57 protein-coding genes and 2 pseudogenes (1 of these 59 running past the window's edge) are annotated in these 57,671 nt (G+C 39.1%); 25 read left to right on the top strand and 34 right to left on the bottom strand.

The window, feature by feature from the left end:
- Window positions 1-159: 159 nt before the first annotated feature.
- From PHY84_RS08220 to PHY84_RS08235, 4 genes are all read right to left on the bottom strand, one after another.
- Complete coding sequence (locus PHY84_RS08220; RefSeq protein ID WP_299858897.1) at window positions 160-888, bottom strand: nucleotidyl transferase AbiEii/AbiGii toxin family protein; 729 nt, start codon at window positions 886-888, stop codon at window positions 160-162.
- Window positions 863-1,435, bottom strand: a complete 573-nt coding sequence (locus PHY84_RS08225; protein WP_299858898.1) for a hypothetical protein — start codon at window positions 1,433-1,435, stop codon at window positions 863-865. Before PHY84_RS08225 ends, PHY84_RS08220 begins: the two co-directional genes overlap by 26 nt.
- Window positions 1,436-1,671: 236 nt before the next feature.
- Window positions 1,672-3,207 (bottom strand): bifunctional phosphoribosylaminoimidazolecarboxamide formyltransferase/IMP cyclohydrolase, encoded by a 1,536-nt coding sequence (purH, locus tag PHY84_RS08230; protein WP_299858899.1) that lies wholly within the window; start codon window positions 3,205-3,207, stop codon window positions 1,672-1,674.
- Window positions 3,208-3,322: 115 nt separating this feature from the next.
- Window positions 3,323-5,287, bottom strand: a complete 1,965-nt coding sequence (locus PHY84_RS08235) for an EAL domain-containing protein (RefSeq protein WP_299858900.1) — start codon at window positions 5,285-5,287, stop codon at window positions 3,323-3,325.
- Between the two features lie 177 nt (window positions 5,288-5,464).
- Between PHY84_RS08235 and PHY84_RS08240 the strand changes: the two genes are divergently transcribed.
- Window positions 5,465-6,154 carry an MOSC domain-containing protein gene (locus PHY84_RS08240; RefSeq protein WP_299858901.1) on the top strand — a complete coding sequence of 230 codons (690 nt, stop codon included), beginning with the start codon at window positions 5,465-5,467 and terminating at the stop codon, window positions 6,152-6,154.
- Here PHY84_RS08240 and purL read toward each other — a convergent pair.
- The 3 genes from purL to PHY84_RS08255 all read right to left on the bottom strand — a co-directional run bounded on the left by purL (window position 6,151) and on the right by PHY84_RS08255 (window position 9,305).
- The gene (gene purL, locus PHY84_RS08245; RefSeq protein WP_299858902.1) at window positions 6,151-8,367 is read right to left on the bottom strand and encodes a phosphoribosylformylglycinamidine synthase subunit PurL; all 2,217 of its coding nucleotides are present in this window, start codon (window positions 8,365-8,367) and stop codon (window positions 6,151-6,153) included. The genes PHY84_RS08240 and purL overlap by 4 nt on opposite strands.
- 74 nt (window positions 8,368-8,441) lie before the next feature.
- Window positions 8,442-8,966 (bottom strand): transcription elongation factor GreA, encoded by a 525-nt coding sequence (gene greA / locus PHY84_RS08250; RefSeq protein ID WP_299858903.1) that lies wholly within the window; start codon window positions 8,964-8,966, stop codon window positions 8,442-8,444.
- A 12-nt stretch (window positions 8,967-8,978) separates the two neighbouring features.
- Window positions 8,979-9,305 carry a hypothetical protein gene (locus PHY84_RS08255; protein ID WP_299858904.1) on the bottom strand — a complete coding sequence of 109 codons (327 nt, stop codon included), beginning with the start codon at window positions 9,303-9,305 and terminating at the stop codon, window positions 8,979-8,981.
- A 122-nt stretch (window positions 9,306-9,427) separates the two neighbouring features.
- Between PHY84_RS08255 and PHY84_RS08260 the strand changes: the two genes are divergently transcribed.
- From PHY84_RS08260 to holA, 3 genes are read left to right on the top strand one after another with little or no spacing between them, the layout of a single operon-like run.
- Window positions 9,428-10,225, top strand: a complete 798-nt coding sequence (locus tag PHY84_RS08260) for an HDOD domain-containing protein (protein ID WP_299858905.1) — start codon at window positions 9,428-9,430, stop codon at window positions 10,223-10,225.
- 8 nt (window positions 10,226-10,233) lie between these two features.
- Entirely contained in the window at window positions 10,234-12,177 is a 1,944-nt protein-coding gene (locus PHY84_RS08265; RefSeq protein WP_299858906.1) for a ribonuclease R family protein, read from the top strand.
- Between the two features lie 10 nt (window positions 12,178-12,187).
- On the top strand, window positions 12,188-13,150 hold the full coding sequence (gene holA, locus PHY84_RS08270) for a DNA polymerase III subunit delta (RefSeq protein ID WP_299858907.1): 963 nt from the start codon (window positions 12,188-12,190) through the stop codon (window positions 13,148-13,150).
- A 26-nt stretch (window positions 13,151-13,176) separates the two neighbouring features.
- Here holA and PHY84_RS08275 read toward each other — a convergent pair whose 3' ends face one another.
- Entirely contained in the window at window positions 13,177-13,554 is a 378-nt protein-coding gene (locus PHY84_RS08275; RefSeq protein ID WP_299858908.1) for a hypothetical protein, read from the bottom strand.
- 96 nt (window positions 13,555-13,650) lie between these two features.
- Window positions 13,651-13,755, bottom strand: a pseudogene (locus tag PHY84_RS11190) (Fic family protein); the annotation flags it as partial.
- 207 nt (window positions 13,756-13,962) lie between these two features.
- Here PHY84_RS11190 and PHY84_RS08280 point away from each other — a divergent pair.
- Window positions 13,963-14,256 (top strand): hypothetical protein, encoded by a 294-nt coding sequence (locus PHY84_RS08280; RefSeq protein ID WP_299858910.1) that lies wholly within the window; start codon window positions 13,963-13,965, stop codon window positions 14,254-14,256.
- Entirely contained in the window at window positions 14,249-14,662 is a 414-nt protein-coding gene (locus tag PHY84_RS08285) for a type II toxin-antitoxin system VapC family toxin (protein WP_299858911.1), read from the top strand. The genes PHY84_RS08280 and PHY84_RS08285 overlap by 8 nt, the downstream gene beginning before the upstream one ends.
- Before the next feature lie 81 nt (window positions 14,663-14,743).
- Here PHY84_RS08285 and ilvC read toward each other — a convergent pair whose 3' ends face one another.
- A complete protein-coding gene (ilvC, locus tag PHY84_RS08290) occupies window positions 14,744-15,766 on the bottom strand; it encodes a ketol-acid reductoisomerase (RefSeq protein WP_299858912.1) in 1,023 nt (340 codons plus the stop codon).
- 116 nt (window positions 15,767-15,882) lie between these two features.
- Between ilvC and PHY84_RS08295 the strand changes: the two genes are divergently transcribed.
- A complete protein-coding gene (locus tag PHY84_RS08295) occupies window positions 15,883-16,506 on the top strand; it encodes a hypothetical protein (RefSeq protein WP_299858913.1) in 624 nt (207 codons plus the stop codon).
- 2 nt (window positions 16,507-16,508) lie between these two features.
- On the opposite strand, the gene PHY84_RS08300 is transcribed toward PHY84_RS08295, so the two are convergent.
- Genes PHY84_RS08300 through PHY84_RS08310 form a run of 3 tightly spaced genes read right to left on the bottom strand, consistent with a single transcriptional unit; the run spans window position 16,509 to window position 21,939 of the window.
- Entirely contained in the window at window positions 16,509-19,613 is a 3,105-nt protein-coding gene (locus PHY84_RS08300; RefSeq protein ID WP_299858914.1) for a multidrug efflux RND transporter permease subunit, read from the bottom strand.
- 1 nt (window position 19,614) lies between these two features.
- Window positions 19,615-20,712, bottom strand: coding sequence for an efflux RND transporter periplasmic adaptor subunit (locus tag PHY84_RS08305; protein ID WP_299858915.1), 1,098 nt, complete (start codon window positions 20,710-20,712; stop codon window positions 19,615-19,617).
- The gene (locus PHY84_RS08310) at window positions 20,713-21,939 is read right to left on the bottom strand and encodes a TolC family protein (protein WP_299858916.1); all 1,227 of its coding nucleotides are present in this window, start codon (window positions 21,937-21,939) and stop codon (window positions 20,713-20,715) included. It abuts the gene before it with no gap.
- A gap of 95 nt (window positions 21,940-22,034) precedes the next feature.
- Here PHY84_RS08310 and PHY84_RS08315 point away from each other — a divergent pair, with 95 nt between their 5' ends.
- The 5 genes from PHY84_RS08315 (at window position 22,035) to PHY84_RS08335 (ending at window position 26,466) form a co-directional block, all read left to right on the top strand.
- Entirely contained in the window at window positions 22,035-22,532 is a 498-nt protein-coding gene (locus tag PHY84_RS08315) for a MarR family transcriptional regulator (protein WP_299858917.1), read from the top strand.
- A 234-nt stretch (window positions 22,533-22,766) separates the two neighbouring features.
- On the top strand, window positions 22,767-23,798 hold the full coding sequence (locus PHY84_RS08320; RefSeq protein WP_299858918.1) for a DUF4118 domain-containing protein: 1,032 nt from the start codon (window positions 22,767-22,769) through the stop codon (window positions 23,796-23,798).
- Entirely contained in the window at window positions 23,795-24,484 is a 690-nt protein-coding gene (locus PHY84_RS08325) for a winged helix-turn-helix domain-containing protein (protein ID WP_299858919.1), read from the top strand. Before PHY84_RS08320 ends, PHY84_RS08325 begins: the two co-directional genes overlap by 4 nt.
- A gap of 9 nt (window positions 24,485-24,493) precedes the next feature.
- A complete protein-coding gene (locus PHY84_RS08330) occupies window positions 24,494-25,822 on the top strand; it encodes a TrkH family potassium uptake protein (protein WP_299858920.1) in 1,329 nt (442 codons plus the stop codon).
- Window positions 25,819-26,466, top strand: a complete 648-nt coding sequence (locus PHY84_RS08335) for a TrkA family potassium uptake protein (protein WP_299858921.1) — start codon at window positions 25,819-25,821, stop codon at window positions 26,464-26,466. Before PHY84_RS08330 ends, PHY84_RS08335 begins: the two co-directional genes overlap by 4 nt.
- A 93-nt stretch (window positions 26,467-26,559) precedes the next feature.
- Here the strand turns inward: PHY84_RS08335 and ruvX are convergent, their stop codons facing one another.
- From ruvX to PHY84_RS08375, 8 genes are all read right to left on the bottom strand, one after another.
- Complete coding sequence (ruvX, locus tag PHY84_RS08340; protein ID WP_299858922.1) at window positions 26,560-26,949, bottom strand: Holliday junction resolvase RuvX; 390 nt, start codon at window positions 26,947-26,949, stop codon at window positions 26,560-26,562.
- A complete protein-coding gene (gene mnmE, locus PHY84_RS08345; RefSeq protein ID WP_299858923.1) occupies window positions 26,949-28,289 on the bottom strand; it encodes a tRNA uridine-5-carboxymethylaminomethyl(34) synthesis GTPase MnmE in 1,341 nt (446 codons plus the stop codon). Before mnmE ends, ruvX begins: the two co-directional genes overlap by 1 nt.
- Before the next feature lie 3 nt (window positions 28,290-28,292).
- Window positions 28,293-29,237, bottom strand: a complete 945-nt coding sequence (locus PHY84_RS08350) for a Jag N-terminal domain-containing protein (RefSeq protein ID WP_299858924.1) — start codon at window positions 29,235-29,237, stop codon at window positions 28,293-28,295.
- Window positions 29,230-30,852: a membrane protein insertase YidC gene (gene yidC / locus PHY84_RS08355; protein ID WP_299858925.1), complete on the bottom strand. Its 1,623-nt coding sequence runs from the start codon at window positions 30,850-30,852 to the stop codon at window positions 29,230-29,232. Before yidC ends, PHY84_RS08350 begins: the two co-directional genes overlap by 8 nt.
- A 2-nt stretch (window positions 30,853-30,854) precedes the next feature.
- Window positions 30,855-31,181, bottom strand: coding sequence for a membrane protein insertion efficiency factor YidD (yidD, locus tag PHY84_RS08360; RefSeq protein ID WP_299858926.1), 327 nt, complete (start codon window positions 31,179-31,181; stop codon window positions 30,855-30,857).
- Entirely contained in the window at window positions 31,174-31,527 is a 354-nt protein-coding gene (gene rnpA / locus PHY84_RS08365) for a ribonuclease P protein component (protein ID WP_363317901.1), read from the bottom strand. The genes yidD and rnpA overlap by 8 nt, the downstream gene beginning before the upstream one ends.
- The gene (rpmH, locus tag PHY84_RS08370; protein WP_299858927.1) at window positions 31,515-31,649 is read right to left on the bottom strand and encodes a 50S ribosomal protein L34; all 135 of its coding nucleotides are present in this window, start codon (window positions 31,647-31,649) and stop codon (window positions 31,515-31,517) included. The genes rnpA and rpmH overlap by 13 nt, the downstream gene beginning before the upstream one ends.
- Before the next feature lie 105 nt (window positions 31,650-31,754).
- Complete coding sequence (locus PHY84_RS08375) at window positions 31,755-34,331, bottom strand: AAA family ATPase (RefSeq protein ID WP_299858928.1); 2,577 nt, start codon at window positions 34,329-34,331, stop codon at window positions 31,755-31,757.
- 144 nt (window positions 34,332-34,475) lie between these two features.
- Here PHY84_RS08375 and PHY84_RS08380 point away from each other — a divergent pair, with 144 nt between their 5' ends.
- Window positions 34,476-35,153 carry a nitroreductase gene (locus PHY84_RS08380; protein ID WP_299858929.1) on the top strand — a complete coding sequence of 226 codons (678 nt, stop codon included), beginning with the start codon at window positions 34,476-34,478 and terminating at the stop codon, window positions 35,151-35,153.
- Between the two features lie 18 nt (window positions 35,154-35,171).
- Here PHY84_RS08380 and PHY84_RS08385 read toward each other — a convergent pair whose 3' ends face one another.
- Window positions 35,172-36,026, bottom strand: coding sequence for a 1-aminocyclopropane-1-carboxylate deaminase (locus PHY84_RS08385; protein ID WP_299858930.1), 855 nt, complete (start codon window positions 36,024-36,026; stop codon window positions 35,172-35,174).
- A gap of 6 nt (window positions 36,027-36,032) precedes the next feature.
- Entirely contained in the window at window positions 36,033-36,863 is an 831-nt protein-coding gene (locus tag PHY84_RS08390; RefSeq protein ID WP_299858931.1) for a peptidylprolyl isomerase, read from the bottom strand.
- 95 nt (window positions 36,864-36,958) lie between these two features.
- Here PHY84_RS08390 and nth point away from each other — a divergent pair, with 95 nt between their 5' ends.
- Complete coding sequence (gene nth, locus PHY84_RS08395) at window positions 36,959-37,603, top strand: endonuclease III (RefSeq protein ID WP_299858932.1); 645 nt, start codon at window positions 36,959-36,961, stop codon at window positions 37,601-37,603.
- 31 nt (window positions 37,604-37,634) lie between these two features.
- A pseudogene (locus tag PHY84_RS08400) lies at window positions 37,635-37,778 on the top strand (hypothetical protein); the annotation flags it as partial.
- A gap of 102 nt (window positions 37,779-37,880) precedes the next feature.
- Here the strand turns inward: PHY84_RS08400 and cmoA are convergent.
- Both cmoA and fbaA read right to left on the bottom strand, forming a co-directional pair.
- On the bottom strand, window positions 37,881-38,588 hold the full coding sequence (cmoA, locus tag PHY84_RS08405; protein ID WP_299858933.1) for a carboxy-S-adenosyl-L-methionine synthase CmoA: 708 nt from the start codon (window positions 38,586-38,588) through the stop codon (window positions 37,881-37,883).
- Between the two features lie 6 nt (window positions 38,589-38,594).
- Window positions 38,595-39,668, bottom strand: coding sequence for a class II fructose-bisphosphate aldolase (gene fbaA / locus PHY84_RS08410; RefSeq protein ID WP_299858934.1), 1,074 nt, complete (start codon window positions 39,666-39,668; stop codon window positions 38,595-38,597).
- A 112-nt stretch (window positions 39,669-39,780) separates the two neighbouring features.
- Here fbaA and PHY84_RS08415 point away from each other — a divergent pair, with 112 nt between their 5' ends.
- The 7 genes from PHY84_RS08415 (at window position 39,781) to PHY84_RS08445 (ending at window position 45,572) form a co-directional block, all read left to right on the top strand.
- On the top strand, window positions 39,781-40,467 hold the full coding sequence (locus PHY84_RS08415; RefSeq protein WP_299858935.1) for a hypothetical protein: 687 nt from the start codon (window positions 39,781-39,783) through the stop codon (window positions 40,465-40,467).
- Window positions 40,448-42,118: a flagellar assembly protein A gene (locus PHY84_RS08420; protein ID WP_299858987.1), complete on the top strand. Its 1,671-nt coding sequence runs from the start codon at window positions 40,448-40,450 to the stop codon at window positions 42,116-42,118. The genes PHY84_RS08415 and PHY84_RS08420 overlap by 20 nt, the downstream gene beginning before the upstream one ends.
- Window positions 42,119-42,333: 215 nt before the next feature.
- Window positions 42,334-42,573, top strand: coding sequence for an XRE family transcriptional regulator (locus tag PHY84_RS08425; RefSeq protein ID WP_299858936.1), 240 nt, complete (start codon window positions 42,334-42,336; stop codon window positions 42,571-42,573).
- Between the two features lie 4 nt (window positions 42,574-42,577).
- Window positions 42,578-42,814, top strand: a complete 237-nt coding sequence (locus PHY84_RS08430; RefSeq protein WP_299858937.1) for a hypothetical protein — start codon at window positions 42,578-42,580, stop codon at window positions 42,812-42,814.
- A 97-nt stretch (window positions 42,815-42,911) separates the two neighbouring features.
- Window positions 42,912-43,196, top strand: coding sequence for an HU family DNA-binding protein (locus PHY84_RS08435; RefSeq protein WP_299858938.1), 285 nt, complete (start codon window positions 42,912-42,914; stop codon window positions 43,194-43,196).
- 123 nt (window positions 43,197-43,319) lie between these two features.
- On the top strand, window positions 43,320-43,862 hold the full coding sequence (locus PHY84_RS08440) for a peptidylprolyl isomerase (RefSeq protein ID WP_299858939.1): 543 nt from the start codon (window positions 43,320-43,322) through the stop codon (window positions 43,860-43,862).
- Between the two features lie 60 nt (window positions 43,863-43,922).
- Window positions 43,923-45,572 (top strand): inorganic phosphate transporter, encoded by a 1,650-nt coding sequence (locus PHY84_RS08445; RefSeq protein WP_299858940.1) that lies wholly within the window; start codon window positions 43,923-43,925, stop codon window positions 45,570-45,572.
- A gap of 26 nt (window positions 45,573-45,598) precedes the next feature.
- Here PHY84_RS08445 and PHY84_RS08450 read toward each other — a convergent pair whose 3' ends face one another.
- The gene (locus tag PHY84_RS08450) at window positions 45,599-46,090 is read right to left on the bottom strand and encodes a nitrous oxide reductase accessory protein NosL (protein WP_299858941.1); all 492 of its coding nucleotides are present in this window, start codon (window positions 46,088-46,090) and stop codon (window positions 45,599-45,601) included.
- Between the two features lie 161 nt (window positions 46,091-46,251).
- Here PHY84_RS08450 and PHY84_RS08455 point away from each other — a divergent pair, with 161 nt between their 5' ends.
- The gene (locus tag PHY84_RS08455; protein ID WP_299858942.1) at window positions 46,252-46,746 is read left to right on the top strand and encodes a protein disulfide oxidoreductase; all 495 of its coding nucleotides are present in this window, start codon (window positions 46,252-46,254) and stop codon (window positions 46,744-46,746) included.
- Window positions 46,747-46,783: 37 nt separating this feature from the next.
- Here PHY84_RS08455 and PHY84_RS08460 read toward each other — a convergent pair whose 3' ends face one another.
- The 8 genes from PHY84_RS08460 to PHY84_RS08495 form a co-directional block, all read right to left on the bottom strand.
- Window positions 46,784-50,176 carry a molybdopterin-dependent oxidoreductase gene (locus PHY84_RS08460; protein WP_299858943.1) on the bottom strand — a complete coding sequence of 1,131 codons (3,393 nt, stop codon included), beginning with the start codon at window positions 50,174-50,176 and terminating at the stop codon, window positions 46,784-46,786.
- A gap of 11 nt (window positions 50,177-50,187) precedes the next feature.
- Window positions 50,188-51,087 carry an NrfD/PsrC family molybdoenzyme membrane anchor subunit gene (gene nrfD, locus PHY84_RS08465; protein WP_299858944.1) on the bottom strand — a complete coding sequence of 300 codons (900 nt, stop codon included), beginning with the start codon at window positions 51,085-51,087 and terminating at the stop codon, window positions 50,188-50,190.
- On the bottom strand, window positions 51,087-51,725 hold the full coding sequence (locus PHY84_RS08470) for a 4Fe-4S dicluster domain-containing protein (protein WP_299858945.1): 639 nt from the start codon (window positions 51,723-51,725) through the stop codon (window positions 51,087-51,089). Before PHY84_RS08470 ends, nrfD begins: the two co-directional genes overlap by 1 nt.
- Before the next feature lie 207 nt (window positions 51,726-51,932).
- Complete coding sequence (gene hisD, locus PHY84_RS08475; protein WP_299858946.1) at window positions 51,933-53,225, bottom strand: histidinol dehydrogenase; 1,293 nt, start codon at window positions 53,223-53,225, stop codon at window positions 51,933-51,935.
- Between the two features lie 3 nt (window positions 53,226-53,228).
- The gene (locus PHY84_RS08480) at window positions 53,229-53,645 is read right to left on the bottom strand and encodes a DUF255 domain-containing protein (protein ID WP_299858947.1); all 417 of its coding nucleotides are present in this window, start codon (window positions 53,643-53,645) and stop codon (window positions 53,229-53,231) included.
- On the bottom strand, window positions 53,638-54,153 hold the full coding sequence (locus tag PHY84_RS08485) for a shikimate kinase (RefSeq protein ID WP_299858948.1): 516 nt from the start codon (window positions 54,151-54,153) through the stop codon (window positions 53,638-53,640). Before PHY84_RS08485 ends, PHY84_RS08480 begins: the two co-directional genes overlap by 8 nt.
- 5 nt (window positions 54,154-54,158) lie before the next feature.
- Window positions 54,159-55,454, bottom strand: coding sequence for a hypothetical protein (locus tag PHY84_RS08490; RefSeq protein WP_299858949.1), 1,296 nt, complete (start codon window positions 55,452-55,454; stop codon window positions 54,159-54,161).
- 17 nt (window positions 55,455-55,471) lie between these two features.
- Window positions 55,472-55,912 carry a hemerythrin domain-containing protein gene (locus tag PHY84_RS08495; RefSeq protein WP_299858950.1) on the bottom strand — a complete coding sequence of 147 codons (441 nt, stop codon included), beginning with the start codon at window positions 55,910-55,912 and terminating at the stop codon, window positions 55,472-55,474.
- Window positions 55,913-56,014: 102 nt separating this feature from the next.
- On the opposite strand from PHY84_RS08495, the gene PHY84_RS08500 reads away from it, so the two are divergent.
- Window positions 56,015-57,331: a S41 family peptidase gene (locus tag PHY84_RS08500; RefSeq protein ID WP_299858951.1), complete on the top strand. Its 1,317-nt coding sequence runs from the start codon at window positions 56,015-56,017 to the stop codon at window positions 57,329-57,331.
- A gap of 2 nt (window positions 57,332-57,333) precedes the next feature.
- Window positions 57,334-57,671, top strand: partial view of a phosphoribosylaminoimidazolesuccinocarboxamide synthase gene (gene purC, locus PHY84_RS08505; protein ID WP_299858952.1) — the start only. 376 nt of this gene lie beyond the right edge of the window; the window shows 338 of its 714 coding nt (coding positions 1-338); it begins with the start codon at window positions 57,334-57,336; its stop codon lies beyond the right edge, outside the window.

Below are 57,671 nucleotides of genomic sequence, written 5' to 3' on the forward strand. Positions count from 1 at the left end.
TTTGATTGATGTTTTGTATTATTTTTGTGGTAAAAAATTATAACATTTACATGATTTCAAAAGGCTTTTTAAAATTTAAATTAGCTTAAATTATTGGTTGTTTGCGGGAATCTGCAAGTGGCTCTAATAATTTTATTTTTGTAACCATTCATAAAATCTCTATTTTTTAAATAATTGTCTAATTTTTTTCAAATTGTTTAGTTTTTCTATACTCGTCTGAATAATCTCTTTTGCTCTGTTTGCTATATCTAAATACTCATCACCTTGAGGTTCTATCTTTTCAAGTTCAGCATAGTACAAATCTTCATTAAGAGAATCTAAACTTTCACTCAATTTATCTAAATCTTCATAGCTTATAAATCGAGATTCTACCAAGTCTTTTAAAATATCCTTATTTTTTGAGATGGCAACCGCTAAATCAAAAATATCTCTTGTTAAATTGTCCTCTTTTCTCCACTTGACCTTTTTAGCGATTATATCTTCTACACTCTCATAGTACAGCTCAAAATCAAGCGGTATTACTGTGTTTAAAATAGGTCTGTTTATAATTGCTTCATTGAGTAAAAAATCCACTTTTATATCGTCTTTGGTTTTTAATTGCACATGATTATTCATACCGTCAAATCTGTACTCAGTTTGGTCAAACAGCGTTGTCTCATCTATATACCACTTAGGATTTAAAAAATCAAAAACTTGGGCTTCCGTTACAAAAATATCTATATCAAAAGATTTTCTATGATTAAAATGAAACATTGCCAACGCAGTCCCGCCGCCAAATACCCACCAGTTTTTAAGAGTGACTTGATTCTCAATACCTTGTATCAATTCATGGTAAACTTTATTTAGTGCCTCTATCTGTATTTTAAAGTTCTTCAAATAGCCACTCATACTCTTTTATTGCCTTTGCGTTGAACTGATCTAAATAATACTCATATACTCTTTTTATTGCCTTTTTCTTAATACCGTAAAGCTTACAGTACTTAACAACATCTTCATAAGAGACTTCTCTAAAAAGCGTTGCTATTGCATAGTTGTATTGTTTATCTATTTTAGTTCTTGTAAATATTTCATACAGGTCATTAACTCTATAGTGCATATTCTTATCACTTATAGAGTTATTGATAGTAGCCAATATCCACTTGGCACTATTTAGCTTCATCTCCTCTTCATTTATTACTTCAAAAGGCTTAATGTCAAAATACCCTTCTTTGTCATTTGCAAGGTCATACTCTAACTGTTTCATTAAAATAAACTCAGGTTTTAGATTGAAAAACTTTGCAAATTTTTTAGCTGTATGGATGGTAAAACCTCTTTTGTGTTGATAGAGTTCACTTATGGTTTTTTTACCAATATCAAGCGACTCGCACAATTTATCTTGAGTGATTTTATTTGGATTGATATATTTTTCTTTTATAAAGTCTATCGGTGCTATCATAAAGTTATCCCACTACGATAATAAATATTACTTAAAATATTATCATATATAGATAATATTGTCAACTTTATGTGTAGTTATGTATAAATTTTGATGCTCTTGTAGCAGTTAGCCGTGGGCTTTTAGAATACAAAAAGAAAATTACGATAAGGGATTTGAGTAAATAAAGATTATTTTTCAAAATAACTAATTTAATAAATAGATAAAAGCCTCTTTAATAGAGGCTTTTTTTAGATTTAGTGCAAAAAGTGTCTAACTCCTGAGAAGTATAAGCTCATACCATACTCATTGGCAGCAGCGATAACCTCATCGTCTCTTATGCTTCCGCCCGGTTCTATGACACTTTTTACGCCTGCTGCGGCAGCTGCGTCTATGCTATCACGGAATGGGAAGAATGCTTCGCTTGCAAGTGCTGCACCTGCTACATCAAGCCCCATCTCTTTTGCTTTTTTAAGTGCGCATTGACTCGCATCTACACGGCTAGTCATTCCCATGCCCACAGCCACCATAGCAGAATTTTTTACATAAACGACACAGTTTGATTTTGTAAGAGATGCTACTTTATACGCAATCTCCATATCTTTCTTCTCCTGAGCGGTTGCTTCTCTTGTAGTCATAAGTTTTGCATTTTTAACTTCATCGTCACTTACTTTGTCGGCGTCTTGATATACAAATCCACCGTCTATATGTTTAAAGTCTTTTTCATCGTTTGCCAAAACAAGCTTGTCACAACCCATTTCAAAGAGCTTGATGCGTTTTTTGCTCTCAAAAACTTCTAGCGCTTCCTCTGTAAAACGCCCTGCAATGATAACCTCTAAAAAAATCTCATTCATCTTTAGTGCCAACTCTTTTGTTACAACACCGTTTACCGCCACAACACCGCCAAACGCCGATACAGGGTCACATTTTAGAGCTTCAACATAAGCATCCACAAGATTGTCACGGATAGCAAATCCGCAAGGATTTCCATGCTTTGTTATACAGATAGCATTTTCGCTTCCAAAAGCAGAGGCAATTTTGACCGCACCGCTTAGGTCGTTTAGGTTGTTAAAACTCGCTTCGCCTTTTAGGGTTTTAAAGTTGTTTGTATAGTGTTTGTCAAATTCGTACAAAGCGCCGTTTTGATGAGGATTTTCGCCATAACGGGTATTCATCACTTTATTTCCGACTATAAACTGTTTTTCGCCAAAGCCGCCGTTGAAACGCTTGTTCATATAGTTTGCTATCATAGAGTCATAAGCCGCCGTATGCTCGTAAGCTTTTATCATTAAGCCTCTTCTAAACTCCAGCGTATTTTTCTCATTCTCTATCGCATCTATAACTTTTGCATAGTCATTTGCATCGGTAACTATCATAACACTGTCAAAGTTTTTTGCAGCCGAGCGAACCATAGCAGGTCCGCCGATGTCGATGTTTTCTATAATCTCTTCAAAATCATCAGTTTTTTCGATTGTAGCTTTAAACGGATAGAGATTTACACAAACAAGGTCAATCGCCTCTACCCCAAGCTCTTTTGCCTGATCTAAATGCGACTGCTTGTCACGGCGATGCAAAATTCCGCCATGCACAAACGGGTTTAGAGTTTTTACGCGACCTTCAAAACACTCTGGAAACTTTGTAACCTCATCTATCTCAATAGCTTTGATGCCGTTTTCAACAAGTATCTTGTATGTTCCACCCGTGGAGATGATTTCAAAACCGTTTTTTACCAAAGATGTGCAAAACTCAACCACACCGCTCTTATCGCTTACGCTTACCAACGCTCTTTTCATGAAAATTTCCTAAAAAAATAAATTGACGAATTTTATCTCAATTGAGATTAGAAGATGGTAAACTTAAAAAAATGAAATGAGAGGTGGCTTATGAAGTTTTTAAGATGGAAGAATTTTAAACGATAGTATCTGTCGGTTCTCCAAAATAATAGCCTTGTGAAAAATCCACTTCGAGTTCTTGAACTTTTTGAAAAACATTTTTAGAGTGTACAAACTCGGCTATGGTTTTAATCCCCATATTTTTAGCAAAATTTACGATTGTTTTCGTAATCATTTGAGAATTACCGTCTATATCTACGCCCTTTATCATTGAGCCATCTATCTTTATGTAGTCAACTTTGAGTTTCATAAGATAATCAAAATTTGAGTATCCTGTTCCAAAATCATCTATCGCTATTCTTACTCCGTATTTTTTAACATTGTCTATAAATTCCAAAACCTGCTCAAAATTTTCTATGCCTTCGGACTCTATTATCTCAAAGACTATTTTTTCGCCTATTGAACTCTCTTTTAGTCTATCTATAATAAATTTATTTACTTCTTTATTCAAAATATCTTCGACAGAGATATTTATGGATACCGAATATGGTAAATTTTGGAATTTTTGGAATGTTTTTTCAACTATTATTTTTGTAAGCTGATGATAAAGTTTATTTTTCTTGGCTAATTCTAAAAAATGAACAGGCGAAATATATACCCCATTAGCGTCAATCATTCTTATCAATGCCTCATACTTCACTATCTCTTGTGTTTTACAATCTACTATAGGTTGAAAAATCGGTACTATTCTGTCTTCTTCTATCGCTTTTTTTAAGCGTTTTGTCCAGTCAAAGTTTTTTTCGTACTCTTTTGCCATATACATAGTTTTTTCATCATACACCAAAAAGTCTTTTTTGTTTTTCTTTGCAATTTTTAGCGCAATATCCGCATTTTCAAGCAATGTCTCATAGCCATAGGAGATGCCGAATGTTGCGCTTAAGCTTACCTCGCTGTTGCCGTCGATTTTAAAACTTTTTTGTGAAATTTTTTCACTTAACACAGACGCAAATATCTTAAACACTTCTATATCCATAGCTTTGTCGCACAGATATGAAAACTCATCTGAATGAAGCCTGTACAACGCATTGCCACCAAACATATTTTCCTTTAAAAACTCGGCAAAATCTTTAAGAATAGAATCACCCGCTTCATTTCCGTATAAATCGTTTATCTCCTGAAAAGAGTCTATATTTATAATCATCAAAAATGAGTTTTTCTTCTCTTCCAGTCTTTCGGTTAATCGTCTTCTATTTTCCAATCCCGTTAAACTGTCATAATAAAATTGATGTTCGATTGAGTCTAGCATAGTATTAAAAACATCTTTTATGGAGTCTATCTCCTCTATGTTATCATTTACTTCTACTCTTTTTTTCATATCATGCGACTTTGTTATGCTTTGAATGACATTTGAAAAATTTTTGATTGGCTTAATAATATACTGGTTAAACTCGATAAATACGGCTATAAAAACCACAAGTGAAAATATAGTGATAAATATAATAAAAAAGTTTATCATCTCATCTAGCGATATTTTTAGATTGACTACTGGGTACGATATATCTATAATACCAAGTACATCGTTCTCTTTGGCATTTGTATGGCATCTAAGGCAATCCTGTTTTGCCGTAACGGGATAGTAGTATCTTATAAAATTTGAATTGGATATATTCAATATCTCTTCGCCGTTCATAGCTTTTTGTATATCAAGATTTGTACCGATAGCCCGCCTGTCCTTTTCTATAACGCCAAAAATTTCCGATACCGTCTCCGTTCTGTAAACATCAACTTTCATAGACGGATCTACACGGTTTAATCTGATAATAATTTCTCTTAAATCCTCTTTATTCCATCCCTTTTGCATAGCGGAGTATAAACTTTCAAAAACCAACATACTAGTTTTTTTTGCATCCACATGCGCAAGACTGGATATTGCATTTTTTTTCATATACTCACCGTATATAAAGGCGGATATAAGAGTAAAAACAAGTGTTATCAACATGATTTTTGCAGTTATTCTGGTATATGTTGTTTTATTGTTCATAACTGCGCTAAAGCCTTTTTATAGTAGTTGTCTTAAAGTAATATGAAAAAATATATATCGCGTATTATACTTAAAAAAATTTTAAACTTTGTTTTAATACTATTTTTTAAAATAAAGTTCCGCAAAAACTCTAATATGGTGTTTTTTATTAAAATATCTATTTTATAAGGTTGATAAATGAGCAGTAAAGTAATTTCTCTTCAAATCGGTAAAGTAAAAGCGTACGGTAAAAAAGAGTCTAAAGATTTTTTGGGTAAATACTGGGAAAGCGGCTCTTTTAAAGAGCCTACACTTGAGAGACTCTGGGCTGGCAAACTAGGTCTAAGCGGCGATGAAGTGGCCGACAAAGTACATCATGGCGGAGAGGAGAAAGCCATTTTTGCCAATAGTTACGAAAATTACAATGAGTGGAGTGAGTTTTTAGGCAAGGAGATACCTTTTGGTGCGCTTGCTGAAAATCTCACTATCTCAGGACTTCATGAAAGCAGTGTATGTTTAGGCGACATCCACAAAATCAGCGAGGTCATACTCCAAGTCTCACAACCTAGAAAACCATGCTGGAAGATATCAAAACGGTGGAACAACAAAAAATTTACTCATGAGATTTACGCAACGGGACTTACAGGCTGGTACTATCGTGTTCTTGAAGAAGGGTTTATAAAAGCAGGTGATGAAATTGTTGTTCTCCCGCACGAGGAGGAGCGTATCTCGATTCTTGATGCAAATATGGCTTTTGCCAACCCCATCATGCATAGAGAAATTTTGGAAAAAATCTTAACTATCCCCTCTATTGCTCCGTCTTACAGAACAAGCATAGAGAAGAGAATTGAGGGAGAATTTTCACTTGAGTATATGAGAGTAGATTAGATATCTCTCTCGATTACTCTTTTAAATGTGTTAAAGTAGTTGTCTTGAAGCTCACTCATGCTCATCTCAACATTATTGATTTTGATTTTATCTCCGCCTACAGTTCCGATTTTTTGACAAAACATTTGACCTCCGCTTAATGATTCAAATGAAGCAGCATCTTCTTGTCTTACCTCTACGATAGCACGGCTCATAGTCTCAGAGAAGATGTCTCTCTCGTCTTCAACCAACATTCTTGCACTACATCCAAGACCGCTTACCGCCGCCATTTTTGCCAATGCTATAGCAACACCGCCGCTGCTTGCATCTTTAGCGCATCTAAGCAGCCCTCTTTTGTTTGCCTCAATAACCAAATCCCAAAGATAAAGCTCTTTTTCGTAGTCAACTTCAGGAAGTTTTCCGGCAACCGTACCGCAAATCTCTTTCATGTAAAGAGAACCGCCAAACTCACTTGCACTCTCTCCTACAAGATAAATAGAATTTCCCTCTTCTTGAAAACTTGACATCAAAACTTTGTTTGCGTCATCGTTTACGCCAACCGTTGCGATAGATGGAGTTGGGAAAACAGATACACCGTTTGTCTCATTGTAAAGCGAAACATTGCCGCCGATAACAGGAGTACTCAGTGCCGCACAAGCCTCTTTGATACCCAAACAGCTCTCGCCGAACTGCCACATAACCTCAGGATTTTCTGGGTTTCCAAAGTTAAGACAATCAGTAATCGCCAAAGGTCTGGCCCCGCTCATAGCAACATTTCTACCGCTCTCGATAACCGCTGCCGCCGCTCCGCCTTTTGGGTCTATGTAGCAGTAACGGACATTACAGTCAGCCGACATTGCAAGTGCTTTGCCGTTCTCTTTTACACGGATAACGGAAGCGTCAAGCATACCGCCTTTTTTGATGGTATTCGTCTGCACCATTGAGTCATACTGAGTATATATCCATGATTTATCAACCACTTCCATAGACTTCGTAAGTCTCTCAAATGCCTCTTGGTTTGATACGCGAGGAAAATCGTTGATAGTAACATCTGCAATTTTGTCTAAGTATGCAGGGCGAACCATCGGGCGTTTAAGAACAGGTGCTTCTTCGCTTACAGGATTTACAGGAACTTCCGCTACTTTTTCTCCATGCCAGAAAAGCTCCATGTTTCCGGTGTTCGTTACCTCACCGATAACCGCAGCATCCAAATCCCACTTCTCAAATATCTTGATGATTTCGGCTTCGCTTCCCTTTTTCGCACAAAGAAGCATTCTCTCTTGAGATTCGCTTAACATAAAGTCGTATGGCTGCATACCTTCTTCACGGGCAGGAACTCTATCTAAATGCATAATCATGCCGCTTCCGCTACGTCCTGCCATCTCGAATGAACTGGAAGTAAGCCCCGCCGCACCCATATCTTGGATACCTACGACATGGTCAGTTTTAAATAGCTCTAAACAAGCTTCTAGCAGAAGTTTTTCCGTAAAAGGATCTCCTACTTGAACAGTCGGACGAAGAGATTTTGACTCTTCAGTGAAACTATCCGAACTCATAACAGCTCCGCCAAGACCGTCACGACCGGTTTTTGCGCCTACATAAATAACAGGGTTTCCTATACCGTCAGCTCTGCCGTAAAATATCTCATCACTTTTTGCAAGTCCCAGCGTAAAAGCATTTACCAAAATATTACCGTTATAGCACTCGTCAAAACTTGTCTCTCCGCCGATTGTCGGAACTCCCATACAGTTTCCGTAACCGCCGATACCCGCTACAACACCGCGGACAAGGTATCTTTGATGAGCTGAGACTTTATCGTCGTTTAAAACATTTCCAAATCTAAGAGCATTTAAGTTTGCAATAGGTCTGGCACCCATAGTAAATACATCACGCATGATTCCGCCTACACCCGTTGCAGCCCCTTGGTACGGTTCTATAAAGCTTGGGTGGTTATGCGACTCCATCTTAAATACCGCTGCATAGCCGTCTCCTATGTCTATAACACCCGCATTTTCACCCGGACCTTGAATAACCCACGGAGCTTTTGTCGGAAATCCGCTTAAGTGAACTTTTGAAGATTTATAGCTACAGTGTTCGCTCCACATTGCGGAAAAAATCCCAATCTCAACAAGATTAGGCTCACGCCCTAAAATCTGCTTAATATGCGCATAATCATCGCTTGAAAGCTTATGTGATGCAAGTACTTTTTCAATGTTTTCTAGTTGTTGGCTCACGGGGAATCCTAAAAATTTGGTTTTTAAGCGGTGATTATATCCAATGTGAGGTAAAAAGAGTTTTAAGGGTACCTCTAATGAAAAGAGAAGTGCTCTTTGGTGCGGATATTTTTTTTGAGCGAAAAGATATTTTTGTAGAAAATCTCTAAAATTTCATACTCTTTTTTTCCGTTTGGAAGCTGTAGCTTAAACTGATCATCTGCCTCTTTGCCAAGAAGCGCACGGGCAAGCGGGGAGTGTATGCTTATAAGCCCGTTTTCCGGCTCAGACTCTAAAACACCGCAAATCGTATAACACTCCTCTTCATCGGTTTCAATGTTGCAGATGCGTACGCTGCTTCCAAAACTAACCCGCTCATGAGAGAGGCGGGACGGGTCGATGATTTGAGCTTTTTGTATCAGTGAGTTGAGATAAAAAAGCCTTTTGTCAATGTGGCGAAGCTTCTCTTTTGCCGCTTGATAGTCCGCATTTTCGCTTCTGTCTCCCAAAGCCGCCGCAACAAGTTTTTCATGTGCAACTTTTGGCTTTTCCACTTCAAGCAAAAACTTAAACTCCCCCACTAACATATCATATCCCTCAACACTCATAGGCTCTTGCAAACATCTACCTCTTTATGCGTTAAACCCTACTATGTAGTAGGTGTTTTTATTGTCTAGTTTTTCAACTTTTACTTTATATTTTTCGCTGAAATGCTTAACTTTTTCATGCGCTTCCTGCGCCATCTCAGGGGATGGAGTGTCTATTTTGATTTTAAAGCAGTCATTTGAATTTGACATTGCGACATAAGCGTCATCCACTCTTAAGTGGTCGTTTAAGTCCATGATATGTTTTTGTATTTTCTCATACCCTTGTGTATTTTCTTCAATCTTCTCAAGTTGTTTAAGTAACGCCTCATTTGGCACATACCCTAACTGAACCAGAACTGCTTCTCTTTGCATAGATTTTTCCTTTTTACAATTTTGTCGGTATATGGTAACGATATTTTGTAAATATTCAGTGCTTTTTTATAAACATAAATGTATCATCAAATCAAATTTTTAGCTACAAAAGAGAGCATTACATGACCGAAGAGATACTAAAAAAAATCAAACAGCTCCCCCCGCTTCCGGAGTCTGCAATGCAGATAGAGGCGGTTTATCAGGACCCAGACAGTACGTTTAATGATATGGTAAAGATTTTAGAAAAAGATCCTCTCTTAACTGCCGACATTTTAAAAGCTGCCAACTCTCCGCTCTATGGATTTAGCCGTGAAATCAACACTATCAACCAAGCAGTAGGTCTTTTTGGGATGGGAACGGTACGCGGTTTTGCACTTGCCAGTATCGTGAAGAAGAGCTTTACGCTTGATTTTTCTGCGTATGGCATCACTAATGACATGTTCTCGGCGCTCTCTAAAAAACAGCATGCACTTGTTACTTCATGGTGTCTGAGAAAAGAGGCAAAACTTTTGGGCATTCTCTCTCCTGCAGCGTTTTTGGTTGAGATTGGCAAAGTTTTGATAGCTCAACAGATTATGGCAGACAAAACACAAGAGAAGTTCAAAGAAGCACTTGCAACTCTTGAGAGTGTTGAAGAAGCGGAGAGAGAAGTTGCTGGCGTTGACACACCTGAAGTAAGCGGGACCATCTTTGAGCATTGGAGATTTGAATCAGGACTTGTTGAGACTATCCGCCACTGCGGCGATCCGGAAAAAGCCAAAGAAGATGTGCAAAAAGCAGCAAAAATCTTACAGGTTGTCCGCACAGCAGTCCCTATCAACGGTGTCATAACAGAGCAGAGTGTCGCTGCGGCAAAAGAACTTATTATCAAATACAGTCTTGATATGGAAAGTTTTGAAAAAGCTCTTGAAAATATGTAAGCGTTGTGATGAAGTCCCTTCTTATTAGACTTACCCACGGGCTTGATGAGCAAGACATCGCCAAAGATGAGCTAGAGTATGTTAACGACTTTTTTGCAAAAGAGTACATCACAAAAAAAGATACTCTTTACAAGTTCAACTCAAAGTACCGTGCCGGAACACTTGGGCTTATCCAAAACGGCACTGCATATCTCAATGTCATCGGCGAGTATGTTCATGACCTTTATATCGAAGATGTCGAGAGCACAAAAGCAACTGAAGGTGATCTTGTTATCGTTCAGAGACTTCTTGGCAAACGCGGTACTCCGAGTGGAAAAATAGTTGAGATAGTAGGACGTGCGCAAACTTACAGTGTCGCTTATATCGTCGTAAAAGAGGGACGAAAATCTTTAGTTGACTTAAAAACTGATTTTCCAATCGGTATTGAGATAAGCCCGCAAGAGCTAAACTCCTATAACCAAGGCGATGTTTTTAAGATTAACAATCAAGACTTAACCATCATGGAGTGTCTTGGAAACATAAAAGACCCTCTGATAGATGAGAAGATTGTCCTTGCACAGTTTAACAAACATGACGCTTTTAGCGAAGAAGTGCTTGAACTCTCACGCTCGTTCAAAGAGGTTGATGCTTCACTCTACCCAAAAAGAGTTGACTTAAGAAAGCTTCCGTTTTGCACCATCGACCCAGTTACTGCAAAAGATTTTGACGATGCTATCTGCTACGATGAAGAAACAACCACACTTTATGTCGCTATAGCCGATGTAAGCGAGTATGTCACCCCTTTTGGAGCTATCGATAACGAGGCGATTTACAGAAGCTTTTCCATCTATCTACCGCACCGTTCCATCCCTATGCTGCCACGAGAACTTAGCGAAACACTCTGTTCATTGCAGCCGCATAAAGACAGACTTGCTTATGTTTTTGAGATGAAACTTGACCTCGGCACGCTTGAGGTAAGCAGTTCAAAAGTGTATGAAGCCATTATCCATTCACAAAGAAGATTTAACTATGAAGAGATAGATGCTTATTTTGAGGGTGCATTGCAGCCCAAAAACGTATCTGAGGAGATTATCTTTGCCTCGATTGACAAACTTAGAGTTATCACAGATGCACTAAGAGAGAAGAGGCTTAAAGTCGGCTATAACTTTCGCTCCCATGAACTTGAGATGTTCATCGACGAGCAGACCAATATCGTAAGCACTACATATGCAGAAGAAACTCCGTCTCATGCGCTTATAGAAGATTGTATGCTGCTAGCCAACAAGGAAGCGGCAAAGAGATTTAAAAAAGGTATTTTTCGTATCCACGAACCGCCAAGCCAGATGAAACTGCAAAATCTCTACCAAGAATTGGCTGGAATCGGCATGTTTATAGATATCAAAAAATCGCTAAAAGAGACGATTGAGCAGATGCAAAAACAAGCGGCTGAAATGGGAATCTCAAGTGAGGTGGACACGCTTATCATCCAGTCTCAGATGCAGGCACGCTATGCACCGATAAATGCAGGACATTTTGGGCTTGGATTTGAAGAATATACACACTTCACTTCGCCCATCAGACGCTACTCCGACCTTATCGTACATAGGCTTTTAAAAGCTATCGCAAACAAAGACACTGAGCAAGGCTCCTATGTGCTTAGAAACATAGAATCACTCTGCATGAGTGTAAGCGAAAAAGAGAGGGAAGCCGCAACGGTGGAAGTGGAGTTTATGGCACGCAAATTTGCACGCTGGGCAAACGAGCATCTTGGTGAGGTTTTTCAAGCAAGAGTAACTGCAACCGACCCATTTTTTAAAGCAGAGCTTCACGACACGCTTCAAGGGGCAAGATTTCTCATCATCCATTCCATGAATGCCACTCTTTTTGATGACGTAAAGGTGAGAATCGACAAAGTAGATATTGCAAAAGCAAAGATTTATGGCTCTGTTGTTGCCATTATAGAAAAAGATTAAGTCCTTCATCATGTACAAAAACGAGTTAGACAACTACATAAAAAACAAGAAGCTCTCCAACAGTTTCATCCTCTTTGGAGAAAGTAGTTTTCTTATCGACAGATACACCGAGATACTCTCAAACCGTGAGGGTGCTTCCATGCTCAAACTCTACTTTGATGAGTATGACTTTAGCGTGGCAAAAGCACACCTCTCACAAGCTTCACTCTTTGGAGACCAAAATGTGCTTATCATCAAAAGCGAGAAAAAAATACCAAAAAAAGAGTTAGATACACTTTTTGAGCAATGTGAAAAAAATTCCGACAACATTTTTGTCTATGCCTACTATGGAAGCGACTACACAGCCTACGCAAAACCGCCCGCAAATACAAAAACAATGTGCGTAAGATTTTTTCATCCAAACCATACGGAAGCGCTTGCAACTCTTGCTCAAATCGCTCGTGAAAGTAGTGTTGCCATAGACAAAGAGGGGCTTAATCACCTACTAAATATCCACAGTGGCGACATAGGACTCTCATGCAATGAGATAGAAAAACTAAGCATCTACGATAAGCCCATCACTACCAAAGATATAGATGCACTAATTTTTGGGCTTGCAGAGGTAAGCATTGATGATTTTATCAAAAAAGTTTTAGGCAAGAAAGATTTCAAAAGTGACTTGGAGAGCCTTTTAGGACATGGTGAAGATGAGATTCGCATCCTAACGGCTCTTACATCCTACCTTACCCAGCTCTACATGTTTAACATCTACATACGTCTAAACGGCGCACCAAACGCCATAGAGATACTCGGCTATAACGCTCCAAAGTTTGCAGTAGATGAAAAAGCCGCTGCCTCACTTAAGATAAAACCACCGCTATACTACAAACTCCATGAGCTTCTTTTGGAAGCCGAACTCAAGATGAAAAGCTCACATGTTGACAAAAACGCTATATTGCTATCTACACTCCTTAGATTTGTTAAGTTGTTGTAGAAAATAACAAGAAAAAAAACTTGTACTCAATAATTTTGAAGTTCATATCGTACATTTCTTCCGCTTGTGCCTTCAATTTGCTGAATACACCCATACTCAAGCAAGAGAGCCATATCTCTTATAGCCGTAGCTTTACTTACCTTTGTAATAGATATATATTTTTTTGTACTAATACCGCCTTCAAAATTTTCATTTCCCACATCAAGAATTTTGTTTAAAACTTTAATTTGTCGTTCATTAAGCGGAAATTGGCGATATCTATCCCAAAATTTAGTTTTTTGCACCAAATATTCTATATTTTTTAGAGCCATCACAATAGCATTTTTTAATATTTGTAAATGCCAAATAAGCCAAGGAGTAATATCGAATGTTTTATTTATAAAAAGATTTGTAGTTTTATCCAAAATATCATAATAGCCTTTTCTATCATTATTGATAGCCGTAGATATTGAATATAGTTTAAAGTTTGTAACCTTTGTATTTTTGGAAAGTAGATAATCCGTAATTGCTCTTGATATCCTTCCATTTCCATCATCATAAGGATGGATAGATACAAACCACAGATGTGCTATTGCACTTTTAATGTATATATCACTTAACGATATTTATATCGCCAAGTAAAGTTCGCCTTGAATCTAAACCTTTGAAATGTTGTTAGCTATGAGATTATTTGTCGTCTATTACTTAAAGTAAGTGACCAAGCACATCATGCATAACACAACTCTATATGTTTCATATCTGCATACGAATTTTTCATTGACAAAAAAACCTTAAAAAAGCTATAATAATTAAAAAGACAACAAGGTGATGATATGACAACAATAGTAGGCATAAGAGATATTGCAAGAAATATAGATATGCTGCAAGAATATAACTATATTGACATAGAAGATAAAAAAACGCATGAGTATAAAGGGCTTCTTCTCTCACCTGCATATGCCAAAGAGTTTAAAGAGTATCTTGAAAAAAAATCACAACAAGAAAAAGAAGATAAACTAAAAAGATTAAAAAAATACGCAGGTAAGGGAACAATCGAGAACAAATATAATAACTTGTCTTCAAAAGAAATCAAAGAGACTCTCTCAAAGGAGAAGCTAGGTGAGTAAAAAAATATTCCTTGATACAAATGTTGTAGCAGATATCATAGATGCAAAAAGAGAAAATCACACCAAAGCTATGAAGCTTATGGAAAAAACAGTTAATGATAACTATGTTGTATGTATAAGCGAAGATATGCTTACTACACTATTTTATATATCAAAAAATAAAAAAGAGACCTTAGAGTTTTTTCAAAATGTTATTTTTATAGATTGGGAAATTTTAAACTTTACAAAAGATATACTGCAAAATGGGGTAGAACTCTCTTTGCAAAACGCTCTTGACTTAGAAGATGTACTGCAATGCCTTTGTGCAAAACAGAGCGGATGTGAAACTATAGTTACAAATGACAACAAATTTTATAACTGCGGGATAGAGGTAAAATCTTACGATTATTTAATTTATGGTGCTTAGATTTGTATGTTTGTGAAAGAACTTACATAAAGTAAGTGACCAAGCACATCATCCGAAGATGAGTGCTAGAAATTAAAAAAATTAGTTTTTAGTCGTGTCGATAATCTTGTTTGATGCAATCCACGGCATCATAGCTCTTAGTTTTACGCCTGTCTGCTCGATAAGAGATGCTCTTGCGTTTGCTCTCTCAGCGTTCATTCTTGGGTAACCTGCTTGACCTTCAAGGATAAAGTCTTTTGCAAATCTTCCGTCTTGAATCTCTTTTAGAATCTCTTTCATTGCAGCTTTACTCTCTGCATTGATAACGCGCTTACCGCTTACATAGTCGCCGTACTCGGCAGTGTTAGAGATAGAGTATCTCATATCTGCGATTCCGCCTTGGAACATCAAGTCAACGATAAGTTTTAGCTCATGCAGACACTCGAAGTATGCAAGTTCAGGAGCGTATCCGGCTTCTGTTAATGTCTCAAATCCTGCTTGAACCAAAGATGCAGCGCCGCCGCAAAGAACAGCCTGCTCTCCAAAAAGGTCAGTTTCTGTCTCATCTTTGAAAGTTGTCTCAATGATAGCAGTTCTTCCGCCACCGATAGCCGATGCATAAGATAGTGCAAGCTCTCTAGTTTTTCCGCTTGGGTTTTGTCCGACAGCGATAAGGTCCGGGATACCGCCGCCTCTTACAAACTCGCTTCTTACAGTGTGTCCCGGAGCTTTTGGAGCTATCATAGTAACATTTATATCTGCTCTTGGGTGGATTCTTCCGTAGTGAATGTTAAAACCGTGTCCAAATGCGATAGTTGCACCGTTTTTGAGGTTTGGCTCAATCTCTCTTTTGTAGATTTCTGCTTGGTTTTCATCCGGTAAAAGAATCATAACGACATCAGCATAAGCAGAAGCGTCTGCAACGCTCATAACTTTAAACCCTTTTGCCTCAGCTTTTGCCCAGCTAGAGCCGCCTTGTCTCAAACCTACAACAACCTCAACACCGCTGTCTCTTAGGTTTTCAGCATGTGCGTGACCTTGAGAACCAAAGCCTATCATCGCAACTTTTTTGCTTTTAATTATATTGATATCACAATCTTTATCGTAGTAAACAGTTAATGCCATTGCTTTTCCTTGAGTTTTAAGCTTAAAAGTACCCTTAAACGCTTAAAAAATTTTCGGCATTATACTCAAATAAAGCAAAAACTTTTATAATACCGCTAAAAAACAGAGGCGTATTTGTGAAAAAATTTAATCTTTTTAAGGAAATTATTGTTACGGACAAAAAGGAGCTTCTTGAAGCTCTTAACAGTGACAAAACTTTTGGATTAAGAGTTGACGGTTCTGTCTGTTATGAGCCTTTTGGCGTTCGTGATGCTCTTGTTTTTAGCGGTATCGTCCAGACAAAAAACTCTCTTGAAGAGGCGTTTGGCAAAAACTATCAGGTTGTAGAAGATGAAGAGCGTGTGCTTGTAAAAGCGTTTTCAAACTGGCAGGAAATCATTGGGTTTAACAAAGCAAGGGCAACATACGATGACACAACCGCCGATGGAGTGGATGAGTTTGCAACCAAAGAAATGGAAAAGATAGGGTGGCATGCAACGGAGTTTAACATCAGCTATAGAACGCTTGTAGAGGTTTTAGAGCAGGAGTGTGGCGGTACGCTTTTGTGCATTGAGTATGAAGAACCTTACAGATTTAGCGGGCTTGGGTTTGTGGATGATTTGGATGAGGCGAGAGATGTTTTATTTGCATTTTGTAAAAAAGAAATCGAGAGGCTTATCGCAACCGATGATGACTTTAAAAAAGAGAACCTAAGCGATGACGAGCAAGAGGCGGCTGAGTTTTTTGGTGTAGCACTTTAATGCTACACCGTCTTCTCTTTTGTCAGTTTTGAAACCAATATGTAAAAAAGCGGTATAAAAACTATCGCTAAAAATGTGGCTGAGAGCATTCCGCCTACAACTCCCGTACCGATAGAGTGTCTGCTTGCGGCTCCTGCTCCGCTGCTGATAGCCAGAGGAATAACGCCCAGAGTAAAGGCAAGCGAGGTCATGATAATAGGGCGCAGACGAATCTTTGCGGCTTGTAAAACCGCTTCGACTAGCTCCATACCCTGCGCTCTTTTTTGCATAGCAAACTCAACGATAAGAATCGCATTTTTGGCACTAAGCCCTGCTAGGACAAGGATACCTACCTGAAAGTAGATGTCATTTTCAAATCCTCGTATACTGTTTGCCACGACTGCACCAAAGACGCCAAAAGGTACCGCCAAAATGACCGATAGAGGCATGAGCCATCGCTCATACTGCGCTGCTAGAATGAGATACAAAAAGATGATTCCAAAGAGAAACGCCATATTTCCCGCACTGCTTATCTGCTTCTCCTGATACGCCGTACCAATCCAGCTGATGGCATACCCATGCGGCAATACTTCGGCTGAAACCTCTTCCATAGCTCTTAGCGCATCGCCTGAACTATATCCCATCTTTGCCTGACCTGCTATTTTTGCAGCGCTAAAGAGGTTAAATCTTTCTACCAAATCCGCACCAACACTCTGCTTAAGCGTTACAAAAGAGCTAAGAGGAAGCATCTCCCCTTTGCTGCTCCTGACATAAATCTTCTCCAAATCCTCGGGGCTTTTTCTAAATGATGTATCGGCTTGCATATTTACCATATAGGTTCTGCCAAGAAGATTGAAGTCGTTTACATAAAAACTTCCAAAAGTTGCATTGAGCGTTTGGTATATATGGTCAATCTCAACGCCCTTAGCTTTTGCTTTTGCAGTATCGACACTCATTTTATACTTCGGAACTGCCGTATTTAGCGTTGTTCTGACTCCGGCAAGTTCCGGTCTTGCGTTTGCTTTTTGGATAATTTCATTTACATACTTTTGCAGCTCTTGCATGTCGGTACCGTTTTTATTTTGAACATAAAGCTCAAACCCGCCTGCAACTCCCATACCCATGATAGGCGGAGGAACAACGCCAAAAGAGAACCCTTCGCTTGTTGCAAATAGTTTTTTGCTCATCTGTGCGGCGATTTGTCCCGCATGCTGCTCGGGTCTTGTTCGCTCATCCCATGGCTGTAGTTTTAAGATGGTAGCTGCCGCATTTGTTCTTTGTGCAAATGTGACAAAATCCAGTCCCGCAAATTGAACTATATTTTTTATGCTCTCTTTGTCTTTAGAGGCGATATTGTAAATCTCCTCGGTCAGCTTATCCGTTCTGCTAAGAGAAGAGCCGGGAGGGTTGTAGCTAAATACAAAAACCGTTCCTTTGTCCTCTGATGGCACAAGCCCCGTTTTTAGATGAACAAACATATCGTAAGTTACATAGATAAGTCCACCAAAAAGAAGCAGGCTTAAAAATGCGTATCTGATAGTAAGTCTTACCGCCGCCGTGTAGCCTTTGGTCATAAAATCAAATGCGCTGTTGAACCATTTGAAAAAGTATTTTGGCTCATTGTGTGTCGGTTTTAACATCACGGCACAAAGTGAAGGAGTAAGCGTGAGTGCCACAAACCCAGAAATAGCCAAAGAGATAACAATGGTTACGGCAAACTGTCTGTACATCTCGCCACTTAATCCGCCCAAAAATGCAACGGGAATAAAGACGGCAGATAGCACCAAAACGATAGCCACAAGCGCACCTGAAACCTCCTGCATCGCTTTGAGTGAGGCATCAAGCGGAGAAAGTCCCTCTTTGATGTGTCTCTCGACATTTTCTATAACGATAATCGCATCATCCACTACGATTCCGATGGCAAGAACAAGCCCAAAAAGCGTAAGCAGGTTGATGCTAAAACCAAGCATGTACATTCCCGCAAATGCCCCGACAATGGAGACTGGAACGGCTAAAACAGGGATAAGCGTCGCACGCCAATTTTGTAAAAAGAGAAATATGATAAGAATAACCAAAACTATAGCTTCGATAAAAGTTTTGACAACCTCATTTATAGAAATCTCGACAAAATCGGTAATATCATAGGGAATCACATACTTCACATCATCCACAAAACTCTCGCTGATAGCTGCGATAACCTTTTTTACCTCTTTTGCCGTCTCAAGCGCATTCGCACCGCTTTGCAAAAAGAGGGCGACTGGCACTGCGGGAGCGTTGTTGAGTTTATTTTTCATCTCATAGCTCTGCGAACCAAGCTCTACAGTCGCCACATCTTTGAGTTTGAGCGAACTTCCGTCTTCATTTGCTTTTATAATGATGTTTGAAAACTGTAAGGGTTCGGCAAATCTCTCAGGTGTCTCAATAGTGTAAGTAAACATCTCATTACCTGCAACCGGCTCTGAAGCGAGCTTTCCTGCGGCGTACTGCTCATTTTGTTTGCGCACTGCGTCTATAAGGTCGCTCACTGTAAGTGAATATTTTTTTAGCTTAAGCGGGTCTATCCAGATGCGCATGGAGTAATCTTTTGCCCCAAATATCACGACATCACCGATACCTTTGACCCTTTTTAGACTGTCCACGACATTCATAAGCGCATAGTTGGAGAGAAAAGTGACATCTCTTGTCTGATTTGGCGAGTTTAGGATGATGACTTGAAGCATGTCGGGCGACTTTTCATTGACCCGCACGCCTTGTCTCTTTACCTGTTCGGGAAGTCTTGCAAGTGCAGCCTGTACACGGTTGTTTACATCTATCTTTGCATCATCGGGATTTGTTCCGACTTTAAAAAAGATACTGATGCTAAGTGAGCCGTTATCCGCTGCAAGAGAGTTCATGTAGAGCATATCTTTTGCGCCGTTTATCTGCTCTTCAAGAGGGGCTGCTACCGTTTTTGAGATAGTCTCTGCACTTGCTCCTTGGTAAGATGTGGAGACGACGATTTGCGGCGGGATAACCCTTGGGTACTCACTGATAGGCAAGGAGCGCATAGAGATAACGCCCGCCAAAACGATGATAATGGCAATAACGGAAGCAAAAACGGGTCGTTTTATAAAAAATGCGCTAAACATTTTACTGACCCTCTGCGATAGTAACTTTGCTGTTTGGTCTCAGTTTTGCTATGTTGCCGACAACAACTTTTTCACCCTCTTTTATGCCGCTCTCAACCATCGCCAAACCGTCTTGAACATTGGCGATTTTGAGCGGGCGCATCATGGCAACACCATCTTGTACAACGTAGGCAACAGTGGCATCAGGTGTTTTTATAAGTGCATTTTGCGGTATTTTTGCCACACTCTCATAGCTGAATCCGCCTAAAAGCACATTGGCATAAGCCCCGACTGAGAGTTCTCTCTCTTGGTTGTCAAAAATCGCTCTTACCAAAAGCGTATCTGTTTGCAAATCAAGTTTTGGTGCTACAAAATCAACAACCCCCTCATACTTTTTTGCCCCGATTTGAAGTGAGACTTTTTTACCGCCCTTTATCTCTGAAGCATACTTCATGGCATCACTGCTTGGCAGTGAAAACTCTGCATAAACCTTATGCAGTGCCGTCACTGTGGTAAGCTTTGCATTTTGGGTCTCTGCATCTATGTATGTCCCCTCATCGCTGCTGCTCATTCCCACAATCCCGTTAAAAGGGGCTTTGATGGTTGTATAGCTGTAATTCAGCTCTTTGTTTGCAAGAGCGGCTTTTGCTTTTTGCACCTCTGCTTTTGCGTTGTCATGCGCATAAAAAAGTGCATCCCGCTGCTGCTCGCTAATGGCACTGTTTGCAAAAAGATACTCTGCCCTCTTCCAGTCTCGGGCTGCTTTGCTGTAGTCCGCTTCTGCTTTAAGAAGTGCTGCTTTTGCTTCATCAAGGGCTGCTTTATACTCCCCTTTTTGTATCTCGTAAAGCACATCGCCTTTTTTGACAAGCGTACCCTCTTTAAAGTTTTCTCTCTCAAGCACCCCGCTTACACGGGCAACCACCGCAACCTCTGCAAAAGGCTTTAACACCGCCGAGTAGCTCTTGGAAAAATCCGCTCTCCCAAACTTTACCTCATGCACTTTTACGGGCAAAGGGGGCATCTGTGCCGCCTGTTGCGCCGCCTGAGGCTCTTTTTTTTGTTCATTACAACCCATAAAAAGCAGAGAAACAACCGCCAATAATGTTAAATTTTTCATCTATAAAAACTCCTTTATATCTTTTCCGCTGTAGTAGATCAGCTCCGCTTTTTTGATTTGCAAATCATTCATTGCTCTCTCGTATCCTCTTGAGGCATCGTACTTCTCGCTAAGCGCCAAAAGATATGCAACATTGTCAATCGTGCCGTTTTGGTACTTAAACTTGATAAGTTCATAAGTAGCAGAAGCCGCTTCCAGCGTCGCTTTTGCCGCTTCAACTTTCACCGTTGCAATCTCCAGCGACTTTTTTGCAAGTCTGTAGTCAACATCTGCTTTGTGTTTTTCATGTTCAATCAATGATTTTTTACTCAAATACTCCTGAAATTTTGACTGGTACGCCTGTGTGCGTGAACCAAAATCAAAGATATTCCATGCGACATTGAGTGTGGCAATATTTTGCGTATCTGCTAAAGAGTTTGCCGGTTTTTGGTCAAAATAGTAGTCCGAGTAGCTCAAAGTATCTTCAAAATAGAGCGTTGGCATATTTTGGCTCTTTAGGACATTTGCGCTAAATAGTACGGATAAAGCTTCATCTTCAAGTGCCTGAATCTCGGCAGGCAAAAGCGCTGTATCTTCCTGCGGCAGACGCACAAGAGAGCCTTTTTGGATGGAAGAGACCTTTTGAGTAGTGTAGTACTCTAGCGTGTGGAGGATTTTTTGGCTCTCAAGCTCTATCTCCTGAAGCGCCACAAGTGCATTTTTTGTGCGAGAATCGACTTTTGCAACCTCATCTTTGGTGACGGAACCGGCCTCATAAAAAAGCTGTAGTCTTTTGAATTCTGCTTTAAGCTGTTCAATCTCCCGAAGCGTTGCAGTTTTATCGGCTTCCAGCGAGAGATACTCGAAGTAGAGCCTTGCAACATCCAAAGAGATATCATTCTTGAGCGCTTCAACACTTTTTTTGCTTGAAGCAACAGTGGACTCAAGCTGCCCATAAACACTCTCTTTTTTACCGCCGTCATAGATGACATACTTTAAACTCGCTTGAGCTTTCAAAGAGTTTTGCGCAAGTGTCGGCGTTTCATCATAAACATTTTGGTAAGTTCCAAGTATGTCAAGAGTCGGCAAATAGCCGCTTTTACTGCTCTCATACGCCTTTTCTTTGGACGCTACCACATGTAGAGCAGAAGCAACTGCTCTGTTTTTTTGCGAAACATCAATAAGCTCTTGGAGCGATGATGCGTAGAGAAATATCGGTGTAAAAAGTATCGGAAAAAAAAGTCTCAATCGGCACTCCTTTTATCTAAATTTTCACAATAGTATCAAAACAACTCTTAAATATATCTTGCTAGAAAGATATATTTTTCTGCTATAATTTTATTATGAAAACAAATAGAGTGCACACTGACCTCATCACCAACTTTTACGACAAAGTGGCTTCCAAAGAACTTCCCGATGTTTTTTTGATGACTTTTCCGATTGCGGTTATCCAAAAAACCATATTTTCTCATGCAGAGAGCTTTTTAAAAGAGAAGTTTGACCTCTTAAACTCCGAAGTGGATGTTTTAGCCTCACTCTATACACACGGCAAAGTGCTCTCTCCTACTCAGCTTTATGATTTGACCATCTTCTCATCAGGCGGAATGACAAAAGTACTAAAAAGACTTCAAGAGAGAGGGCTTGTATATAGAAAAGAGGATGAAAACGACAAAAGATGTATGTTAGTCTGCCTTACACAAAGCGGAGAAGAGCTTGTTTTAAAATCTCTCAACGAAATCTCCAAAGAGTGCAGCAAATATTTTGAAACATTCACTCAAGAGGAGAGAGAGCTGTTTAGCACGCTTTTAAAAAAGGTACTTTTAAATATCAATAGGTTTTAGTATTTGTAGCGTTTGATATGCAAAAAATTACAGCGCTAGCTTCCATCTTTATAATATTTTGATTTTTTTGAAAGATTATTGATAACTTATTGACATCTTCTTAACTATAATGTGCAAATCATACCTCTAAAAATTAAAACTAAAAGATGCAAAAATGTCAACAATGGATATTACCATGTTAGCGATATTGGGAATTTTAACGATTCTCGTACTTATAAAGCTGCCTAATGCCTAATGAAAAGCCTAAGCTTTAACCATAATATCTCTGCCTATATCTTAAAAGCGGTAGGTATTTTACTTCTTATAACACTCATAAGCCATCTTTTGCGTGAGCATCTCGACATAATCAACATTGCTCTTATTCATATTATCCCCGTTATTATCGTGGCAATTCACGGAAACATAAAAGCAACTATTTTTATAACCCTCTTAAGTGTAATTTTCTTAAACTTTCTCTACATTCCGCCTCTTTATAGCTTCAATGTCCACAACGAACTCTATATATGGAGCTTTCTTATTTTTGCCATTGTCGGATGGATTATCACTGTTCAAGCCAAAAATCTCTCCATGCAGACAAAACAAAACGAGATGAGAGAAAACTTGCTCAACATCATTTCACACGACCTAAGAACACCTCTCTCAACCATCATAGGAACGACAAATCTTCTCCTCTCAAGCAACAATATGGACAAAGAGAACATTAAAAACTTGCTTGAAGATGTAAATTACGCCTCTTTACGCATGAAAAGATTGATTACAAACATCTTAGACAGCACAAGACTATCAAGTAAAAATATAACTCTTAAATTAGACTGGTGCGATTTTGAAGATTTGGTAGGTGTCGCCATAGATGAGTTTTCAGACAAACAAAAAGATGAACTGCTTGAGATACAAATCGACAATCTTCCTCTTTACTGGGGTGATAATATCTTGCTCAAACAACTCATCATCAATCTTTTAGACAATGCCTTTAAATACTCTAAAAGCAACACAAAAGTAACACTTAAAATATTTTCAACAAACAATAGCGTAAAGATAGAGGTATTTAACCAAAGCAACTATATTGATGAGGCAAAACTAAAAAATATTTTTGATAAATTTTATCGGCTTGAAGATACAAACGATATCTCAGGCAGCGGCATCGGTCTCTCAATCTGCAAAAGTATAGTGGGGCTTCATGGCGGAAGTATAAAAGCATCTGCCATAAATGACGGTATTCTCGTTGAAGCAAAACTGCCCATAGTGAAAAAGGCTGCCTTAATATGAAAAACTATCTTATTCAAATCATAGAAGATGACCCATCGGTAAAAAAACTGCTTGAAATTACTTTTAGAGAGTATGAGTTTAACCACATCTCGTGTGACAGCAAGAAAAATGCAATGATACTCTTTTTAAGCCATAATCCTGATTTGCTTATAGTTGATCTTGGTCTGAGTGACGGAGACGGCAAGGAATTTATAAAACAAGTACGCGAAATCTCTAAAGTTCCAATAGTTGTTTTAAGCGCCAGACACGATGAAAAAGAGATTATCCTAGCCCTAGACGCAGGAGCAGATGACTACATCACAAAACCGTTTTCCGTCAATGAACTTTTAGCCAGAATCAGGGCAAACTTAAGACGTACTACGAATGATACTGCTATATCCAGTAAAATTGTTTGCGGAGAAATTGAAATAGACCTCGCTGCGAGAAATATCCTTTTTAAAAAAGAACAGTTAAAACTTACCCCTATAGAGTATGAACTGCTCAAATATTTTCTACTAAACACAAACAAAACGCTCACACATCAGCAAATACTGAAAGAAGTTTGGGGCGTGGGATACCAAAATGAAATGCAGTATCTCAGAACATATATCAATACGCTACGAAAAAAGATAGAGCAAAACAGCACAAGACCAAACTACATCAAAACAGAATCCGGCATCGGATATAGATTTTGTTGTAACGGATAAAAGGTTTTCATGCAAACCCAAGATGTAAAAATAATTTTTATGAGTTTTGTTATTCTCATCGGCATAGGAGCTTTTTTGCTGATGCTTCCTTTTGCGCACAACGGCGGACTCACTGTCATAGATGCACTCTTTACTGCCACCTCTGCGGTATGCGTAACAGGACTTATCGTCAAAGACACACCTGTTGATTTTACAAGTTTCGGGCATGCTGTCATCCTTTTGCTTATCCAAATCGGCGGTTTGGGCTACATGACGGCAGTTACCTTTTTGGCAATAATGCGTCGTAAAAAACTTGGATACCGTGACCGCCTAATCCTCAAAGAGTCGCTTAACTATCCGGGGATGAGCGGGATTTTTCGCTTTTTGAAAATTGTTTTTGCAAGCATATTTATTATAGAGTTAAGCGGTGCAGTTGTCTTGTCGCTACGCTTTTTAGTTGATATGCCGCTCGGCGATGCTCTGTGGTATGGGTTTTTTCACTCTATCTCAGCGTTTAACAATGCGGGGTTTTCACTCTTTAGCGACAATATGATGGGATTTCGCAATGACTTTGTTATCAACGTTACTATTCCGCTTTTGATTATCATTGGCGGGCTTGGCTATCTTGTACTCTTGGAACTCTACAACTACCAAAAAAAGTCACTTATGCGCCTCTCTACACATACAAAGCTTGTCTTATGGACATCCGGATTACTTATCATTACCGGTATGGCGATTATTCTCTCATTAGAGTGGAACAACCAAAATTCTATGGGCGGCATGAGCATTTGGGAAAAAATCATGGCTGCATGGTTTGCATCGGTAAACTATAGAACGGCGGGGTTTAACACTCTGGATTTTTCTACATTTAGTGACTCGGACCTATTTTTTGGCACTGTTTTTATGGTGACAGGCGGAAGCCCGGGCGGGACTGCGGGCGGGATTAAAACGACTGTTTTGGCACTTTCCATCATAGGAGTTTGGTTTACTCTTCGCGGGCAAAGCAACCCTCATATATTTAAGAGAAGTCTCTCAATGTATCAAATCAACAAAGCATACGCAATTATCTTTGTTGCCTCATTTTACCTGCTAATCTCGACTATTATCTTAAACGAAAGCGAAAATCTCCATTTTGTCAGAACGCTCTTTGAGACCTGTTCTGCCTTTGCCACGGTAGGCGTATCTACCGGCAATGGCGGTGTTTTGAGTTACAGTGCACTCTTTAGTGACTTAGGGAAACTCAATATTATTTTTCTTATGCTTATGGGAAGAATAGGCGTTTTTGCATTTACTATCGTTATAGTCGGCAAAGCAATACAAACAAGAATAAAATACGCAGAAGCAAAGGTGATTATATGACATACGTAGTTATAGGACTTGGAAAATTCGGACACCATGTGGCCAAAGGGTTGGCACAACAAGGCGAGGTTGTTATCGCTATTGACAATGACGAGGAGAAGATAAAAGATATAAGCGAATTTGTTCAAGATGCCATAGTGCTTGACTCATCCGACCCAAAAGCGCTTGGCGAGGCAGGTATTGCCGATACGGATGTCGCCATTGTGAGTATAGGAGAAAATCTTGAAGCAAGTATTTTAACCGTTATGGCACTTAAAGAGCTGAAAATTCCAACAGTTATAGCAAAAGCCATCACACAGGTACATGGACAGATTCTCTCAAAACTGGGTGCCGCAAAAGTAATCTATCCCGAGATGGAATCTGCCAAAAAGCTTGTCAAAAAAATTGTGAAAAATGTTCATTATGAGACTATCGATCTCTCTATCACGATGAAACTGGCAAAAATGACAGTTCCGTCATTCTGGGTCGGAACTTCTATACTCTCTCCGCTCTTCAAAGAGGAGTTTGATGTCAAACCAATTGCATACAAACATCAAGGCGAGTGGTACACCTCTTTTGAAAACAACGATATTCTTGAAGCAGGGGATATTTTAGTTGTCTTAGGAAATAGCAATAACATAGAAGCACTCAGCAAGAAAATATAGTAAACTTCTTGCAAAACTAAAAACTAAATGAACAATTCTACAGCGAAGCGAAGCCTTAGTGAACGTGTTTTTAGTTTTGCAAGAAATCTAATTCTATTTTTTTGCTAAAAACCTCTGCAAGATAATCATAGCGGCAATTGAGTCTATACGTCCGTCACGGATATATCTTATCTCACCACGCATCATACACTCTGCCTCAAGGGATGAGTTACTCTCATCCTGATAAAAAATCTCGCCCTTAAAAGCAACAAGATTCATAAAGTGAGCCACGCGGCGTCTCATTTCGTCTTCAGAGCTTCCACCCATCGGTATGCCCACTACAACGGCGTCAACTTCCCACTCATCAAGAACTTTTTTTACATCTCTTGCGGCTTGATCTCTGTTTTTTCTCTCTACTGCTTTTAGAGGAGTTACCAAATCTTTATGTGCGCTGTAGGCAAGCCCTACCCTTTTTAAGCCCAAATCAATAGCTATATACTTCACTATTTTCCCAAACAAAAACTGCCAAACATCTTCTCAAGCATCTCATCATTTTCAAAAGGTCTTGTGATTGAGGCTATCTCTTTTATGGCTTCATTAAGGCAAAAGGAGAAGATTTCAAGCTCCTGTTCTTGCAGCGGTATAAACGCTTCTTCTATATTTTCAAGTGTCTTTTCAACTGCCGACACTTGTCGTTGTGAGATAAGCATCATCTCCTCAGAGCTGTTTGCCTCATTCATGATACATTCTAAAGCTTTGACAAGCGCATCAACGCTCTCTTTTGAGTTGAGCTCCATATCAAAGCTTATATCTCTATGCGAAAATTTCGGCTCTAAATCTATCTTGTTTTTTACATACAAAACGTGCTTATTTCCAGCCTCTGATTTTATAAGAGATACTATCTGCTCATCTTCGGCATCTGCGACTCTTGAGCCATCAAATAGCGCTACAACAATGTCACTCTCTTTTATGGCTTCAAGTGAACGTTCAATTCCGATACGTTCTATCTCATCATTCGCCTCACGTATCCCTGCGGTGTCAACTATACGGATAAGATGCGTACCGATCTTCACCTGTTCTTCTATGGTATCTCGCGTCGTTCCTGCGATGTCGCTGACAATCGCACGGTTATAATTTAGCAGCGCATTTAAGAGTGAACTCTTCCCGACATTTGGTTTTCCCACAATCGCCACACGAAAACCCTGCATCAGCCCCTCTCTTGCCATGCTGGCAAGAAGTGTTTTTTGAAGTGAATTTTGAAGCTCACTCAGTTTTGCCTTGATTTGCAAAACCAAATCATCAGGCAAATCCTCTTCCGCATAGTCGATGCTTACCTCCGAGTAAGCAAGGATATGGATAAGCGCATCACGAATACCCTCTACGAACTCCTTAAGCTCGCCTTTCATTTGCTTTGCAAGTATCCGTGCCGCATCTTCGCTTTTTGCTTCGATAAGCCCTGCAATCGCCTCCGCTTCACTTAAGTCAATACGACCGTTGAAAAAAGCCCTTTTTGAAAACTCCCCTGCCTCTGCAAGTCTTGCACCATAAAAGAGTGTTGATTTTAAAATGCTCTGCGCAACTATAAAACCGCCGTGACACTGGATTTCAACTACATCTTCGGCGGTAAAAGAAAAAGGTGCTTGAAAGTAGATAACAATGACCTCATCTATAAGCTCATCATCACCACTATAGATATTTGTTAAAGTTGCATATCTTGGGGAAAAAGTCTGTTTGCGGGTAAGTTTTTTGGCAATCTCCAAAGCCCTATCACCGCTAATGCGGATGATGGCGATAGAGCCTATGCCGTTAGCGGTTGCAACGGCACTTATAGTATCTTCATTCATCTCTTAATTGTGGTAGTCATTGATGATGATAAATTTGAGTCCATCACGAGTAGAGCGAACAGCTACATACTTGTTTGGATATTTCTCACGAAGCTCTTTAAGCGCAATTTGAATCAAAACACCATCAAGTATTTTTGTCTGTGCACGCCCATCCCTATCAATATTTTCGCAAACAGTGACAAGATATCTTGCGATAGACTCCTCTTGATTTTTCAAAAACTCTGCTATCTCCAAACGAAGCTGCAACTGGTACTTGGTATTAATCCAGTTAAAAATCATATATGAGAGCGCCTTGTAGCGATACCCCTCTTTTCCGATTAGAAGCGCTGCATCATCACCCTTAAACTCTATAAGAAGCGTGTTTGCATCATGCGCACTAACCTCTATTTTATCGATTTTAAAGCATGTTAGGGCAAAGAGTTCATTTATCTCTTTAGAAACGGCAGAAGCAACTTCGTAAGCGCTGATTTTCCCCTCTTGTTCCTCCTCGCAAAATACATCCTCTTCATCATAATCAGCAGTATAGTTAATCCCTGCCATATCATAATCATCATCCTCTTGCGTACTAACAAAAGATTCAGGCATGATTGTGTCATTTACTATATTGTGTTTTGGTGCCGTAAACTCTTTTTTAGGTTTATATTCACTCTTTTGTTGAGGCTTAAACTCTTTTTTTATTGGCTGTTCAGGCTCTTTTAGTTTTTCTTGCATAGGGGCAGGCGGAATTTTTGTCTCTTCTATTTTTTGTGACGTGGCAACTGTTTGAGGCGGGAGATTTTCTTTGCTCTTTTTTGCCGCTACTATGATTGCACTCTTTTTAAAAAATCCCATAAACCCATTGCTTGGAACCTGAACAATCTCAATCGCCAACTCACTGGCAGAACATCCAAGAGCTGAAGCGGCATCTTTACATGCCTGCTCCAGAGTGGTTGATTCTATCTTAATCATTCTCTTTCTCCACATGTTTTTGGGCATGTTTATGTGCGGCTATAGCAGCATCTTTTGCATTTTTGAACTGCTGATTGACTATAAACTGCTGAGCGATAGAGAAAAGGTTGTTGACAAACCAGTAAAGAACCAAACCTGATGGGAAAGTTACAAAGAAAAATGTAAAAATAACCGGCAAATATTTAAAAATCTTCTCTTGAATCGGATCCGTAAAGTTGCTCGGTGTAAGTTTTTGCTGGTAGTACATAGACGCACCCATTAAAATAGGCAAGATAAAAGTTCCGTCCATTCTTGAAAGGTCACTTACCCAGAACATCCACGGCGCACCCTGAAGTTCCACTGCATTTAAAAGAACGCGGTAAATCGCAAAAAAGACCGGAATCTGCAGAAGCATAGGAAGACATCCGCCAAGAGGATTTGCTCCGTGTTTTTTATACATATCCATAACAGCCGCATTCATACGCTGAGGGTCGCCTTTATATTTTGCTTGAAGTTCTTTGATTTGCGGTGCGATGTCTTTCATCTTCTGCATCGAAACCATACCTTTGTACGTCAAAGGATAAAGAATCACTCTGATGATAAGCGTAAGCCCTATAATCGACCAACCCCAATTTCCAAAGATACCGTGCAGCCACATAAGAAGCTGAAACAACGGTTTAGAAGCAAATGTAAACCACCCATACTCAATCGCATTTATCAAAACAGGATTAATCGCGTGGAGAGTTTTGTACTCTTTTTGCCCTATATAGCCGCTAAAGTTCATATTTTGCAGTGCTTCAAAGTAAAGAACAGGATTACTCTCTTTGTCTCTCTCTACGATTATGTTGGTATCTTTAGCAAATCCATACATAATGCTTGCAGAGTATTGATCAAAAGCAGAGATTAGCTCTACCCCCGAAAATGTCTTACGCCCTTGTGCATCACCATCTTCAATGATAGTAACTATCTGGTCGTCAGTATAAACCATTGCACCCGAAACCGTCATCATCTGCTCAGTGATTTGCGGTCGTTGCCCTAAATAGATAAAATATTTTTTATCTTCAGAGAGTGCAACTTTGACATCATAATGCCCATCATCATAAAAAGTAATCTCTTTTGTCACCGTAAGTGTTGAGAGCTTTTGCGTAAGAGTCACCTTTTGAGGTTCACCCTCTAGTGTTATTGCAGACTTATCTGCGGTATATGGAGTTTTTAGAGCTTCTTCATTGAGATTCTCATCCAAAAATCTGATAAAAAGAGGCTTGGTTCCATTTGCCGGTATAAGCTCGGCATGCTTGTCGTTTTTATCGTTGTATTTGTCTTGAAGCAACGTTTTTGACGCTACTCTTCCCAGTGTGTCCATTTTTAAAACAAACTTACTATTGTTCAGTGTTACTAACGTACTTAAATCATTTGCCGCTATCTTTTCACTGGCGGAGACTGCATGTCCTGCCGCTTCCTCAGCTTTGAGAGTTGGAGTTTGGGTTGCTGTTTGCGCACTCTTTGCGTTTTGAGTTGCTACCAGTGCTGCCTCTTGTTGCTCCGGTGGAAAAATTGCTGTATATGCTATAAAAAACACAAACGATAGCAATACGGCTACTATTAATCTCTGATTTGGTGTCATTTTGTCGAACACGGTCACCCTTTATATGAAAAATTTTTTATGATATAAAAACGGTTTTTTTTATTTGGAACCAACCAATATTTTATAGCATCAACCCCAAGTTTTGCGGGTTTTAAAGAGAGCTTATCAAGCAATGGATAGTCTATACCGCCCTCAAAGAGTTGATTGCAACGCAGTATTCTAGTAAAAGTGTGGTAAAAAGCACTTGAAATGGAGTTATTTTCAAAATGAATTCTTGCATATTGGCTACAAGATGGGTAATATCTGCAACTGCCATAGCCAATGAGAGTAAAAAACTTCTGATAAAGCCATAATAATTTCAGCAAAAATGCTCTAACCATTTGCGCTCTTTTTAAAAGTATTCAAGCGATTTAAAACTTTTTCAAAATCCGATTTGAGTTTTTCATGAGTTGTTTCATTAATGGCTTGCTTGGCTACAAAGATATATGTGCCATCTTCAAGCATAGAAGAGTAAGTGATAAACAGAGCCCGAAGTCTTCTTTTTGCTCTGTTTCTCTGTACGGCGTTGCCAATTTTTTTAGTAGCCGTAAACCCAACTTTTTTAGTGTTGGCTGCGGGGAGAAAAAACAGTACAACACTGCTTGTATGTGCATCCTTCCCTTTTCTATAGATATACTGAAACTCGCGATGCAGTTTCAGCGTATAGAAATTTCCTAAACTGACAATTTTTTACGACCTTTTGCACGACGACGGTTAAGTACACGACGACCGTTTTTTGTTGCCATTCTTGCTCTGAAACCGTGAGTTGACTTTCTCGGCTTACCATGAGGCTGGTATGTTCTTTTCATGACATATCCTTCTTTAAAATTAAGTCCGAAACTATATATGAAAGTTACTTAAAGAGCGGTTAAGTTTTCTATTTTTCAAACTGCCAACCGCTCTTTTGTAACCTCTTAAGAGATTTTTACTTCTATTTCACCGTCTTTATAATCAAACTCTACATAAGAACCCTCAACAACCCTGCCCTCTAAAATCAGCTCCGCAAGTCTATCCTCAACAATCTCATAAAGAGCACGCTTAAGCGGTCTTGCGCCATAGATAGGGTCAAACCCTGCTTCTGCGATATAGGCTTTTGCATTTTGACTTAACGCTATATGGATATCTCTTCCCGCCACTTTTTTAGCGATTTCACTAAAGAAAATATCAACGATTCCGACTATCTGTTCACGACCCAGAGCATTAAAGATAACAATATCATCCAAACGGTTTAAAAATTCCGGCTTAAACGATTTTTTAAGCTCACCCAAAACCATCTCTTGAAGCGCATCTGAATTTGGATTTTCTATAATCTTTTGGCTTGCAATATTTGAAGTTAAAATGATGATAGTATTTGTAAAGTCAACCGTCACCCCTTTGTTATCCGTCAATCTTCCATCATCAAGCACCTGCAATAGGATATTGAAAACATCCGGATGCGCCTTTTCCACCTCATCAAACAAGATGACACTGTAAGGCTTTCTTCTTACCGCTTCCGTGAGCTGTCCGCCCTCTTCATACCCCACATATCCGGGTGCTGCACCGACAAGGCGTGAAACTGAGTGTTTTTCCATATACTCGCTCATGTCTATTCGCACCATAGCATCGGGAGAGTCAAATAAAAACTTTGCCAAAGTCTTCGCCGTCTGTGTTTTTCCGACACCCGTAGGTCCTAAAAAGAGAAAACTTCCAATCGGAGAGTTACCGCTAGACAGCCCCGCTTTGTTTCTCTTTATGGCACGAGCAACCGCATGCGTCGCCTTGCTCTGTCCCACAACCTCTTTGTTAAGCTCCTCTTCGACATTTAAAATCTTGTCTTTGTCTGCTTGGAGCATCTTTTTTACGGGTATGCCCGTCCATCTTGAGATGATAGAAGCTATAGACTCTTCATCAACACTGTTTTTAAGAAGCGTACCCTCTTTTTGCATTCTTGCCCAGTTTTCTGTTACCTTCTTCTCCTCAGCTTGAAGCTGTGGTATCTGCCCATACTCTATCTCTGCGGCTTTGTTGAACTCAGAAGCATTTTTTGCGATATTTGCCTCTCTTTTTTTTGCTTCTATCTCATTTTTTATGCTTGAAATCTTTCCAAAGACCTCTTTTTCATAGGCAAACTGAGACTCCAGACTTCTTACTCTCTCCTCAACATCTGCCAACTCTTTTTTTATCTCTTCAAGTCGTTTTGTATTTGCAGCGGATTCTTCCATCTTAAGAGCTTCCTCTTCAACACGCAACTCCGACCTTTTTACTTTTGCGCTGCTTAGCGCATGGGGTTCAGACTCAATCTGCATTTTCAGTTCTGCGGCAGCTTCGTCTATAAGGTCGATAGCTTTATCCGGCAAAAATCTATCTGCTATGTATCTATCCGAGAGTTTTGCCGCCGCAACAAGCGCGCTGTCTGTAATGGTAACATTATGGTGCGTTTCAAGCCTCTCTTTTATACCGCGTAAAATCTGGAGCGACTGATTGACTGTCGGTTCATCAAGGTTAATCGGCAAAAAGCGTCTCTGGAGCGCCATATCTTTTTCAAAATACTTTCTATACTCCTTGAGCGTTGTCGCCCCGATAGTATGAAGCTCTCCGCGAGCAAGTGCAGGTTTTAGGATATTTGCCGCATCCATACTCCCCTCACTAGCCCCCGCTCCGACTATAGTGTGAATCTCATCTATAAAGAGTATGATATTTCCGCTCTTTTTGACCTCATCTACTACGGATTTAAGTCTGTCTTCAAACTCGCCTCTATACTTTGCACCCGCTATGAGTGCACTCATATCAAGTGCAATTACCTTTTTATTTTGAAGTGACGTTGGTACTTTGCCATCGCTGATTCTTTGTGCAAGACCCTCAACAAGCGCAGTTTTTCCAACTCCAGGTTCACCGAGCAACATTGGGTTGTTTTTTGTTTTACGAATCAAAATCTGCATCATGCGTGTAATCTCTTCATCACGCCCTATCACAGGAGCAAGCTTACCTTCTCTTGCTTCTGCCGTCAAATCAATTCCATATTTTTTCAAAGACTCCAATGTCTCATCAGAGCTTTGCGACTCTATCTTTGCACCGCCGCGGGCTGCTTCAATATTTTTAGCAAACTCTGAAACATCAAGATATTTTTTAAAGAGAGTAAAAAACGGCTCATTTTTGATATTTGCCAACAGATACGTATCGACCGCCAAAAAAGAGTCTCCGTTTTTCGTCATCAAACCTATACCGTTTTCAAGTGTCTGAACAAAATTTCTTGAGATTCTGATGTTCTCTTTTGAGAGAGAAGATGCTTTTGGAAGTTTTTCACTTAAACTTTTTACATCAAGCTCAATCGCAACCTTGTTAATGTTCATCTTGTTAAATATCTGGTTAAGTACAGAGTTGGAGTTTGTAAGCTGCGCCCACAAAAAATGTATCGGCTCTACTTCCTGATTTTTGTTATGCAAAGCAAGCGAAACTGCCGACTCAATGGATTCACTCATGTTGTTTGTCAATTTTTCAAATATATTATTCATACTCTTTATCCTCGTATCTAAAAGTTGGAAAAATTATAGCAAGTTGAGTGACTTCTTGTCAAGTCTTTTTAGTCTAACTGTATTAAACTTACTTTTAATTTGATTTGTATTATAATTCCAAAAAAATTTTACAAGGAGATTTCTATGCCAACTATCCTTGACACCATCATCAACCGCTCCTCCAAAAGAGCATATCTGCCAAGACCTGTACCGCTTGATATCCAAGAAAAAATCTTAGAAGCCGCTGCCATGACACCAAGCGGAGCAAATATGCAGCCATGGATAACCTATGCGGTAAGCAATCAAGAGATTTTAAAAAAAATCGGTGATGCTATCATTCAAAAAATGCAAAGCGGTGTAGCACACGAGCAGTTTATCCAATACTATCCGCTTAATTGGAAACCTATCTATAAAAAAAGAAGACTTGAGACAGGCGTGGGTCTTTATGAACTTATGGGTGTAGAGAGAAAAGATATAGAAAAAAGAACGCAGATGTGGCATGATAACTTTCGATGGTTTGGCGCACAAACAGTTTTTTTCGTCTTCACCGACAAGGCGATGATAGAGGGAGCACAAGGAGCGTTAATCGATTGCGGCGCATATATGCAAAGCATTATGTTAGCAGCGAGAGTCTTTGGCATAGAGAGCTGCCCGCAAGGCTCAACGACAGAGTTTGGCAAGGTAATCGCAGAGGTACTAGATGCACCCCAAAACTTAGCCCTGCTCTATAGCGTTGTTCTGGGATACGAAGACAAAGATGCCAAAATCAATACTTACAGACCATCGAGAGTTCCGCTGAGCGAAAGTGTTGTTTTTCTTTAGGATTCTTGCAAAAGAAGTCTAAAGAAGACTTTTTTGCCTGTAGCGTGCAAGCATACTCTCATTGCCGCTTACACCTCCGCTATGAATGTACAAAATTTCTTCTTGTGTTTGCTCTAAGAGTGCCATCCACATAGATGGTGCATAAATCAAATCAAACTCTACTCCGGTGCCTAAAAGTTTTTGTTGTATCTCTAAAAACTCTCTGTATGGCTTTGCAAAATGGTACTTCTTTCTTGGCTCTAGTATGATTAGATTTTTTGGGAGCGGATGCAAAGCACTCATCTGTTTTTTAAGATATTCACTGTCTCCAACACAAGGAGTGGTGTAAACTCTGTACTCCGGCAAACTAAGTGCCAAAAAAAGAGCAGTTGTCCCTGTTCCTGATGGCGTAGCCAGAGACATAACATCCAAACCGCTCTCTCTTATCTCTTTTGCCAAAACCTCAAGTCCGAGTTTTGCTTCTTCTACTGCTCCCCCTTGATCAATGACAAACATTCTCTCATCCATACTCAAACGCACGGAAGCAACAAAATCTTTGTAGTAGTACTCTTCTATCTCCACATGCTCCATGCCAAGTTTTTTTGCATTAAAAAAGTTACCGCAATTTTCATTTTTCTGTGTATCGCTAAGAGGTTTGGTGTAGTATGTAAAGTGCCAGCTTTTCTTCTTGCACATTGCGGCAATTGCAAGCATTGCATTTGATTGTGTACCGCCGTAAGAGATAATTTTGTCAAGTTTGTCTGATTGGGTTTGTAAAAGTGCGTGAAGTTTGCGGAATTTGTTTCCTGCCAAAAAAGGGTCTGCCAAATCATCCCTTTTGACATAAAAACTCCTCCCATCCAAAGAGATTTCAGTGACGGGAGTGTTATACATATAGATTTACTTGATTTGTGCTTTTTGCTCTAGTTCTTTCATTTTTGCAAGCATAACGGTTTTTGCTTTTTCCATCTTTAGTCTCTGCTCAATAAAAGGCTTCACTTCAGCAAAAGTTTTTGCTTTCTTTGCTTTTTTATCTTCTATATAGATGACGTGGTATCCAAACTGTGTCTTTACAGGCTCCATAGTCATCTCTTTTGGCTTCATTGCAAATGCTTTATCATTAAACTCCGGAACCATTTGACCTGACATAAAATAACCTAAATCACCGCCTTGTGCAGCACTTGCACAAGTTGACTTTGCCTTTGCTATTTCCATAAACTTATTTTTAAGAGCATCACCCTTAAGCGGCTTAAGTTCTGCAATAATATTTTTCGCATCTCCCTCTTTTTCTACAAGTATGTGGCGTGCATTAACACTTTCGTTTTCAACAAACTCTTCTTTATTGGCATCATAGTATTTTTTTAAATCTTCATTTGAAATAGCAATCTTGTCTATCTCTTTTTTCTGCCACACCTGAATCGCTATCTCTTTTTCAATTCTTTGTGTTACTTCTTTATATTTATCTTTATATTCAGCAGAGTTCAGTATTCCACTTTTTTTTGCATCATCATAAACCAGCTCTTTTGCAACCAACTGTTCAAGCACCTGTTTTCTAAATTCTGCCTGCTTTTCAGCCGGAACTTGATTAAATCTCCCCTGTGTTGCCGCCATAAGTTCCTTATCCACATCTTGCTGTGTGATAGCCGTTCCATTAACCGTTACTAGTGTTTGCGCCATTGACATTGATGTCATAAGAGCTAAAGACAATACTATTTTTGTTGCTGATTTCATTAAACTTCCCCGATGATACTCTAAAATTAAAAAATTGTAGTTTGTTAACACTAATGATTATTAAACAAAACAGTTTTCTTTGTATAATTTGCCCTATGAAAAAAGCAAACAGAGAAGAAATCAAACAAATTCATCAACTTTTTATCCAAAACTATAGTGATGCAGTAACTGAACTAACCTATAAAAACAGTTACGAACTAGTTATAGCCGTCATACTCTCCGCACAATGCACCGATAAAAGAGTCAACCTTATAACTCCAGCTCTTTTTGAAAAATACCCAAACCCAAAAGCACTTTCCCTTGCAGATATCGAAGATGTAAAATCTCTTATAAACAGTTGCTCATTTTTTAACAACAAAGCAAAAAATATCATTGAAATGGCAAAAAGAGTTGTTGAAACATACGGCGGCGAGATACCAATGGATGAAAAAGAGCTTGTCACCCTTGCAGGCGTTGGACAAAAAACAGCAAATGTAGTTATGATAGAGTACATGGGAGCAAATCTAATGGCAGTTGATACACACGTTTTTCGTGTCTCACACAGACTTGGACTAAGTAACGATAAAACAGCAATAGCTACTGAAGCAACGCTTGTTAAGAAGTTTAAAAACAACCTGAGGATACTTCATCAAGGGATAGTTCTTTTTGGACGCTACATCTGCAAAGCAAAAAACCCAAAATGCGATGAGTGTTTTTTAACTCAGTACTGTAAAACAAAAGAGAGTTTTAAAGTTGGATAAAAGTTGGATTAGTATTTGCTTGAAGCAGTTTATGACAAAATATATACTTCTCTCATCAGTGCTTTTTATACTCTCGGGATGCTTCAACAAGCATGGCATTTCACTCCAGTATTACAGTGATTGCAAAGAGTACTACGACCTCCAAGGCTACTACCATAAAGAGTGCGGCAAAGATGACATCGTTACATACAAAGAGATACGCACAAAAACAGGAGAGCTTGTCGATACCGTTATAGGCAAAGAGGAAGAAAAACCAAAAGGGAACGTTTGGTAACTTTTATTTTATAGCTATAAAGGTGGCAAAATTTGCCCAGCGGAAGATTGCTTCACAGTGTGAAAACCCGCAGTTTTTGACCATTTTAATGTTTTCATCCTCGCTGTAAGGCACCAAAACATTCTCCAAAGCTTCCCTTTTTTGCATTATCTCGTACTCCGAGTAACCCTGCTCTTTTTTAAAATCATAGTAGCACTCGATCAAATCTTTGTTTAGTTTGGGATGATGGCTTATCACTTTTTCGCTAAAGATAAAAAGTCCATCTTTTTTTAAAGAAGCTGCTATCTTTTTTACAAGTTCCTCACGAATAAGGGGGCGGACAAACTGCAAAGTATAGTTACTTATAAAGAGTTGGGCCTCTTTATAGTCATACTCCAAAATATCGGCATTTTTCAACTCTATATCTGCATTAAACGCTTCGCACTTCTTTCTCGCCTGTTCCAGCATCGCTTCAGAGTTATCTAGCCCAATAAGCTCTGCTTTGCATTGTAGCTTTTTGCTGATGTTTATAAGCATCGTGGCGGTAGAACAGCCCAAATCATAGGCAATACCGCCATTTTGAAGTGCTTTGAGAGCAAAAAACTGCGTAATTTTTTGGGACTCTTTATAAAACGGCACGCTTCGTTGCAGCATGTCGTCAAAAACCGCTGCAACCTCTGCATCAAATTCAAACTGTTTTTTTATAGGTTTTGCAAAGACCTTGTCATTCATAGATGATTAATTCTTACCGATTGCGTTTAAATCGCTAAACGCCTCTTCTACTCTTTTTACAAGTGTTTTTTGACCGTCTCTTAGCCATTTTCTAGGGTCATAATAGTTTTTGTTAGGTTTATCTTCACCCTCAGGGTTTCCGATTTGACCTTGAAGATAGGCTCTGTTTTTCTCATAATAATCTTTCACACCGACCCATGTCGCCCACTGTGTGTCCGTGTCAATGTTCATCTTGATTACACCGTAACTGATTGCTTCACGAATCTCTTCAAGCGTTGAGCCTGAACCGCCATGGAAAACAAAATTTACCGGTTTGTCGGCAGTGGAAAATTTTTCTTGGATATATTTTTGAGAGTTATCAAGTATCTTTGGAGTAAGCACGACATTACCCGGTTTGTAAACACCGTGCACATTTCCAAACGATGCTGCAATTGTAAAGTTTGGAGAAACTTCACTTAACTCTTTATAAGCGTATGCAACATCTTCGGGCTGAGTGTAAAGAAGAGAATTGTCAACACTAGAATTATCCACGCCATCCTCTTCTCCGCCTGTTACGCCAAGCTCTATCTCTATGCTCATGCCGATTTTACTCATTCTTTGGAGATATTTTTTACAAATTGCCACATTCTCTTCCAAGCTTTCCTCGGATAAATCCAGCATATGAGAAGAGTAGAGTGGCTTGCCATGTGTTTTATAGTGGGTTTCACCTGCATCAAGCAGTGCATCTATCCATGGAAGAAGCTTTTTAGCAGCATGGTCTGTGTGTAAAATAACAGGGATACCGTATGCCTCTGCCATCATATGAACATGGATAGCACCGGAAATAGCGCCCGCAACAGCAGCTCTCTCACCCTCGTTGCTAAGCCCCTTACCTGCATAGTACGCTGCTCCGCCGTTGCTAAACTGGATTATCACGGGAGATTTTACTTTTGCAGCAGCTTCCAAAACGCCATTAACGGAGTCTGTTCCAACAACATTTATAGCAGGAAGAGCAAAACCGTTCTCTTTTGCATACTGATAAACTTTTTGTACATCATCACCAAATAACACACCCGCTTTTACGATATCTAAAATGCCCATCTTTTAAACTCTTTTTATAAAATTTGTCTCAAATTATAATACAGGGTTTATTTAACTGACCTTTTGAAAAATTTTTTATGCTAGAATAACACAAAAACTTCGGGGCTTTTTTATGAAACTATCTGTTGATGAGTACTGCAAACGTTTTAAAATGTCCAAAGAGATGGTTTACGCCAAAATAAGAGCAAAAAAACTAGACTACGTTGTTGAAGAATCCCAAACTTTCATAATTGTCCCCGCAGCTTTAAAAGAAGGGAAAAAAACAGATCTATCAGAAAAAACTCAGCTACAAAATATTCCCTCAGCAAAGCCAAAAACAACCGTTGCAACTGTTTTGGCACTTTTTCAAAAAGAGAACAATTACCTTAAAAATAGGATTGTTCAGCTTGAGAGCAAAATCGACAAGCTTATCGACGATAAAGAGCAAATGTTGCGCAGTGAGAGAGATAAGATAGAGCAAATCTATAGCTCAAAAGATGAACAGCTTAAAAACATACTGACACTTGTAAATAAAAAAATGCGCTTTGAACAGGAAAAAGATTTGTTGCATGAGGCGCATAAAATAGAAAACTATGAACATCAAGGTGAAGCAGAGGTTGTTCGTGATACAAATTCTAATGCAGGTTTTGTTGAGCTAAAAGAGTATCTTCGCACACTCCCTATCAGGTCATCTCAGAGGAAAGCTATAAAAAAACGTTTCTTGGCTGCCTATGACAATGACACAAGGGTTATCCACAAAAACGGACAGCTCTACCTTGACTTTTCAAAATACGACTATAGTGATTTGCTTGCTTACTAAAAAATTTAAAACAAAAAATATCGTTACCACTATCGAAAAATTTGCGTTAGAAAACAACTGTTCGCCGTTGGAGTTCTCTTTTGCTATCAATGAGATTGAGACTTATATCAAAAGTACGTCAGATGATACTTTTAAAATTTACAACGAAGACTCTCTTAACTACTATGACAATCCCCAAAAAATGGTTAATGAGCATCTTAGAATCAAGCAGATTTATACAATTACCGTAAAACAAGCGCCTAAACAAATCATAAAACTCAACTATTCAATCGATTTTTCGCCAAATAATGCACACCCTGCTCTTGTTTTGCATCCTGAATCACAAATTCCATACACTAAGTACCAGCCAAAGGAGATTTTTCTTCTTCTTTTTAAAGAGTTCAACAACATCAAAGCCGCAAACGGGATTTTAATCAACCTTTTTGATGAGGAGATGAAAGAGAAACTAAAAACATTTGTCAAATATCTCTACGCCGGCAAATTTGTCAAAAAAGTAAAAATACCGCTTTTTAAAGGCATCGACCCAGAAATAAGAAGAAGCAGCAAACTACTCATGCGCTTTTTAGAAAAAGAGTCTCACCTTCAAGTAATTGAAGTTGTAGAAGATGAGATACTTGTTGAGTACATCAAACCCGTTTTTGGGAAAAACGGATTTAACGCTTTTGGTGATATTATTGATAACGCTTCTTTAAAAAATGTTGATGACCTAAAATGCAAGATAGACGCAAAAGGCATTGAAATCATAGAGAACAGCGATCGAAAAATTTATAGAAGCAAAGTTAAGGGTTACGTTCATTTTGATACACAAAATTTCTACATAGACAACAAGATAAAGATGCAGTCACTCTCCCGCATTCAAGAACGCGTAGCAAAAGATGAAGCAAACAATATCGAAGTTATCATCGCACAGCATGACACTTCACTTGACTCACTTGGAGAAGGGGTAGAACTCATCTCCGAGGCTATCCATATACATGGGCATGTGGGTGCTAAATCAAGCTTAAGGGCAGTCAATCTTACAATAGACGGTGCAACACACAAAGACTCTGTCCAAGAGGCTAAATTTGCATTTATTAACAGACATAAAGGCAAACTTAGATGCCATAGTGCAAAAATAAAACTCCTTGAAGGAGGAGAGATTCATGCTACCAATGTAGAAGTAGAAAATTCTCTAGGCGGGGCTATTTATGCAGAAAATATCACAATCTCTCATGTTAAAAGTAATCTCAAAGTATATGCATCCAACTCTATTACCGTTAAACTTGTAGGCGGAGAAGACAATCTCTTTAAAATCAACTACAAAGAGATTTCCACACTCAAAAGCAAATACAACCATATAGCTAGAGAGATAGATGATTTCAAATACAAACTTGAAGGTGCAAAAAAACACTCGCCTGCAAAAATTCAGCTTTATAAAGAAAAAATTGATACACTCAAAGCCACACAAGAGCATATCATCAATAGTGCAATGCATGCAAAAATAACAGTACAAGAGCCTTTTAGGGGTATGAACACCATTGTTTTCACCATTGCAAATGATGAAGATATTCTCTTTAAAACAGAAGCTATGTCTTATGACCCTTTCTACCTTATCGCATCAGAAAACTCAATAACACTTCATCCAACGAACAAAAAAATCTCCATAGAATAACATTTTTTTAAATCTCCGCTTCTGCTATTTTTTTCATTTATAGGTTATTTTCATATAAAAAAGATACGTATTTCCGTGTTTTTAGTAGCATATAAATTATATTAATACTGTATTTATTTATATTATATCATTAATAATTTATATTTTAAAATTTATTACGTGCTTATAAATAAATAAAATGTATATTTAAGTATTTATTCTGTATTATTTTCTTTATGCAAATTAATGATCTGTTTAATATTCTTCACAACTCTATTGAGTCTCAAAACAATGGGAAAAAGATTTCCCTCAAAGAGATGGCCGATTCACTAGGGATTCCCATGAGAACGTACCAAGATTGGAAACTTGGGCGTGCAAAGCCACAAGCTGCTATTACTGTTATACAGATGCTTGGAAGACTTGAAGACGAAGAGATTATTAGAGCTGTAAGAAAAATCAATAAGCTGAAGGATTAAACGAATGAGCGCACTGACACAACAAGAAAGAGATGGCTTAGAAGATGTTTTTTTGTCTATACATACGACAAGTGAAAAAAGATACCAAAAAGTAAAAGAATTATCGTCTTTAATTATAGCTGCCGACATAAGCAGCGTTGCATCAAAAGTACTCAAACATGCGAAAATCGGACTTAAAAAGAGAAAAACGTTATATTTTTTCTCATTTTTTAACAAAAAGAAGAAATCTTTAAGCAAATAAACTATAAAGTGTCTATAGCTGAATTACTTGACTGGAAAATCTTGTTTTTATAGTTTTAGTAGTTTCGGAAAATCTTTATAAATTCAAGGGTAGATTTATGAATAAAGCTCAATTCGTTGAACTAGTGCAAGCAAGTGGCAATTACAAAACCAAGGTTGAAGCTGAGGCAGCTATCAAAGCTTTTACAGAGGCGGTTGCAACTGCTTTAGTAAAAAAAGAGGATGTTTCTCTTGTAGGATTTGGTAGTTTTAGCGCTTCATTACAAAAAGGTAAAAGTGGTAAGGTTCCTGGCACAAGCAAGAGCTATACTACAAAAGATAAAATGGTTCCAAAATTCAAAGCAGGCAAAGGTTTAAAAGACCGCGTTTCTGCTGGCAAATAATCTTCTTTTGTCGCAATTTTTTTGCGACAAATCTTACTCACTGATATTTTCCTCTCTCTTTCAATTTTAAATTTTGCAAAATAAAGTTACAATGTGATTACAAAATTGCTTCATGGAGAGAAGATGAAAAAAATCATGCTTGTTTTATTGATGTTATTGTCAATAAATCTATATGCAAATGAAAATAATCCTCACGTTGTCTTAGAAACTACGCAGGGTGCTATTGAAATTGAACTTTACCCTCAGGTTGCCCCATTAGCTGTTGAAAACTTTCTCACGCATGCAAAAAATGGGTATTATAATGGTTTAACATTTCACAGAATCATTAAAAATTTTATGATTCAAGGCGGGGACCCTACAGGAAGCGGACGTGGAGGAGAGAGTATCTGGAACAAGCCTTTTAAAGATGAGTTTACAGATAAGCTCTTTGAACGCGGAGGAGTTCTTGCTATGGCAAATTCCGGTCCTCATACAAACGGAAGCCAGTTTTTCATAACAACAAAACCTGCTCCTTGGCTCAATGGAAGACATACTATTTTTGGACAAGTGACTCCGCAAACACTTTATGTTGTACAAAAACTTGAAAATGTTCCTACCTCAGGGCAAAGAGGCGGAGACAGACCGCTTGAGACACAAAAAATCATCAGTGTTACTGTTAAAAAGTAGGTTTTTTCATGAACTTATCAGCAATCCCTCGACATACAAAAAACAGATAAAAGGCGTTTTATGGAATTTCAAACAATTGACAAACTGCAAAAAAAGGCTTTAAAAAAGAGTTCAACAGATTTTACAAGATTGGGTTTTGCACTCTTTTTTATGATAGGAGTTTTAACCTTTACCTTTTTAAGCAACGGTGGTATCTCAAATAACATGTTCCTTGCTGTTGCCGCTCTGATTGGTGCATATATGGCGATGAACATCGGAGCAAACGATGTTGCTAATAACGTCGGACCTGCCGTAGGCTCCAAAGCAATGACAATGGCTACGGCAATTATTATTGCAGCCATTTTTGAAGCATCAGGTGCGCTTATAGCAGGCGGAGAAGTCGTAAAAACTATCAAAAACGGAATTATCGATATATCTGCCTTTGGCGGCAATCCAGACCAATTTATCTGGGCAATGATGGCGGCTCTTTTAGCTGCAGCCTTGTGGCTTAACTTTGCAACAATGATGAAAGCTCCTGTTTCCACAACACACTCTATAGTTGGAGCCGTTATGGGGGCAGGAATAGCAGCTGCCGGTTTTAACATCGTCAACTGGGGGACAATGAGTGAGATTGTTGCTTCTTGGATTATCTCGCCGGTTTTAGGGGGCGTTGTTGCCGCCGCTTTTCTTTATGCCATCAAAAAATCCATTATATTTAAAAAAGACAAAGTTGAAGCAGCAAAAAAATATGTTCCTATTTTTGTTTCATTAATGGCACTGGCATTTGTTACATATATTATTCTTAAGGGAATGAAGCAAATATGGTCAAAAACCATAGAATTGCTTAACATCCTACCCCTAGTTTCACTCGAAGTTACAAAAAAGCCTTCTTTTGCAACTGCTTTCATTATCGCTTTAATTTTTGCTGTTTTTGTCTATTTTTTCATTAAAAAAAGAATTAGCTCCAACACAACAACTTTGGAGAACACAAAAGCTTCCGTCAATACTCTCTTTACCATCCCGCTTATTTTTGCAGCTGCTCTTCTAAGCTTTGCGCACGGCGCAAATGACGTTGCAAACGCTATCGGACCATTAGCTGCTATTAATGATGCCGTTGTTAACAAAGGTGTAGCATCAAGCGCTTCAATTCCTCTATGGGTTATGAGTGTTGGAGCGTTTGGTATAGCTATTGGACTCACGCTTTATGGTCCTCAGCTTATAAAAACAGTCGGAAGTGAAATCACGGAACTAGACCAGATACGGGCTTTTTCTATTGCTATGTCGGCCTCAGTTACAGTTATCATTGCATCACAAATGGGTCTTCCTGTCAGTTCGACACACATAGCCATCGGCGGTGTATTTGGCGTAGGTTTTTTAAGAGAGTGGCTACACATCAAAGATGAGAATAATCATACGCTTGAGGAAGATATCCTTGCTATTCAAGATGAAGAGTTGACAAAAAATGCGTATAAATCAGAACTAAAGACCCTCCAAGAAAAAAGCGATAAAACACAGGCTGACTATGTAAGAATTGTTACGCTTTACAAGATGATTGAAAATGAGAAAAAAATTATCAAATCAACGAAAAAGAGTATCAAAAAAGCAAAAAAAGTTCAGTATGTCCGTAGGGATGCCATCAAAAAAATTGTAGCAGCATGGCTTATAACGGTACCTGTAGCTGCCATTCTTGCAGGTATCCTTTACTTTACAATCAAAGGCATTATGATATAAATTGAGCATATAAATGCTCAATTTTGCTAGTTAAAGTCTTTTTTTGCAACTTCAAGTGCTTGATAAAAATCTAAAATCTCGCCGCCATGCTCTTTTTGAAACAACTCAGCTTTCTCCTTTGTGGCAAAAGCATATTTACTTATCCTGCTCATTGTTCCTTTAACGCTGCTGCCGACAACATAATACGCCTTTGTGGCATCAATAAACTTAAGTGTTGCGATATCTACAACAAGAGGATTTTTAAGAGAAACTCCATCATAGAGATGATCTTGCAAACAATGAATTGAGCAGTATTGATATGTTTTTCCATCTAAAGAAGCACTATGATTTGTTTTATAATATTTTGGCAAATTCATACCACAACGAGGACAGGACTCTCTATCTTTTGAATCTTGCAATAAAACAGCCTCTTTTTCTGTAACACTCTGAAACATTCCGTTCTTAGTTGCAACACCGCTTTGAACACCACAGCCAACTAAAAACACTGCACTTAGCGATAAAATAATTTTTTTATACATATATAATCTCCTTTAGGGCACCTCTAAAAATTCTAACCACCTTCAGCGATAGAGCCAAGTTCACAATCAAGGCGGTTAGAATTTTTAGAGATGCCCTTTAATAAAATATTAGCTAGAAATGATTACTATAGTGTTAAAAAATTATGAAATTGGAATTGAATATGAAAAGTAAAATTATGGGTTACACAAAAGAGATTCTTATCTTTATTGTATTACTTGCCATTTTTGCAAATATAGTGAGTTTTTTTAGAAGCAGTCATATAAGTAGCGACTCTTTAAATATAAACAGCGTATCACTACTGGGTCAAAAAACCTACATTTTGTCTGACGAAAAACCAATTATGCTCTACTTTTGGGCAAGTTGGTGCCCTATATGTAAAGTACAATCTCCAAATATCCAAACAATCTCAAAAGAGTATCAAGTAATCACCGTTGCCGTAAAATCAGGATATGACAAACAAATAGAAGAGTATATTAAAAAGCACATTTTAGATTTTAGAGTCATAAACGATTTTGATGGCTCACTGGCAGATAAATTTGGAATTTCTGTATTTCCGACTACTTTGATATACGACAAAGAGAGAGACTATTTTTATGGCGATGTAGGATATACATCAACTCTTGGTCTTTGGCTTAGAATGTGGTGGGTAGAGTAACAGGGTGGGCGCATTACCCACTCTGTTTGAAGCTTTACTACTTATTAATCTGTACAACGTATGCTTTATCAGAAAGAGGAACCCATGGACGTTTGATATGCTTCGGACGGCGAAGTGTAGAGTTTTCATCCAGACCTCTCGTCAAAGTATCTCTCCATCCTTGATATACTTTGAAGTTGTTATCATAATTCACTTGAATATCGCCTATCTTATCACCGGCTTGAGCAGGTTCTAAGATAACTTTTTGGTGCCAACAGTGCATACCTGAAATTGGATCTGGATGCGGTGCTGCTACAGCATTCTGCCATGAACCGCTTAAGCCATCCCACCAGATATTTCCACTGTCTCTGTTGTAATCCGCAAATCTCTCTGATTTAAACGGTTTAATACCTTCAACGTATTTTAGCTTGCCATTTTTGCCGTCCATTTGAAGCTCTGCGGTCGGCACACCAAAGCTGTTGATTCCTGCCGTCCCACTGTAATCTTCAATCTTAATTTGTGCGCCATTCTTTCCTGCATTCTCCGGAGAATGAGCCAAAAATTTAGAGTCGTTCATATTTCTCTTTACTGGCTGAGAATCCACTTTGCCATCTGTAATACCATTTGGAATCGTTACTGCATTTACAAGTTTCCAGCGACCGCCATGATGTGAACATGCCAATGTTCCCGGAAGAACTCCCTCGGTAGGCACTGCCATCGCAACAAAATAACCTGACTCCAACCCTGTTAAGCTATCCACAATTCTAACACGGATTGCATCACCGCGCTTAAATCCTTGTCTTTTTGCATCCACTGTATTTATCCAAATAGGATCGTGGTTTTGAGAGATTTCCATCAAGTGCTTGCTGTTTGCAGAACGTGTATGAATATTGTACGGCAGACGGAAAACGGTATTTAATGCATAAGAGTTTTTCTCTGTCATAAAAGAGTGATTTACATGCGAAACAATGTGAACCATCTCTTTTTTCTCCTCTTCGCTTCTCGGATAGAACGGAATAGCATATTCAGGCCACTTCCAATCATCGGCAAGCCACTCACAGAAGAAGTCAAGTTTTTTATCAAGAGTTGCAAAACCTTCCATTTTCTTACCATCGACAACAATACCTATAGATGTTTTCTTGCCATGAGATTCAGCTGTCATAACACCTGTTCTCTTGTTAATTGTAACGTCGTTCTTGTTGTATTTATGACCATGAGAAATATAGTTCTCGCCGTCATCTTTTATTTCACGCTCTTGTGCCGAATAGATATGGTTTTCTTCCATCCATGCACCGTAATCCCTCATATACTCATATACTGGGTACTCTGAGTTTTTATATCTCTCATCGCCCGTAGCAGTTGCTTTTAGGTTTGGCAGGTTATCACCGAATGCCGCATCGTACCACTCAGCGATTGTAACCGGCTTGCCAGGATTCTTTTTAGATTCCCACATTTTTCTGATGCCTAGCTCACCCGTAGGGTCAACATAATTAACACATAAATCAATCCAGAACTCATTCTCTTCCCATACTTCACCTAGACCTGCTTTTATGTGTGCTTCCAATGTTGCACGGTTTGGATTATTTGGTTTCCATCCGGCTTTTTCAAGTGCCACTCTCATAACCGGCTGACGGAAAGATGTCCAACGTGCAGGCATTGTAGCTTCAGAGTGCTGATCGTGTCTTTCCCCCGCCAAACCAACAGGCAAGATATAGTCAACATACCAGTTAGTCTCAGACCACACCGGAGAGAGGTTAAATGTAAGTTCCATCTTAGATTCGTTTTTCAGTGTATCAATCCATCTAAATCCATCCGGATTAATCCAAACAGGGTTATACATACGAGGAATCCATACTGCCAGCTTTTGAGGAACATTCAACCCCTTTGCTATCCATTTTTCCTGCCATTTGGTATCTGCCAAAAGGTGAGGAAGAAGATAAGACAACTCATATGTCGAAATTGGCCACTCCGGCGGCCACGAAAGCTCATTATAGACATCTACTTTTGGAACATTAGACCCGCGTACTCCTTGACCTACCGTCGCGCTACCGCCTTTTCCTGCAACTGAAATAACATGCCAGTGGTGGAAAAACGTACCGCCCTCAGGTCCAATAGCGCCACGAAGCGCGAGCGGCAGATATCCAGAGCGCCCGCTCATCCATCCGCCACGGTTTCCTGCTGCTGTTGCTCTCCAGAAATATGTAGATATAGCGGTTCCTGCCCATATAAACATATCATAAAGTTTTTCAAGCTTATACGCAGGAACATGTGTCTCTTTTACGGCAAAATCAAGCGTATAAGGAGAATAAAGCTCTTTTAAAACTTCAATGAAAGAATCAAAATCATTACCATTTGGAACTTTTGAGATATAACCTTTACTAACCATAAACTCCAAATATTTTTTATTATCTAAGAATACTTCCCAATTCAACCACTTTCTAACAAATTCTTTATCAACTTTGTTTTCATTTAAGATTCTGTTTGTCAAATAAAGATAAATTACCGGCTCCGTCCCAGGCCATGTAGCAATCCAAAGATCGGCCATACCTGCAGAGTTTGAAAGACGAGGGTCCATTACAACCAGCTTAGCACCCTTTGCTCTAGCTTCAGCTATAAATGCAGCCGACTGCGCAAAGTAGTGCCCAGCATCTGCCGCATGTGACGAGTTAAGGAAGAGAAGCTTTGCATTAGCCCAGTCAGGAGATATTCTGTCATCATTCGCCCACTGAATCGTAGGAGTACGCCCGCCGGAACTACAAATATTTGTATGCGAGTTTGTACAATCCTGACCTAAAGTGTACCAGATTTGAGGTGTAAAACCATTCTCGTTTGGACGACCAACGTGGTACATAACTGATTTTTTGGATAGCTCATCACCGACCTTAATGGTATCATGCATCTTTTTACCGATAGTAGTCATAGCTTCATCCCATGTTGTACGAATCCACTTTCCTTCCCCTCTAGCAGAACCAGGTGCACGTTTTAACGGGAATGCTATACGATCGGGATCATACATTTGAGATTGCACTGCATAACCTTTTGCACAATTACGTCCGCGTGAAGCCGGATGAAACGGGTTACCCATGTATTTTTTAACCATAAATGTTTTTTTATCAATCCATGCAGTAAGTCCGCACGAAGCTTCACAGTTAGAGCATGCGGTTGGTACAATCATATAGTCATTTACTTCTATACCATCAGGATTAGATGAACTTCTTACGCCGTGACGATTAATCCCGCCTCTTTTCCAGTCATCTCCGTCTAACTCTTTAAAATCATTCCATTCACTCATCGGAGGATAAAATGACAAAGAATCCGGAGTATTTGTAAACTTACTATCTTTAACAGATTCGGCAACCGCATCCGTTGTAAATACACCCTTTGCTATTGTGGCACCTGCAACCGTAAATGCAGCACCTTTTAAAAACGTTCTTCTACTTTCTAAATACATTAATATTCTCCCTAACTCATTGGTAATAATTGTGGAATCATTAGCCATACATGTTTAACAACCGCCAAACCGACTAATGCTAAAATCGCTGCAAGTTTCAGAATAGACTCTGATTTGCCGACTCTGCTTAACACCACTAACATCATTGGTAAAATATATGTCATCCATTGACCAACCCAGAACATAACTGCGTACGGTCCATTATTTTTAACATATCCAATCGTTGCAGCTATCTCTTCTGCTTTCATTGGTCCAAAGATATACTCTGACATATAGATGATAAATGCCATAAGTGCACTTAATCCAAGAATGATTCCTAGGAGATTCTTTGCCTCATCGCCAAGCTTATTGCCGCCAAGCAAAAGCATAAATGCAGAACCTGCAAGAAGTGCTGCTAAAATCATTTGGGCTGATTCAGCCGGCATTTGCCACAGTTCACGTGCAGTACACTGCGCCATAAGAGAAGCCGTGTAAAGAGTTACCGGTATAGCTAAAATCGTCGTCCATAAAAGCACTTTATCAAAAGTTTCACCGTCCTTCTTCCATGCCAAATATCCTAAAAGCGTTAAAAGACCCAAGAAAGTTGAAGCCATAACAGAGCCGATTGCAATAGCAGATGTCCAATTTGAATAGACAAATATATGCCACATTCTAAAAGGCTGATGCAAATCGGCAAGCGTGAATAGCAAGAAAATATTAATAAAGACGAATGCCGCTATTGATGCAGGAAGTCTAAGTTTGCCTGCTTGTTCAGGATACATTCTTAAAAGCACAAAAAGCATAAAAATCACACCTGTACCGATACTCTTTGCCCACATATTTACTGTTACTAACCATGGCCATACTATCCCCGGCAATGCCACATCCAGTGTTACGACAGCGTTCGTTGCTGATAAAATTTCATGTGCCATTAGTGGTGCCCTCCTACTGGAAGTGTTGTGATGTTATTAAATAGATTGTGACCATTTTCTCTTCTTGAAGCAAGAGGGTTAAGCGTTATATTGCCTCCGCCTACATAGAAATGATGAGGATTTGTTCCCTTCTCCGGCTTACGAACCTGAACACTGCCTTGATTTTTTTGAATATATTTAGAGATATTTGATGTCGGATCCTCTAAATCTCCAAATATGTTTGCCTGAACCGGACATGCAACAACACAAGCAGGCATCATGGATGATGCAACCCTATGTGCACAATATGTACACTTGTCTGCAGTTTGTGTCTGAGGGTCGATATAAATCGCTCCGTACGGACATGCCATAACACAACCGGCACACCCGATACAGCGCTCTTTATCTATATTAACAATACCATTCTCCAAGTAATGAAGTGCACTTACAGGACAAATTCTCTCACAAGGTGCATTTTCACAGTGGTTACATCGAAGAGGAGTAAACGTCCTCTTTGTTTCAGGAAATGTCCCCACATCTACATATTTTACACGAAGTCTCCATGTACTCAGCGGAACTTCATTTTCCACTTTACATGCGATTTCGCACCCCTTACATCCCATACACAAATGCAAGTCAACTAGGAAGCCCAATTGCATATACTCTCCTTCTTTTAAGCCTTTTTAGACAAATATTAAGATTTATAACAACAGTTAATCTTTCATAAAAGAAACCCTTATTTTAGTCCTAAACAAGGGCTTCTACTGCAACAATACTACCTACATAAACCTTAAAATAGTTATAAAATTATCACAATTTTGTGATAATAGTGTAATAATTTTTTATTATGTGCATATTTGAAATTTTTATTTATCTACTCTTACTCTGACTGATTGTTCATGAGCGCTAAGACCTTCAATATTTGCAATCAACGCACACTCTTCTCCTATCTCATTTATAGCTCTTTTGCTAAATGAGATAATAGAGCTTTTTTTCATAAAATTTTCAACTCCCAGCGGGGAATAGAATTTGGCAGTTCCGCCTGTCGGCAGAGTGTGATTTGGACCTGCCATATAGTCTCCGATAGCTTCAGGTGTGTTATGCCCCAGAAAAATGGCTCCCGCATGCTTGATAAGGGGAAGCAGTTCAAAAGGAGAAAGCGTTGCTACTTCTAAATGTTCCGGTGCAATCTGGTTCATCAAATCAATCGCTTCTTGCATCGTATCTGTAACAATTATTGCTCCGCGCTCCTCTATGGATTTTCTTGCAATCTCTTGACGCGGGAGTTTTTGTAGCCAAACTTCAAGCTCAATTTTTACCGCATCTGCCAATGCCTGTGACGGGGTAATCAAGATAGAACTTGCCATCTCGTCATGCTCCGCTTGGGAGAGCATATCTATCGCCATGTGCGAAGGATTTGCACTATCGTCTGCAAGGATTCCTATCTCGCTTGGTCCTGCTATCATGTCAATGTTAACATCTCCAAAAACCATCTTTTTTGCTGTTGCGACAAAAATATTTCCCGGACCCGTAATAACATCTACTTTTGGGATAGTCTCTGTGCCATACGCCATAGCCGCAATCGCACTTGCTCCTCCAACCTTATAAACTTCGCTCACACCGCACAAGTGGCATGCCGCAAGAAGAAGCTCATTTGGCTCATTCTCGGGCGTAGGCGTACAGACAACTATCTTCTCAACTCCTGCAACCTGTGCAGGGATAACGTTCATAAGAAGCGAAGACGGATATGCTGCCTTTCCGCCCGGGATGTAGAGCCCTGCGCTATCGACCGGTGTGACTCTTTGACCTAAAATCGTTCCGTTTGGTTCGTCATCAAACCAAGATCTAGGCTTCTGTTTTTCATGATAAGCTTTGATTCTCTCATAAGACAGATGCAAAGCAGTTTTGAGTTGTGCATCAAGGTTGCCATAAGCCTTGCTCATAGACTCCGTTGTAATTTTAAGGTCATCATCACTTTTTGGAGTCCACTTGTCGAATTTTGCTATATGCTCTTTGAGCGCTTGATTTTTATTTTCTCTGATTTGGTTTATGATATTTCCGACTATTGCACTAACATGAGCTATGTCCATTTTGCCGCGTCCGAGGAGCTCTTCAAACTCGGCTTTAAAATTACTGTTTTTTGAATTTGTAAAAATCATTCTCTACTTTTTTCCTTTCTTAAACTCTTCTTTGACTATTTCTAATGCTTTGAGAAAATTTTCTGCATCAATAGCTCCCATAAGCGGTTGAAACATCGGTTCTTGGCTCGGATACAAAAACCAGATAGCAGGAGTACCGGGTTGCCATAGCTCACGAGGCATATAGTCATTTTCATCACTATAGGAGATGATTGTGACAAAGTTTTTATTGAGTTCTTCAACCACTCTTTTGTCTTTAAAGGTCGTTTCATCTAAAATAACACAATATTTACATGAGTGCCTTGACGAGACAAAAAGTACGGGTTTTGAAACAGCTTGTGCATTTTTAATCCCGTCGTGATAATCTTTCGCCCACTTTATTTCAGCGGCCGTGAGATTTATAAAAATCCCAAAAAGAAGAAAAAGAAAAAATTTACGCATCTTGTTTTACCTTTAGTAGAAGTTCTTTCGCGCACTCCAGTGCACTTTTATCTGTTACATCAATTATAATATCCGCAACTGCCGCATATTGTGGCAAACGTTCATTATAGAGCTCTTTCGCCTTTTTAAGGTTACTTAGAAGTGGACGTTTTTTAAGTTTTTTTGCCGCATTCGGGTGGTTTTTTATCCGCTTAATAATCTTGTCAAATGGGGAATCTAAAAAGACAACTGTTCCTATCTCTTTAAGATTTTCCTGTCTGTAAAAACCGCCTCCGGTAGAAATAAGCGTGTTGGTGACGCTTGTTTGCAGCCACTCTGCCACCTTTTTCTCAAGTGCCCTAAAGTAAGGTTCACCCTCCTCTTCAAATATCTTCTTTATTGTTCTGTTTTCCATACTCTCTATGAGATCATCCGTATCCACAGAGAGATACTCAGAAATCTTAATCACCTCGCGAGCAACGCTTCCTTTTCCGACACCCATAAAACCTATTAAAATTATATTTTTCACTTTTGCTATTCCGCTTTCATTGTAAACATACTCATATCAAAATCAGGTTTCGTCTTTATGGTTTTGTAATAAATCAAAACAGCAGAGATGATATTGAACTCTAATAGTACCATACTGACAATAAAGGTAAGTGCAAAAAATCCCAAAAACTGCGAAACAAAAAAAGATAATGCAAAACCAATCAAAGAGAAGATAAAAAGAGCAAATTGCCATTTTGTTGCTTTTTTATTTATCATATCATTCATTGTCGGAATGGACATATACCCTTTTGCATTTAAATGAAACCAGACCAGAAACGGGACTATTTTGTATAGCATACCGGACATAACAGAGAAGATAAAACCGCCTCCTACTAAAATAGAGACAAAAACAGTGTACTTTTCGTCAAAAAAATCATTTACCACCCATGCAACGGTACCTACCGTCATAAACACGGCTGCGCTCTTCCAATACCAAATTGTGATATCGCTTACTTTTCTACGCCTAGCACTCACTTTTAACCAAGCCATAATAGCAAACACCATAAAAAGGGATGCGATTATGGATTTTGCGGCTATTGCGTATGAATCCGCAAAAAGATTCAAAATCAACCAAAGCACGAGACCAGCAACAGCGATAAGCACGGCAAATCTTTGAAAAAAAGGCTCAAATTTCGGTGCGACATAAAACATGGGCAAGATATGAAAAGCAACACCGACAATCAAAATACCGGCAAATCCAAAAATTGCCCAAACGCTATGGATATTGGCAAAGAGAAGATGGGATGCTCCAATTTTTCCAATCCCGTAAGATGCCAAAAGATGCACTCCCAAGAGAGTAATCAAAAGAGCGAATATGAGACTTGTTATCATTGCTCTTATACTCGCATTGATATGAACAACTGTTCTAAATGCAAATAACATAGCAGTTATAAGGAGCAAAAATCCTCCTCCCAAAAGCAGCGATGCGATTAAAAGTAACTTTTGGAGTTCAAACCATAATCCAAAAACCATTCCAAGCGTACCTGCCAAAAGAAGGATGTAGGAGAGCTTGGAAACTTTATCTACATTTGAGATTTTTACCCCTGCTAGTACGGGCAGCATCTGCACAAGTGCGCCAAACATGACAAAACAAAAAAAACCTATGGTAATGGCATGAGTAACAGCTATAGCTTGGGGAGCAAAACGGCTTGAGAGTGCAGCAGCGTCACTAAAAAAAATAAAAAAACCTGCCAAGATAGCAAAAATCGGTGCTGTTGCAAAAAACCTTAGCGGTGCAGTTATCGGCGGTGCTTGATCAACCGACAATCCGTCAAAATCCATTATCCGTCCCCTATACCCTACTCGACTATCATCGATTGCATCATATCCACAATGCGGTCTGCATCAGCGCTTAGGTGTTGCTGTGCCATAGTGTAGAGCATCTGTTCTTCTTTCATGTTGTGCTGTTGCATCAAAATCATCAACGTTTCGCTATTGCCAAAAAACTTATCCTTATCCTTCGACTCCATGGCTTTGCCCATCTCTGCCAAAAGATTTCTCATCTGTGCATGCTCATGTCTCATAATCGCAGTAGGACCCTGTGTCATGCCTGTTTTTTGCTCAAATTCCAAAAACATAACGCGCTCTTCCATTTGAAAGTGTCTCTCTGTCGCTTTTGCAAATTCTTCATACGCTTCCTTTGCATTTTCTATCGATTTTGCCGCCTCATCCTCCATTTTTGCGAAAAGTTCATCACAACGTCCATGATCTTCAGTTAAAAATCCCTTTATTGTACTCATACTTAATACCTCAATTATTTAATTTTAGGTATTATAATTGTCATTATCTTAATTTAAAGAGCTTTTTACTATAATACGCGCTTTAATTTTACAGGACAAATGATGAAAAACAAAAAACTTATTACGCTGGGTTTTGCCTCTGTTACAGTCGCTCTGGCTCTACTTTTTTCAACCAATCTTTTTGCCGCAACAGCAAAAAAAGAGCAGACAAAAGAGGCGTCTAGACTTGAAGCTTTAGCGAAATTTACAAAAGTCCTCAGTATTGTCGAGCAGTACAACGTTGACAACGTAACGATTGAAGAGCTTATGGATAAAGCACTTCAGGGCATGATGAGCAATCTTGATGCGCATTCTAACTATCTCTCTCAAAAAGATTATAAAGATTTAAAAATCCAAACAAACGGTGAGTTTGGCGGTCTTGGTATTACTGTAGGCGTAAAAGACGGAGCGCTTACCGTTATTGCTCCGATAGAGGGTACGCCTGCGGACAAAGCCGGTATAAAAGCCGGTGACATCATCTTAAAAATCAACGAAAAATCTACTCTTAACATGACTATTGATGAAGCTGTCTCTATTATGAGAGGAAAAGTAGGCACGAAAATTGAACTTACCATCGTCCGTGAGGGTGAGACAAAACCTCTTGCTATAAGTATCACAAGAGCCATTATCACTATAGAGTCGGTATATGCAAAAACTATCGGAGACAATATTCAGTATATCCGCGTCACAAACTTTGATAAAAAAGTTGTAAATGATGTCTCTAAAGCAATCAAACAAAAAAAAGCAACGACAAAAGGAATCGTTCTTGATTTGAGAAACAACCCTGGGGGGCTTCTCGATCAAGCAGTTGGGCTTGTGGACATATTTGTCGATAAGGGAGACATTGTCTCACAAAAGGGCAAAAACAAAGCTGATGATGAAGTTTACACGGCAAAAGCGATTAACACCCTTACTAATGTCCCTCTTGTTGTCCTTGTCAATGGCGGAAGTGCTAGTGCCAGCGAAATCGTAAGCGGCGCACTTCAAGACCATAAAAGAGCGGTTGTCGTCGGTCAAAATACATTTGGAAAAGGAAGCGTTCAGGTCGTTTTACCGATAAATGAAGAAGAGGCAATCAAACTTACGGTAGCAAGATACTATCTGCCAAGCGGAAGAACTATTCAGGCTGTCGGCGTTAAGCCCGATATTGAGGTTTTGCCGGGTGAAGTAAAAACTAGCAAAAATGAGTTTGCATTAAAAGAAGCCGACCTCAAAAAACATTTGACCGAAGAGTTGGAAAAAGTAAACGGCACACAAGAGGAGAAAGGAGATAAAGTTGATACAAAACACATTATCTCCGATGAGATGATACAAAAAGACATTCAGCTTAAAGTGGGAACCGATATCATCAAAGCTTTAATTATCACAAAAGGAGTATAACCATGGAAAAAAGAGAGTTGATTTACGAAGGAAAAGCAAAAAAACTTTTTACGACTGATGATGCAAATTTGCTTATCTCAGAGTTCAAAGATGATTTAACTGCGTTTAACGGAGAGAAAAAGTCAAGCGAAGCAGGCAAAGGCGCACTGAACAATAAAATCTCTACAGAACTTTTCAAGCTCTTGGCTGAAGATGGCATTCCAACACACTTTGTCAAGATGCTTGATGACAATCACATGCTCCACAAAAGAACAGATGTTATTCTCATCGAAGTAATCGTTCGCAACATTGCAACGGGGAGTTTGAGTAAAAATCTTGGAATTAAAGACGGTACGGTACT

This window comes from Sulfurimonas sp., from assembly GCF_028694605.1.
Lineage (GTDB): Bacteria > Campylobacterota > Campylobacteria > Campylobacterales > Sulfurimonadaceae > Sulfurimonas.

Coding starts and splice junctions, on each gene's coding strand:
- PHY84_RS08500 (WP_299858951.1), top strand. CDS start 56,015: ATGAAAAACAAAAAACTTATTACGCTGGGTTTTGCCTCTGTTACAGTC.
- PHY84_RS08325 (WP_299858919.1), top strand. CDS start 23,795: ATGAAAAACTATCTTATTCAAATCATAGAAGATGACCCATCGGTAAAA.
- PHY84_RS08235 (WP_299858900.1), bottom strand. CDS start 5,287: ATGAACAATAAAACAACATATACCAGAATAACTGCAAAAATCATGTTG.
- PHY84_RS08300 (WP_299858914.1), bottom strand. CDS start 19,613: ATGTTTAGCGCATTTTTTATAAAACGACCCGTTTTTGCTTCCGTTATT.
- PHY84_RS08430 (WP_299858937.1), top strand. CDS start 42,578: ATGAGCGCACTGACACAACAAGAAAGAGATGGCTTAGAAGATGTTTTT.
- PHY84_RS08260 (WP_299858905.1), top strand. CDS start 9,428: ATGACCGAAGAGATACTAAAAAAAATCAAACAGCTCCCCCCGCTTCCG.
- mnmE (WP_299858923.1), bottom strand. CDS start 28,289: ATGAATGAAGATACTATAAGTGCCGTTGCAACCGCTAACGGCATAGGC.
- PHY84_RS08255 (WP_299858904.1), bottom strand. CDS start 9,305: ATGCAAAGAGAAGCAGTTCTGGTTCAGTTAGGGTATGTGCCAAATGAG.
- PHY84_RS08305 (WP_299858915.1), bottom strand. CDS start 20,712: ATGAAAAATTTAACATTATTGGCGGTTGTTTCTCTGCTTTTTATGGGT.
- PHY84_RS08415 (WP_299858935.1), top strand. CDS start 39,781: ATGAAACTATCTGTTGATGAGTACTGCAAACGTTTTAAAATGTCCAAA.
- nth (WP_299858932.1), top strand. CDS start 36,959: ATGAAAAAAGCAAACAGAGAAGAAATCAAACAAATTCATCAACTTTTT.
- fbaA (WP_299858934.1), bottom strand. CDS start 39,668: ATGGGCATTTTAGATATCGTAAAAGCGGGTGTGTTATTTGGTGATGAT.
- PHY84_RS08460 (WP_299858943.1), bottom strand. CDS start 50,176: ATGTATTTAGAAAGTAGAAGAACGTTTTTAAAAGGTGCTGCATTTACG.
- PHY84_RS08385 (WP_299858930.1), bottom strand. CDS start 36,026: ATGTATAACACTCCCGTCACTGAAATCTCTTTGGATGGGAGGAGTTTT.
- holA (WP_299858907.1), top strand. CDS start 12,188: ATGTACAAAAACGAGTTAGACAACTACATAAAAAACAAGAAGCTCTCC.
- PHY84_RS08315 (WP_299858917.1), top strand. CDS start 22,035: ATGAAAACAAATAGAGTGCACACTGACCTCATCACCAACTTTTACGAC.
- rpmH (WP_299858927.1), bottom strand. CDS start 31,649: ATGAAAAGAACATACCAGCCTCATGGTAAGCCGAGAAAGTCAACTCAC.
- PHY84_RS08480 (WP_299858947.1), bottom strand. CDS start 53,645: ATGCGTAAATTTTTTCTTTTTCTTCTTTTTGGGATTTTTATAAATCTC.
- yidD (WP_299858926.1), bottom strand. CDS start 31,181: ATGGTTAGAGCATTTTTGCTGAAATTATTATGGCTTTATCAGAAGTTT.
- PHY84_RS08220 (WP_299858897.1), bottom strand. CDS start 888: ATGAGTGGCTATTTGAAGAACTTTAAAATACAGATAGAGGCACTAAAT.
- PHY84_RS08265 (WP_299858906.1), top strand. CDS start 10,234: ATGAAGTCCCTTCTTATTAGACTTACCCACGGGCTTGATGAGCAAGAC.
- PHY84_RS08330 (WP_299858920.1), top strand. CDS start 24,494: ATGCAAACCCAAGATGTAAAAATAATTTTTATGAGTTTTGTTATTCTC.
- PHY84_RS08335 (WP_299858921.1), top strand. CDS start 25,819: ATGACATACGTAGTTATAGGACTTGGAAAATTCGGACACCATGTGGCC.
- hisD (WP_299858946.1), bottom strand. CDS start 53,225: ATGATTTTTACAAATTCAAAAAACAGTAATTTTAAAGCCGAGTTTGAA.
- PHY84_RS08440 (WP_299858939.1), top strand. CDS start 43,320: ATGAAAAAAATCATGCTTGTTTTATTGATGTTATTGTCAATAAATCTA.
- PHY84_RS08490 (WP_299858949.1), bottom strand. CDS start 55,454: ATGGATTTTGACGGATTGTCGGTTGATCAAGCACCGCCGATAACTGCA.
- PHY84_RS08450 (WP_299858941.1), bottom strand. CDS start 46,090: ATGTATAAAAAAATTATTTTATCGCTAAGTGCAGTGTTTTTAGTTGGC.
- PHY84_RS08445 (WP_299858940.1), top strand. CDS start 43,923: ATGGAATTTCAAACAATTGACAAACTGCAAAAAAAGGCTTTAAAAAAG.
- purH (WP_299858899.1), bottom strand. CDS start 3,207: ATGAAAAGAGCGTTGGTAAGCGTAAGCGATAAGAGCGGTGTGGTTGAG.
- PHY84_RS08350 (WP_299858924.1), bottom strand. CDS start 29,237: ATGATTAAGATAGAATCAACCACTCTGGAGCAGGCATGTAAAGATGCC.
- PHY84_RS08495 (WP_299858950.1), bottom strand. CDS start 55,912: ATGAGTACAATAAAGGGATTTTTAACTGAAGATCATGGACGTTGTGAT.
- PHY84_RS08470 (WP_299858945.1), bottom strand. CDS start 51,725: ATGCAATTGGGCTTCCTAGTTGACTTGCATTTGTGTATGGGATGTAAG.
- PHY84_RS08390 (WP_299858931.1), bottom strand. CDS start 36,863: ATGAAATCAGCAACAAAAATAGTATTGTCTTTAGCTCTTATGACATCA.
- ilvC (WP_299858912.1), bottom strand. CDS start 15,766: ATGGCATTAACTGTTTACTACGATAAAGATTGTGATATCAATATAATT.
- PHY84_RS08425 (WP_299858936.1), top strand. CDS start 42,334: ATGCAAATTAATGATCTGTTTAATATTCTTCACAACTCTATTGAGTCT.
- PHY84_RS08435 (WP_299858938.1), top strand. CDS start 42,912: ATGAATAAAGCTCAATTCGTTGAACTAGTGCAAGCAAGTGGCAATTAC.
- PHY84_RS08225 (WP_299858898.1), bottom strand. CDS start 1,435: ATGATAGCACCGATAGACTTTATAAAAGAAAAATATATCAATCCAAAT.
- PHY84_RS08320 (WP_299858918.1), top strand. CDS start 22,767: ATGAAAAGCCTAAGCTTTAACCATAATATCTCTGCCTATATCTTAAAA.
- cmoA (WP_299858933.1), bottom strand. CDS start 38,588: ATGAATGACAAGGTCTTTGCAAAACCTATAAAAAAACAGTTTGAATTT.
- PHY84_RS08380 (WP_299858929.1), top strand. CDS start 34,476: ATGCCAACTATCCTTGACACCATCATCAACCGCTCCTCCAAAAGAGCA.
- PHY84_RS08375 (WP_299858928.1), bottom strand. CDS start 34,331: ATGAATAATATATTTGAAAAATTGACAAACAACATGAGTGAATCCATT.
- PHY84_RS08240 (WP_299858901.1), top strand. CDS start 5,465: ATGAGCAGTAAAGTAATTTCTCTTCAAATCGGTAAAGTAAAAGCGTAC.
- PHY84_RS08280 (WP_299858910.1), top strand. CDS start 13,963: ATGACAACAATAGTAGGCATAAGAGATATTGCAAGAAATATAGATATG.
- PHY84_RS08455 (WP_299858942.1), top strand. CDS start 46,252: ATGAAAAGTAAAATTATGGGTTACACAAAAGAGATTCTTATCTTTATT.
- nrfD (WP_299858944.1), bottom strand. CDS start 51,087: ATGGCACATGAAATTTTATCAGCAACGAACGCTGTCGTAACACTGGAT.